Source organism: Pseudomonas frederiksbergensis (genome assembly GCF_017114915.1).
GTDB lineage: Bacteria > Pseudomonadota > Gammaproteobacteria > Pseudomonadales > Pseudomonadaceae > Aquipseudomonas > Aquipseudomonas frederiksbergensis_I.
In genome coordinates this window covers 115,344-173,014 of sequence record NZ_JAAUOE010000006.1, presented here as the reverse complement: position 1 = coordinate 173,014, position 57,671 = coordinate 115,344, and the positions used below count along the sequence as shown (strand labels likewise).

Below are 57,671 nucleotides of genomic sequence, written 5' to 3'. Positions count from 1 at the left end.
CCGGGTGATAGCCCTTGGGCACGACCACCAGATCATTGTTTTCCACGGCCATGGCCTGATCGATGCTGCGATCGTCGGTGTAGACCCGCTGGAACACGAAGCCCTGGGGCGGGTTGATCTGGTGGTAATAGGTTTCTTCGAGAAAGCTCTGGTGCGGCAGATCGTCGGTGTCGTGCTTGTGCGGCGGGTAGCTCGATGAGTGCCCGGACGGCGTGCGTACTTCCACCACCAGCAGCGAATGGGCCGGTTCGGTGTCCGGCAGGACGTCGCAGACATAACGGGTGTTGGCACCCTTGCCGCGCACGCTGCGTTTCATGCTGTCGGGTTTGATCAGCCGTGGGCCAAGGTTTCCGGTAGTCGAACCGGGCGCCGCGCAAACAGCAATTTGCACATCGCTCAACGCCACCACCTGGGCCTGGCTGCCGGGCGGCAAATACACCGCGAACGGCGATTTGTCTTCGAACACCGATTGGCGATCACCGATGTTGTCCCAGTCGAACGCGCCCTGCCCCGGCGCTTCGCCCTTGATGCCGACCCGACCGCTGAGCAGCACCAGGCACAGTTCTTTGTCGCCCGCGCTGACCGGCAGGGCTTCGCCGAGGCTCAGCCGATAAGCGGCGAAGCCGACGTATTCCAGCGTGCCCTGCCCCAACTCGACCATGGTCCGGCCGCGGGCATTACTTTTGACCAGCAGGCTCATCGCGTCATCCTCTCGTCAAGCAACGCACGCAAGGTGTCATAACCTTTTTTGGCGTAGACGTAACTCGGTGCCACCGCTGGATCCTGTTCGGCCTCGACCACCAGCCAGCCGTGGTAATCGACGCCCAGCAGCACGTCGAGCAAGGCGCCGAAGTCGATGTCGCCATCGCCGGGCACGGTGAAGGTGCCGTTGATGATGCAGTCCGGGAAGCTCCACAGGTTGTTGCGCGCCAGTTGCACCACCGGTTTGCGCACGTCCTTGAAATGCACGTGGCAGATGCGTTCGATGTGTTTGCGCAACACCTGCAGCGGTTCGCCGCCGCCCATGTAGCAGTGGCCCGAATCGAACAGCAGGCCGACTTCGCTGCCGGTCAATGCCATCAGTTTGTCGATGTCGGCCGGGGATTCGACGTAGGCGCCCATGTGGTGGTGATAGGCCAGACGCACGCCCTGGGACAGGGTGAAACGCGCCAGTTCGGTGAGTTTGTCGGCGTACTCTTGCCAGGCTTGTTCTGTGTGGAAACGCGGGCGTTCGACCAGGGGAATGCGCTGGCCTTGAATGGAGTCGGCGACTTCGCCATAGACCAGCACCTTGGCGCCGTTCTTCGCCAGCAGCTCGACATGGCTGCCGATGGCGTCGATTTCCTCGGCCACGGAACGGCGGGCCAGACGGCTGGAATACCAGCCGGACACCAGCGCCAGGTCATACGGGCGCAGCACATCGCCGACACCCTTGGCGTCCCTGGGAAATTTGCCGTTAAGTTCGAAGCCTTCGTAACCGATGTCCTTGCCTTCGCTGAGGGCCGTGCTCAACGGTGTCTCGCCACCGAGGGACGGCAAGTCGTCGTTGCTCCAGGAGATCGGGTTGATGCCAATTCGGATAGCGGGCATGACTGCACCTTTTATTGTTTTTTCTAGAATGTTCAGGCTCGGGCTGTGCGCCAGGCATCGATCAGTTCGACGAACGTGCCCTGCACCTGGCGGATCAGCGTTTCATCGTCGATTTCACCGGCCATCCACGCGCGGCTCGGCTCCTGGAATATCGTCCGGCCCACGGCGAAACCACGGCAGGTCCGGCTCTGGCTGGCCTGTTGAAAGCCTTCGGCCAGGGTCGCCGCCGGGGCATTCAGGCCCAGCAGCACCACGCCACGGCAATACGGGTCGCGTTCCTGAATCAGCTCGTCGAGTTGTTGCCACTCCTCGGCGCTCTGCGCTTCGATCTTCCACCACGCCGGGTAGATGCCCAGGTTGTAGAGGCGTTTGAGGGCGCGATAGAGCACGTCCGGATGCTGTGACGGGTGATCCTTGGGCGGGATGATCTCCAGCAGCAATTCATGCCCGCTGACTTGCGAGGCCTGATACAAACCCTTGATCTGCGCTTCCTGCTCCAGACGCAGCAGTGGCTCGTCGTCGGGATGGAATTGCACCAGGCATTTGATGACCTGTTCTTGCGGCCAGGCGATCAGGTTGCTGCCGATCGAGCGCCCGTGTTCGAACGCCAATGGCCGCGAACCCTGCACCTCCACCGGCCGTGCCACCCACCAGCCGCGACCGGTGGCGGCGTTCAGCGAGTCCTGACCGAAACGTTGATCGGCCAGCAAGCCGACATCGGCGTCGACACCCTGCTCGCGAAGGTCCGCTTCGACCCGCTCCACGGCTTTGATGAAGAGTTGTTTGAGTTCGCCGATAGCGCTCAGGTCGCGCCCGCCCTTGTGGGCCAGCTCCACCAGTTGCCCGCGATGATCGAAGGCAAAGATGAACAGTTGCTTCCACTGTTTGCGCGGCACGCTGACCTGATGCAGACGCTGCAACATGGCGTCCTGATCCGGCCGGGTGATCGGCACCGGGCTGTTGAACAGGTAATCGAGTTCGGCGCGGGTCGGCATCGCCGGGGCACAGGCATGGCGCGACACCACCAGCCCACCGCAGGCATTGGCCAACTGGCAGCAGCGCTCGTCGCTGGCGTCCTCCAGCCAACCGCCGAGGAAACCCGACATGAAGGCATCGCCGGCGCCCAGCACATTCAGCACTTCGACGCGCACACCGGGATAGATCGCGCCGTCTTCCAGACGCGCCGGAATCACCCCGTGAATCACCGTGCAGCCTTGCGGACCGAGCTTGACCACCAAAGTCGCCGCGCTCAGGCGCCGGACATTGCGCAGCGCGGTGAGCAAATCCTCGGAGCCGCCGGCGATCAGGAATTCTTCTTCAGTGCCGACGATCAGGTCGAAACGCGGGAGGATTTTCTGCACATGCTGGCTGACGTTCTGGTCGGCGACGAAGCGGGTTTCGCCGTCCGCCTTGCCGGCCAGGCCCCAGAGCACCGGGCGGTAGTCGATGTCCAGCACCCGTTTGACGCTGTGCTTCTCGGCGTAGTCCAGCGCCTGGATGCTCGCCTTGTAGACGCCGTCGGTGGAGAAATGGGTGCCGGTGATCAGCAGCGCTTTGCTGGAGGCGATGAAGGCTTCGCTGATGTCTTCGGCGCGCAACGCCATGTCGGCGCAATTTTCGCGGTAGAACACCAGGGGAAAGGTTTCGCGATCCTTGAGGCCCAGCAGGACCATGGCGGTCAGACGTTCCGGATCGACCTTGATGCCGCTGACATCGCAGCCCTCGCGGGTCAGGGACTCAACGAGGAAGCGGCCCATGTGGTCGTCCCCTACCCGGCTCAGCATCGCTGACTTCAAACCCAGCCGAGCGGTGCCGAAGGCGATGTTGGCGGACGAGCCGCCCAGGTACTTGGCGAAGCTGCTCACATCCTCCAGCCGCGCCCCGACTTGCTGCGCGTAGAGATCGACGCCAAGGCGTCCGAGGCAAATCAGATCCAATTGACGCCCACTGGCAAAACGAGTCTGGCCCATGCTGGCTCCTGTTATTTTTATCAGCCTGCGTTCGGGGCGATGAAGGCGCCGAACACTCTTGGTGGATGCAGACTAAAACGTCGGGGGCCGAACAATCAATATTTATTCTATATATTTTTTACGTGGAATTTTTTTTCCAATAAACTTTAATACGAGCGTTCCAGACACCGTGCATCGTTTCAGCAAGCCCCAGGCCGGTTGCACGCTCAAGATTTTATTCCGGCCTACCCTGTAGACTGCGCACAGCCAACCTATTGTCAGGGGGTGACGAGAACCGTCATCTCCATAAGAACAAGCCAGAAGGATTTCTTATGTCCCGCACCGATCAGCCGGCTACGACCGAGAGTACGTCCGATAGCGATCTCGCCAGCCCTCCGATCAATGCCGAGCGTCTGTTGCAGCTGATTACCGAGGAATACGAAAGCCTGCCGCGCCAGCTCAAACGCATCGCCAGTTACATGAGCCAGCAGAGCGACCGGATCATGGTCGACCGCATCAGCGACATCGCCCGCGAATGCGAAGTGCACCCGTCGGCCATCGTGCGCTTTTCCCAGCGCTTCGGGTTCAGTGGGTTCAGCGAGATGCAGGCGCTGTTTCGCGAGGCCTACACCCACAAGACCACGCCGGTGCAGAACTACCAGCAACGCATCCGCAGCATGATCGCCAACAAATCGCAGAAGGCCAGCGGCGGCGACCTGGCGCGCGAGTGCATCAACGCCACCCTGTCGGGCATCGAACGATTGGGGCTGGAACTCGATGACCAGGCCTTCGACAAGGCCGTGGACCTGGTGGTGAATGCCGACAACATTTACGTGGTCGGGGTACGCCGCTCGTTCGCGGTGGCCGATTACCTGGTCTACAACCTGCAACACACCAACAAGCGCATCCATCTGGTGTCGGGCCTTGGCGGCAGTTACCGCGAGCAGATGCGCAGCGTGCGCGCCAACGATCTGGTAATCGCCATCAGCTTCACGCCCTATGGCAAGGAAACCCAGCACTGCCTGCGCATCGCCCAGCACCATCAGGCGAAAACCCTGATCATCACCGACAGCAACCTCTCACCGTTGGCCAAGCGCGCCAACACCGTGCTGCTGGTCAACGAGGGCAGCTCGTTTGCCTTCCGTTCATTGAGTGCGACTTTGTGCCTGTGCCAGGCGCTGTTCATCGCCGTGGCTTATCGACTGGAATTGAAGGTCGACGAGATTCATGAGCAGGCAGGCTTTGAGGATTAGCCTTCGAGGATGAGCGATAGGCTTTGAGGATTAGCGCGAAGCCGTTTGCAGGTCGCTGAACCTCGGCTAAGGTTGTCCCTCCCCAAGGACCGTTAAGGAGAGGCTCAATGAAACTGATCGGCATGCTGGATTCGCCCTACGTGCGGCGCGTCGCCATTTCCGCTAAATACCTGGGCATCGCGCTGGAGCACGAATCGGTTTCGGTGTTCAGGAACTTCGAGCAGTTCCAGCAAATCAACCCGGTGGTGAAGGCGCCGACCCTGGTGCTGGACGATGGTGAAGTGTTGATGGATTCGACGCTGATCATCGATTACCTGGAGACCCTGGCCGCACCGGGTAAAAGCCTGATATCCAACGACCCGGATCAACGCTTGCGCTCGCTGCGACTGATCGGCCTGGCGCTGGCGGCGTGTGAAAAATCGGTACAGCTTTACTACGAGCGCAACCTTCGGCCAGCGGAGATTCAGTACGGACCTTGGGTGGAACGGGTCGAAGGGCAATTGGCGGCGGCGTATTCGGCGCTGGAGCGGGAGCTGGAAAAACAGCCGCTGAAGACCGACGGTTCCATTGCACAGGACGGGATTAGCCTGGCGGTGGCCTGGAGCTTTACCAACCTGGTGGTGCCGGATCAGGTCGACGCCGCCCAGTTCCCGAGAGTCAGCGCGTTCACCGCGTATGCCGAGGGGCTTGAGGTGTTTGTCGAGACACCGATCATCTAGGCAATACGCCGGAAGATAAAACACCGCAAATCCCTGTGGGAGCGGGCTTGCTCGCGAAAACGGAGTGTCAGTCGACATTATCGTGTCTGATACACCGCCTTCGCGAGCAAGCCCGCCCCCACAGGTTTGCGTACCTTAACTGTCTGGCATTGGAATCTGGTCGATTACGGCTTGGCCAACTCCATAATCATCCGCGACAGCAAATAAATCCGCGGTGCCACGCTTTCGACCTCGGCGTATTCCTCAGGCGTATGGATATTGCCGCCAACCATTCCGAACCCGTCCAGCGTCGGCGTGCCAACACCCGCGGACAAACTCGCATCCGCCGCCCCGCCGCTACCTTCTTCCGTCAACTTGCGGCCAATTTCGCCGTAAATTCCCTGAGCCATGGCCATCAAACGATCCGATTCCGCCGTTTGCGGCATCGGTGGCAAGCCGCGCTTGAGGCTGGTGGTGACTTGCGTATCGGCAATCAGTTTGTCCTTGGAAACCCGCGCCAAGTCTTTTTCGATCCGGTCGAATTCTTCCGGCACCGCCGCCCGCACGTCAGCCTTGGCGGTGGCCTGATCCGGAATCACGTTGGTGCGGTCCCCGGCCTTGAGCACGGTGAAGTTGATCGTGGTTTTCTTTTCCGCATCGCCCAGCTTGCCGAGTTGCAGAATCTGGTGCGCAGCTTCCATGGCAGCGTTACGCCCCAGTTCCGGGGCAACGCCCGCATGGGCAGCCTTGCCTTTGACCTCGACCACGGCAGTCGCGCTGCCTTTACGCCACACCACCAGCCCATCGGCCGGACGACCTGGCTCAAGGTTGAGCGTCACGTCATGGGCCTTGGCGGTTTTCTTGATCAGGTCGGTGGCGACCTCCGAACCGGTTTCTTCACTGGCGTCGAGCAGGAAAGTGATCTGCGCGTAATCCTTGAAGTCGAGGTTCTTGAGGACTTTCAGCGCGTAGATCCCGGCGACGATGCCGCCCTTGTCGTCCATCACACCTGGCCCATAGGCGCGGCCGTCCTTGATCTGGAACGGGCGCTCGGCGGCGGAGCCTTCCTTGAACACGGTGTCCATGTGCGCCATCAGCAGGATTTTCGCCTTGCCAGTGCCTTTGAGGGTGGCCAGCACATGGTTGCTCTTGTCCGGGGTGTTGGGCACCAGTTCGATGGAGGCACCGAGCTTTTTCAACTCGTCGATGGCGATGTCACTCACCTGGGTCAGGCCCGGCTCATAGCCGGAGCCGGAGTCGATGTTCACCAGCCGCTCCAGCAGTTTCAGGGCTTCAGCCTTGTACTGTTCAGCATCGGCGAGGACTTGTTTGTGGGGTTCGGCGAAGGCTGCGGGGGTGAAGGTGCCGAGGGCGAGGGTCAGGCCAAGGCTGGTGGCCAGGAAGGAACGCGGGAGTTTGAACGTCATGAATCGATCCTTGTTTCGTGTCGGGGTCTTTAGACCCTACCTGACTACGACGCAAGGCTCTACACCGGATGCGACACATACACACCTGATCCACCGAAGAACCGATGTGGGAGCCTGTGGTGATCAGTCAAACCGAGTCGAGCAACTCTTTACGCGGCTTGCCGTCGCCATGGCAAATGACGCGATTACGGCCGGTGGTCTTGGCTTCGTAAAGCGCCTGGTCGGCGTCGTTGAGCCACAGGGTCGCGTCGTCGTGGGCCGGGTTGAAGGCCGCCAGGCCGATGCTCAAGCTGACTTTCAGCGCCGGGTTCTGCTCGTAACCCAAGGTGGCGAAACGAGCACGCAGCGCATCCATCGCCACGGCGGCGCGCTCCAGTGGCAGGTCCGGCAGCAGCACGCAGAATTCGTCGCCGCCATAGCGCCCGGCGACATCGGCGGCACGCAGGTTCTGCTTGAGCATTTTGCTCAGCTGACGCAAGACGATGTCCCCTGCGACATGGCCGTACGTGTCGTTGATGATTTTGAAATGGTCGATGTCGATCAGTGCAATCGCCCCGCCCTGTTGCTGACGTTGGCAACGCTGAAACTCGATTTCCAGCTGATCTTTCCACGCACCGTGATTCAGCAGGCCGGTCAGGCTGTCGGTGCGGCTCAGGGCCAACAGTTCGCGTTTGTGTCGGCCAAGGGTGTCGGCCTGACGGAAGCAGACCCAGCCCAGGGACAGCGGATAAATCGACAGCAAAGGCAAACAGGCGTATAGCTGAAATGGACTGGTTTGCGGGACAAAAGCCGGCATGAACACCAGCAGCCCGAGGCCTATCCCGAGCACCTGCGCGACGGCGCCCATCAACAGAAAACGCAAACCGCCAATGGCCACGTTGTGCATCGCCATCATCGACAGCGTAGCTGCGCTGGGCAGCGGATTGAACTGCATGGCGGCCACCCAGAAACCGCCGAGAAACGCGTCCACCAGAATGTTGCGGTGTTCGGCCTGATAAGGAATTTTCGCCCGACGCGCCCATTGATAGGCCACATGCGGCCAGATGACGCCGTTGAACAGCATCACCACCCAGACCCAGGGCGCGGGATCGAGTGGATACATCCCTGCACCGACACACAATAGTCCAAGGGCCAGACCCAGGATGCGCGACCCATAAAGCCTCCTGGCCAATGAAAGTCCCTTTCCTCCCTTTTTTTCCATAGAGGCCTCTGTACTACTGAACCGAGCCTGACAACACACGGGTGAAAGTGTGTTTGAAGTCTATCAGGGCAACGTCAAATAGCCATCTCCGGCTTGCAGTCTGAATAACATGGCATTGCCATGAGGCGAGTGCCCAATGTTTGTCTATACATGAAGGAAGGGATCGATAAACCACGAGAGGCTCCGCCAACCACCTTCCGTCCTGATCATTGCAAAAGGAATAGCCTGATGCTTTTGTTGGTTGTCACTATCGCCGTTTTCGTGGCCTGGAGCTGGTTGAGCTACCCGGCCATCGGTTACTGGCTCTATGACTTGAACATGGCGCTGGAGGCCCGGCTGTATCGGTTGCACAAGCTTGTCGTGCCGATCACCGAAATGACCGTCTCGACCTGGCAGGGCGGGCCCTACGAAGCCTCCAGCAACATACTGATGCTGCACGGCTACAGCGCCGACAAGAATATCTGGCTGCGCTTCGCCCGGCATTTTGTCAACGACTACCGGGTGATCATCCCCGACCTCGCCGGCCATGGCGAAACCGGTTTCAAGGCCGGTGGTGGCTACGACATTCCGGTCCAGGCCAAACGATTGATCCAGTTGCTCGATGTCTGCGGCGTCGAGAAGGTGCACGTGATCGGCAATTCCATGGGTGGCTACATCGCGGCCTGGCTGGCGGCCAATTACCCCGAGCGTATCGTTTCACTGGCGCTGCTCGACCCGGCTGGCGTCACTGCCCCGGAACCCAGCGACATGGAGCGCCACCTGGCTCGAGGCCATAACCCGTTCCTGATTCATTCCCGTGAAGAGTTCCAGCATTTCTACGCCATGACCATGGCTTCGCCACCATGGGTACCGGGGATCGTGCTGGACGCCGTCGCCCAGCGCTATGAACAGCAGCGCGACGAGCTGGAAGAAATCTTCAGGGACTTCCGGGCCAGCCCGCCGATGGAACCGAAACTGCCCGACATCAAATGCCCGGCGCTGCTGCTTTGGGGGCGCAAGGACCGCTTGATCGACGTCAGCAGCGTGCCCGTCTGGAGCAAGGGCATCGTCGATCTGCGGGTGGAAATCTGGGACGGTGTCGGCCACATGCCGATGGTTGAGCAGCCGACCAAAACAGCACGCTTGTACCGGGAGTTTTTGCGGGCGCATCACATGACCCCCACCGCCTCGTAGCAGCAGCCTCGCAGGCTCGGCAGCTGCTACGGGTTGGCGATAACTCGGGGGATGCTCGGCGATTCATACGAGGCGCGATGGATGAACATTCTTTACGACGAACGCATCGACGGCGCCCTGCCCAATGTCGACAAGGCGGTGCTGCTCAAGGCCTTGCAACAGCAGGTGCCGGACCTGGACATCCTCTGGCGCGAGGAAGAACTCAAGCCCTACGAATGCGACGGTCTCTCGGCCTATCGCACCACGCCGATGCTGGTGGCCCTGCCCCGGCATCTTGAACAGGTGCAGGCACTGCTCAAGCTCTGCCATGCCCGGAACGTGCCGGTGGTGGCGCGCGGGGCCGGCACCGGGTTGTCCGGCGGTGCGCTGCCGCTGGACAAAGGCGTGTTGCTGGTGATGGTGCGGTTCAACAACATCTTGCACATCGACCCCGCCGCCCGCACCGCACGGGTCCAGCCGGGGGTACGCAACCTGGCGATATCCCAGGCAGCAGCGCCCTTCGGTTTGTATTACGCGCCGGACCCGTCCTCGCAAATCGCCTGTTCCATCGGCGGCAATGTCGCGGAAAACGCAGGTGGCGTGCATTGCCTCAAGTACGGCCTGACCGTGCACAACCTGCTGAAACTCGAAGTGCTGACCCTTGAAGGCGAACACCTGACCCTTGGCGCCGACTCGCTGGACGCGCCGGGCTTCGACCTGCTGGCGCTGTTCACCGGTTCCGAAGGTTTGCTGGGGATCATCACCGAGGTCACGGTCAAACTGCTGCCCAAGCCCCAGGTCGCCAAAGTCCTGCTGGCCAGTTTCGATTCCGTGGAAAAGGCCGGCCGCGCGGTGGCCGAAATCATCGCCGCCGGAATCATCCCCGGCGGCCTGGAAATGATGGACAACCTGGCGATCCGCGCTGCCGAAGATTTCATCCACGCTGGTTACCCGGTGGACGCCGAAGCGATCCTGCTCTGCGAACTGGACGGTGTCGAAGCCGATGTCCACGACGACTGCGAGCGGGTCCGCGAGGTGCTGCAACAGGCCGGCGCCAGCGAGGTCCGCCAGGCCCGGGACGAGGCCGAGCGCGTGCGGTTCTGGGCCGGGCGCAAAAACGCCTTCCCGGCCATCGGCCGCCTCTCGCCGGATTACTACTGCATGGATGGCACCATCCCCCGCCGCGAACTGCCCGGCGTGCTCCAGGGCATCGCCAACCTTGCGCAAGAATACGGCTTGCGCGTGGCCAACGTGTTCCACGCCGGCGACGGCAACATGCACCCGCTGATCCTGTTCGACGCCAACCAGCCCGGCGAACTGGAGCGGGCCGAAGCCCTCGGTGGCAAAATCCTCGAACTCTGTGTGAAAGTCGGCGGCAGCATCACCGGCGAGCACGGCGTGGGCCGGGAGAAAATCAATCAGATGTGCGCGCAGTTCAACAGTGACGAGTTGACCCTGTTTCATGCCGTGAAAGCCGCGTTCGATCCGCAGGGGCTGCTCAACCCCGGCAAGAACATCCCGACCCTGCACCGCTGCGCGGAGTTCGGCGCAATGCACATCCACGCCGGGCAGCTGCCGTTCCCTGAGCTGGAGCGTTTCTGATGGCGGATTTCGATGCCAGTGACGCCCTGCTCGAGCAGGTCAGGCAGGCGCGGGAAAACGCCACGCCGCTGCGCATTCAGGGGGCAAACACCAAGGCCTTTCTCGGCCGTGAAGTGGCTGGAGAAATACTTGATACCCGCGCCCATCGCGGCATCGTCAGCTACGACCCGACGGAACTGGTGATCAGCGTTCGCGCCGGCACGCCGTTGAGCGAACTGTTTGCCGCCCTGGATGCGGCGGGACAAATGCTGCCTTGCGAGCCGCCGTCGTTCGGCGAAGGCGCCACTGTTGGCGGGATGATCGCGGCGGGGCTGTCCGGGCCGCGACGCCCGTGGTCCGGCTCGGTGCGGGATTTTGTCCTTGGCACGCGGGTGATCAGCGGCCTCGGTACCCACCTGCGCTTTGGCGGCGAAGTAATGAAAAACGTCGCCGGCTACGACCTGTCGCGCCTGATGGTCGGTAGTTATGGCTGCCTCGGCGTGCTGACCGAAGTCTCGCTCAAAGTACTGCCCAAACCCCGGCAATGCCTGAGCATCAGCCTGGACCTGGACTGCGCCCGCGCCTTGGCCAATCTGGCGCAATGGGGCCAACAACCGCTGCCCATCAGCGCCGCCAGCCACGATGGCCAGCGTTTGTACCTGCGCCTGGAAGGCGGTGAAGGCTCGGTCACGGCGGCCCATCAACGGCTCGGCGGCGAACCGTTGGATTCTGGTTATTGGTCCGACCTGAACGAACAACGACTAGACTTTTTTAATGAGGGTCTGCCGCTGTGGCGCTTGTCACTGCCCAACAACCTCGGGCCGCTGGACTTGCCCGGCGAGCAGATGATCGATTGGGGTGGCGCGCAACGCTGGCTGAAATCCGCGGCCGATGACATTCAGTCGCGAGCCCTTGAATTCGGTGGCCACGCCACCTGCTTCAGCCATGGCGTCACAGAAACGCCTTTCCAGCCCCTGGCCCCGGCGCTGCTGCGCTATCACCGGCAACTCAAGGCGCAACTCGACCCGCAAGGGTTGTTCAACCCCGGCCAGATGTACGCGGAGCTGTAAGATGCAAACCAATCTCAGCGAAGAGGCCCGACAACTGCCCCGCGCCGAAGAAGCGGACAAGATCCTGCGCACCTGCGTGCACTGCGGTTTTTGCAACGCCACCTGCCCGACCTATCAACTGCTGGGCGACGAACTGGACGGGCCGCGCGGGCGCATCTACCTGATCAAGCAAGTGCTCGAAGGCGCCCCGGCCACGGCCCAAGCCCAATTGCACCTGGATCGCTGCCTGACGTGCCGCAACTGCGAAACCACTTGCCCGTCCGGGGTGGACTATCACAACCTGCTGGACATTGGCCGCGCCGTGATCGATCAAGCGGTGCCGCGCCCGGCCGGTCAGCGCCTGTTGCGTCAGGGGCTGCGGGCACTGGCGCCGAACCCGAACCTGTTCAAGAGCCTGTTGCAGATCGGCGCCACCTTCCGGCCGTTGCTGCCACGGGGCATTGAGGCGAAGTTGCCCCACGACCTCCCCGCCCCGGGCGAGCGCCCTGCCCCTCGGCATGCTCGCCGGGTGTTGATGCTCGAAGGCTGCGTGCAGCCCGGTCTGTCGCCGAACACCAATGCCGCGACGGCGCGGGTGCTGGATCGGCTGGGGATCAGCGTGATACCGGCGCCCGAGGCCGGCTGTTGCGGGGCGCTGGACTACCACCTCGACGCCCAAGCCATGGGCCTGGACCGCGCCCGACGCAATATCGACGCCTGGTGGCCACACCTGGAAAACGGCGCCGAAGCCATCGTGCAAACCGCCAGCGGCTGCGGCGCGTTCATCAAGGATTACGGGCATCTGCTGGAGCGCGACCCGGTCTATGCGGCCAAGGCCCGGCGGGTCAGCGAACTGGCCCTGGACCTGGTGCAAGTGCTGGCCGATGAACCGTTGGAACGGGTCTGCGCCGCCACCGACCGGCGGATCGCCTTCCACTGCCCCTGCACCTTGCAGCACGCGCAAAAACTCGGCGGCGCGGTCGAGGCCGTGCTGACGCGGTTGGGCTTCAATCTCACGGCAGTGCCTGACAGTCATTTGTGTTGCGGCTCGGCGGGCACGTATTCGATCACCCAACCGGAACTGGCCCGGCAACTGCGCGACAACAAACTCAACGCCCTGGAAAGCGGCCACCCCGAAGTCATCGCCACCGCCAACATCGGTTGCCAGAGCCACCTCAACAGCGCCGGGCGAACACCGGTCAGGCACTGGATCGAACTGGTGGACCAAGTGCTGCGTTAACCGAACCACCTGAGTGGCAAGAACAGTCCTTGGCAGAATGAAGTTCGTCAGAAACTTCGTTTGTCGGCGCCGCCGAAGGCTGCGATCTTTTCCCGCATCCGTTACGTCACTGCGCCAGGAATTTTTTCATGAGCCACCCGAACTTCGTCAGCCCTGACCTGATCCGCCAACGCTTCTCCAAAGCGATGTCCGACATGTACCGCGAAGAAGTGCCGCTATACGGCGCGCTGATGGAACTGGTGGAGCAGACCAACCGCCACGTGCTGGACAGCGACCCGCAAATCTCCCGACAGCTGCACAGCACCGGTGAAATCCAGCGCCTGGACCTGGAGCGCCACGGTGCGATCCGCGTCGGCACCGCCGCTGAACTGGCGACCCTCGCCCGCCTGTTCGCCGTGATGGGCATGCAGCCGGTGGGCTATTACGACCTGACCCCGGCCGGCGTGCCGGTGCATTCCACCGCGTTTCGCGCCGTGCATGAGGCCGCGTTGCAGGTCAGCCCGTTCCGGGTATTCACCTCGCTGCTGCGCCTGGAACTGATCGAAGACACTGAACTGCGGGCCTTTGCCCAGTCGGTGCTGGACCAGCGTTCGATCTTCACCCCGACCGCGCTGACCCTCATCGAACGCGCCGAAACCCAGGGCGGCCTGACCGAAGACGAGGCGCAGGACTTCGTCACCCAAGCCCTGGAAACCTTCCGCTGGCACCACAGCGCCACCGTCACCGCCGCGCAATACCAGCAGCTCAGCGCCCAGCATCGACTGATCGCCGACGTGGTGGCGTTCAAAGGCCCGCACATCAACCACCTGACGCCACGCACCCTGGACATCGACATCGTCCAGGCACAAATGCCCGCCCATGGCATTACTCCCAAAGCGGTGATCGAAGGCCCACCCCGCCGCCAATGCCCGATCCTGCTGCGCCAGACCAGCTTCAAGGCGCTGGACGAGCCGATTACTTTTACTGATCAAACCGAAACCCGTGGCAGCCACAGCGCCCGTTTCGGTGAAATCGAGCAGCGCGGCGCAGCGCTCACCCCCAAGGGCCGGGCGCTTTACGATCGCTTGCTCAATGCCGCCCGGGATGAGCTCAAGGAGTTCCCCAACGAAGCCAATGCGTCGCGCTACAACGCACTTATGGCGCAGCACTTTGGCGAATTTCCTGACACCGTCGAGGCCATGCGCCAACAGGAACTGGCGTACTTTCGCTACTTCGTGACAGAAAAAGGCCCAGCCGCGGATGAGCTGAAAGGCGCGTCGCTGGAGGATTTGCTCCGCAACGGGTATGTGCGGGTTGAACCGCTGGTGTACGAAGATTTCCTGCCGGTGAGTGCGGCGGGGATTTTTCAGTCGAACCTGGGGGACGCGGCGCAAACTCACTATGGCGTGCATTCGAACCAACAGGCATTCGAAAAGGCATTGGGGCGTTCGACGATTGATGAGTTGGGGCTGTATGCAGAAACGCAGCGGCGATCGATCGAGGAGTGTTTTGCCGCATTGGGATTGAAGGTTTCCGATTAGGCGTTACGGCCACCAGATGCGCAACTTCTTGCGCAGTCGCGCGCTCTAAAAGCCCTCCAGCAAGGCTGGACGCCCGATAGATCAAGCCCTCCAGCCGAGTGCGCAAGAAGTTGCGCACTACTGCGCAAGTTCTTGCGCACTTTTCCGGGTGATCCTTGCCGAAAACCCTTTCGGTGTTGGATAAATACCCTCAACCACCTGATTTATATGGCTTCAATCATTTCTGGCACGCTCCTTGATAACAGTCGGGCACCCACCGGGCGATACCGCCTCCCGGGCACCCTAACTTTTAGCAAGGAGCACATCCATGGCTACACCAGCGTACATGTCGGTTACCGGCGAGAAACAAGGCCTGATCACTGCCGGCGCGTTCACCGCCGATTCCGTTGGCAACACCTACCAGGAAGGCCACGAAGACCAGGTCATGGTTCAGGCTTTCAGCCACGACGTGATCATCCCGCGTGACCCACAGTCCGGCCAACCGACCGGTCAGCGTGTACACAAGCCAGTCGTGATCACCAAGGTCTACGACAAATCTTCGCCACTGCTGCAAGCGGCGCTGACCTCCGGCGAGCGCATGAGCGAAATCGTTATCCAGTGGTACCGCACTTCGGCTCAAGGCACCCAAGAACACTACTACACCACCAAACTGGAAGACGCGATCATCGTCGCCATCAACAACAAAATGCACAACTGCCAGGATCCGTCGAACTCGCACTTCACCCACCTGGAAGAAGTGCAATTCACCTACCGCAAAATCACCTGGACCCACGAAGTCTCCGGTACTTCGGGTTCCGATGACTGGCGTGTTCCAGTCGCTTAATCGCGGCTGACGGTTCCAAACATCGGCCAGCTCTGCTGGTCGATGTCATTTGCGCCTTCCAGGAATTTTCGCGTCCGCAAGCACCCGTTTGGGTGCCGGCGTGCGCCGCAGCACTGCACGAGGAACAAGGGATGTTCGCGCCGGCCAATCAGACTCACTTTGCCCTGACTGTCGAAGGTCTGGAAAACGATCTCCAGGTCCTTGCCCTGCAAGGTCGGGAAGCCATCAGCCAGCCTTTTGTGTTTGAGGTGGAGCTGGTCAGTGAACAGCCGTCCCTGGACCTCGAAACGCTATTGCACAAACCGGCCTTCTTGCAGCTCTCGCCTGATGGCAGCGGCATTCATGGCCAGATCTACCGCGCCGCCCAGGGCGATTCCGGCAAACGCCTGCCCCGCTACGCCGTGCCCCTGCGCCCGCAGCTGTCCTACCTGGCGCACCGCATCAACCAACGCATCTTCCAAAACCTCACCGTGCCGAAAATCATCGGCATGGTCCTCGAAGAACATGGCATCCAGAGCAATGCCTACGAAGTCAAAGTCGGGGCGATTTATCCCGAGCGCATTTACTGCGTTCAATACGATGAATCGGACCTGCAGTTCATCCAGCGCCTGTGCGAGGAAGAAGGTATCCACTACCACTTCCAGTACAGCGCCACGGCCCACAAGCTGGTGTTCGGCGATGACCAGACGGTATTCCCGAAACTCGCGCCCGTGGCCTACCAGCAAGACTCCGGCATGGTCGCCAACGACCCGGTGATCAAGCGCTTCGACCTGCGCCTGGAAACCCGCACCAGCCGCACCACCCGCCGTGACTACGACTTCGAAAAGCCGCGCCTGACGCTGGAAAGCGAAAACCGCGGCGACGCCCTGCCCGACCTCGAAGACTACGACTACCCCGGCCGCTTCATCGACCGCGAACGCGGCAAGCACCTGGCCAAACGCGCCCTCGAGCGTCACCGCAGCGACTTCCAGCTCGCCGAAGGCAGAAGCGATCAGCCGTTGCTGGTCAGCGGCCACTTCCTGGCCCTGACCCAACACCCCAAGGCCAAGTGGAACGACCTATGGCTACTGACCGAAATCCTCCACGAAGGCAAACAGCCGCAAGCGCAGGAAGAGTCGGTCACCAGCGGCACCACCCACCTCAAAGACGATTTCCACCAAGGCTACCGCAACCGTTTCCAGGCCCCCCCTTGGGACGTGCCGAACCGTCCGCCGCTGAACCACCCCAAGCCACGGATCCTCGGCAGCCAGAGCGCCGTGGTCACCGGGCCAAAAGGTGAAGAGATCCACTGCGACCAATACGGCCGCGTCAAAGTGCAATTCCACCGGGACCGCGAAGGCCAGGCTGACGACAAGACCAGCGGCTGGCTGCGCGTCTCCTCCGCCGTCAGTTTCCTCGAAGGCGACCCCGACCAACCGCTGATCAGCGGCTGCCTGTACCACAAGGAAAACGTCGTCCCGTACGCCCTGCCGGCGAACAAGACCCGCAGCACCTTCAAAACCCTGAGCTCTCCGGGCGGCGGCGGTTTCAACGAACTGCGCATCGAAGACAAAAAGGGCCAGGAACAGATCTTCCTGCACGCCCTGCGCGACTGGGACGAAAACGTCGAGCACGACCAGAAAATCCGCGTCGGCAACGAACGCCACGACACCGTCGAGCAAAACAGCTACAGCGAATTCAAAGCCGAAGAACACCACACCGTCCACAAAGACCGCAAAGTCGAAACCCGCGCCAACGACCACCTCACCGTGGGCGTCAACCAGCACATCAAAGTCGGCACCGGCCAGTTCATCAAAGCCGGCCAGGAAATCCACCTGAGCAGCGGCATGAAAGTCGTGCTCGAAGCCGGCAGCGAACTCACTCTCAAGGCCGGCGGCAGCTTCATCAAGATCGACGCCAGCGGCGTCACCCTGAGCGGCCCGGCGATCAACATGAACGCCGGCGGCAGCCCGGGCAGCGGGACGGGGGCTGCACCGCTGCAGCGCAATGCGCCGTTCTGTGAAGAGTGCGAGAAGTGCAAGGCAGGTGCTTGTGCGATCTGATCCGATGACTCCACAGGCGTGGCTGGCTGAACGGCCGTTGCAGACGGGTGAGCGGTTGTACTTGATCGTAAGCGCCGCCAGCGATGCGGAAGCGCTCAAGTCGCTTTATCAAAACGAACCAACAACTCAGGCGATCCCGATTTGGGGCGGTACACCCTACGCCGCTTGGCAGCCGGTAATGCCCTACCTCATCGAGCTGAAACCCAACTCAAGCTTCTTGCCATGGATTGCTGAAACTGACGCCCTCGATTGGGGCTGGCTGGCGGTTTCAACCAGCACGCCAGATGTGGTGTTCGAACATCTGCGCAGCCTGACTCAAGTGCGCATGCCGGATGGGACCGAAGTGTTTTTCAGGTTCTGGGATGGGCGGCATATCTACCCGATTCTGGAAGGTCTAGGTGATGCCGCCGGTGAAGTGCTGCCGGTGTTCAATCGGTATTTGATCAATGGGAAAAGTCTGGAAGTGGGGCCGCGCGCGGTGCCACCGGCGAAAGACTGGCCGTGGTGGGAAGTGCCTAAGAAGCTGCTCGACAGCCTGGCGAAACAAAACCCGTCGCCCCTGATCGGCAACCTGATGCAATGGCTGGAAGAGGAACGTCCAGACATCTACGCCGCTTACCCCGAGAGCAATCTGAAGCTGAAAATCGCACGCTTCGTGCGCCGGTCCGACGCTCCGAAAAACCTTAATGAAGCACTGTTAAACCACCTGATTCTGGAGCAAGGCTGATGGATCGCGTTGCCTACGTTGACAACCACCTGAGCACGTTCAAGGACAGCTTGAAACTGTATCAAGAACAGACCAAAACCTGGTACGCGCAAGCCGCCGACAAAGGCAGTCGAGCCGCAGACCTGCCCTCTCTGCTGGGCATGGAGCGCATCATAAAAGTCGGCAATACCAGCAAATCGTTGAGCATGACCGATGGCGACTTCGCCTCGAACGTTGCCCAGTGCCCGCTCAAGGGGCCGCTGCTGATCGAGAGCAAATTCGAATCGGTGTATGACATCCCGCTAGGTGATATCGAAGTTGAAATCGTTGCGGTGGAAGGCGGTGCGGTCAGCAAAGTCAAACTCGACGCCCAGGGCAAAGCCAGCTGGACGGGTGGTGCTCCGGGCAAGTTCTACAAGATCCGTGTTCACCACGAAGTGACGCCGGCTCAGATCGATACCCTGTTCAAATCCTATGAAGGCCTGACGGGTCAACTGGAAGGTTTCCTGCGCAAGGAATGGGCCGGTTTCAAACCGCAATGGTCGAACATATCTGCCTTGGGAACGGCCTCGGCGATTGGCAACGGCATCCTTGAAGGCGGCTGGGAAGCAATCAAAGGGGTTTGGGACGGCATCAGCCTGGTACTCGATATCCTGCAGGATCCGAGCAAATTTGCGAAAGACCTCGGTGCCGGCACCCAAAAACTGATAGCACTGGCAAAAGAAACGCCAGACGTCATGAAAAAGGCCATGCTGCTGGCCAGCGACGAGGCCGCCCTGTTCCTGATGGTACGCAGTGCCGTGATCTGGCTGGCCGGTCTGCCGCCGATGAAGATGGCCGGTGACGCCGCAAAAATGACCACGGCAGCGGTAGTCGGTATCGCGATCGACATCGTGATTTCGATCGTGCTGACCGTTGCGGCCGAGGGGACCGGTGTCATCTACCTCGCCGCGCGATTGAAAAAGTACGGCGACATCGTCATCAAGGCCGTCACCGGTTTTGTGGAGTCGGTGTTCAAGATCATCAAAGGCTTCATGGAATACGTCGCGAAATACACTGCGGTGGCGGCTCGTGGTGTGACGGCTCAGGTGAAGAAAGGGATTGCACAGGTTCGTTTTGACGGGAAGAAAAACGCAAAGCTAGGCAAGGGTAAAACGGCCGACGACGCTTCCAGGCAAGCCAAGACACCTGCCGACCAAAGCGCTGAGCCCGCTGCCAAAACCTGCACCGACAAGTGCCCTGTATCGATGGTCACCGGTGAAGAGTTATTGACGCTCAACGATGGCCAGCTCGATGGCCTGCTGCCGTTTGAGTGGACACGCCTTTATCGAAGCAGCGCAGTGGAAATTGATTGTGGTCTGGGCTACGGCTGGAGCCATGCGCTGGCGCACCGAATCGAAATCAATGGCGACGAAGTCATCTGGACCGACCACGAAAACCGGGCGACGCCATTTCCACTTCCAAGCCAACAGCGTCCGGCAATGACCAACAGCCTGTCACGAGCAGCGATTTTCATCGGTGACGACCCGTCGGAGCTGGTCCTGGCTCAGGCTGGCAGCCGTCCATCCTTCTACCACTTCCGCTACGACAGCAAGGGCGCAACCCTGATCGCCATCAGCGACAGCTATGGCAACCGGCTGAACATCACCCGTGACATCCACGGCAGGATCAAACGCCTGGACAATGGTGCCGGCCGCGCCCTGCTCTTACGGTATGACCGCAAGCACATCATCGCCGTCGACTACCAGCAGTTCACTCCCGCCGACAATCTGGAAGACGCATGGAACACCGTCCAGACGCTGGTCACATACAGCTATGACGCGCAGCATCGCCTGATTGAAGCGAAGAACGCTGCCGGTGAAGCCGAACGCTATCGCTACAACGATCAACACGTGATTCTTGAGCGGCAACTGGCGGGTGGCGCGAGTTTCTTTTGGAAATGGGAGCACGAAGGCAAGTTGTCGCGCTGCGTCCATCACTGGGCGAGCTTCTCGCAGATGGAAGCGCATTACGCCTGGGACGATAAAGGCAGCGTGACCGTAACCAACGCCGATGGCAGCGAAGAGGTTTACACCCACGACGATAAAGCGCGGCTTATCAGCAAGATCGATCCGGATGGCGCTGAACACCTGAAGGCCTACAACGATAAAGGCCAGTTGATTGCAGAAAAAGATCCGCTAGGCGCCGTTACCGAATATCGGTACGACGAAGACGGCCTGATGATCGCCGTCATTCCTCCGGAAGATGAACCCGTTTCGTATGAATACAGCAACGGGTTCGTCAGTGACGTGCACCGCGGCAAAGCCACCTGGAAGTATCAACGAAACAATCAGGGCGACATCACTCAACAGATCGACCCCGACGGTAATGCCACCCTCTACAGCTACGACCGCCAGGGCCGTCTGCTGGAAATCCGTCACCCGGATGGTAGCCGTCATCAACTGGGTTGGAACAACCTCGGCCAGTTGCTGGAAGAGCGCCTGCCCGACGGCGGCCAACGCAAATACCGTTACGACGCACTGGGCCGACAGATCACCCGTCAGGAAGAAACCGGCGCCATCACCCAATATCAATGGGACGCCGCCAACCGCCTCGCACAAATTACCCTGCCCGGTGGTGCAACCCGCGCCTTCACCTACAACGCCTACGGTAAAGTCACCGCTGAACGTGATGAATTGGGTCGCGTCACCCGCTACGAATACGCCGATGACCTGCATCTGGTTAGCCGTCGCCTCAACCCGGACGGCAGTCAGCTTCGCTACCGTTACGACAACTCGCGCTTGCTGCTCACTGAGATCGAAAACGAACGTGGTGAGCACTACCACCTCGATTACTACCCGAACGGCCTGATCCAGCAGGAAACCGGCTTCGACGGTCGCCGGACTGCCTACGAATACGACCTCAACGGCCAATTGCTGAAGAAAACCGAATTCGGTGAAGACGGCAGTGAGCGGATCACCGAGTACCAACGCGACGCCGCTGGTCGCCTGCTGGTGAAAACCCTGGCCGATGGCGAGGAAATTCACTACAGCTACGACGCCCTCGGCCGTCTCGTCAACGTCGACGACGGCCACTGGCCTCTTGCCTACGAATACGACCTGCAAGATCGCCTCATCACCGAACACCAAGGCTGGGGCACCACGCGTTACGAATACGACAGCCTCGGCCAACTGAGCCACTGCCGCCTGCCTGATGGCAGCAAACTCGACTACCGCCACCAACCCGGCGGACGCCTGAGCAGCATCGACCTCAACGGCTCGCGACTGACCACGCACCAGTTCAGCGCCGGCCGCGAACAGCAGCGCCAACAAGGGTTGTTGCTCAGCCAATACCAGTACGACGAACAAGGCCGGTTGCAGGCGCACACCGTCAGCCAGCAAGACCGCAACCTGTTCCGTCGCCGCTACGCCTACGATGCCAACGGCAACCTCGCGGGCATCGACGACAGCCGCAAAGGCAACCGCCGCTATCACTATGATCCGCTCGATCGCCTGATCAACGTCCGTGGCACCACCCCGGAAAGCTTCGCCCACGACCCGGCGGGCAACCTCCTGGGCCAAGGCGACCAACCAAGCGCGAACTTGGCCAATGTCAAAGGCAATCGCCTGCTGATGCAGGGCGACCGCCACTACGACTACGACGCCCACGGCAACCTGATCCGCGAACGTCGCGGTACCGGCCAGAAACTCGTCACCGAGTACCGCTACGACTGCCAACATCGCCTGATCGGCGTCAGCCTCCCCGACGGCAGCATCGCAAGCTACAAGTACGACGCCTTCGGCCGCCGCATCGCCAAAACCGTCGATGGTCAAAGCACCGAATTCTTGTGGCAAGGCGAACGTCTCATCGCCGAAAGCGCCGACAACCGCTATCGCAGTTACATCTACGAACCCGGCAGCTTCCGCCCGTTGGCCATGCTTGATGGCGAAGGCCCGCTGAAAGCCACGCCGTTCTACTACCAACTCGACCACCTCGGCACCCCGCAAGAACTCACCGACTACAGCGGCGAGATCATGTGGTCGGCGAAATACCGCGCCTACGGGAACCTTTCGACGCTAGACGTCAGCGAAATCGATAACCCGTTGCGATTCCAGGGTCAGTACTTCGATGCGGAGACAGGCCTACACTACAACCGCCATCGCTACTACAATCCGGGGACTGGGCGGTATCTAACGCCAGATCCGATCAAGCTGGCGGGTGGGTTGAACAGCTACCAGTACGTGCCTAACCCTACGGGGTGGGTGGATCCGTTGGGGTTAGCTAGTAAAGAATGTGATGGTCCAGAGTCGCCTGACAATGCAGCACATAATGCAGCTAAATATGCTGCACTAAAACGTGACCTTAAAACGACAGAAGCGGCTAACGGAGTGGTTGAAAGTTTAAGAACCACTGGACAACTTCCTAACAACTACGTTACGAAGTCTCAGGCAGCACAAAACGGATGGAAGCCTGGAAAGGCCTTGAATAATAGCGTTCCCGGAGGACAGATGGGAGGAGACATATTCCACAATGACACCAATGTACTACCATCCGCCCCCGGACGCACATGGTACGAGGCTGATGTCGGGATTAACAATACAATGTCTCGCAGCAATCAGCCGGGCACACGATTACTCTACTCAGATGACGGTCTTCTTTACATAACCAGTGACCACTATGACACGGTTAGCTCAATAGGAACATGGAAGTAAAGAGTAAAACTATGATAATCGAACTCGATGGCTCCACTATCAGATCAGAAATTGAATTTCACAAACAACTCGCATCAGCATTAAAAGTTAGTGAATTCTATGGAAATAACCTCAACGCTTTATGGGATTTACTTAGTACAAATATAGAACGCCCTATAGAGCTAATCTGGAAAAACTCTAACAATTCAAAAAATAGCATGGGTGACACTTTCGTAAAGATCGTGAACATCCTTGATCGAGTAAAGGCTCAAGATGAGAGTTTTGGCTGGGATGAAAAGTTTACATACATATTAGAGTAAATTATTCAGCTATCGCATGCGGCAAGGGGGGAAGATTTATTTTCTAGTCATCTTTTCCCAAGCACTCATGAAAATAAATCCGTCCCCTTTTGAAAAAATGATCCCAAGAAAAGTCTGGCATGGACTTGAAAGCAAATCATATCTTGAAATTGCACAAGAGCTTCCAGAAAATGACGACTCTCTGCGCAGATGGATTGCCATATACGCAGCTTATCAAATCGATTTTGTCAATCGACGAGCCACACGTTTGTTTTATGATTTTTTGGAGAATGCAAAAAACTCAAAATATGTCGCCATCGAATTCAACATCTCACGACATGTACTTGAAACAAGAGATAGCGTTGACGATAGCGACATCACAATTACTAAACATCAAACACTGGAAACCGAAGAAGACATCAATAATTTCCTTCAAGAAAACGGCATTAATCCAGATCTATTTACTCCGCCTTGGACGTGCGAGTATCCATTAGATTAAACAACCCAAAAATGAAAGCTAAAAAAGGGAGACTGGATTCTGGATATCAGCTCGAAAACAAAATGGGAATCCACAGATACAAAAAACAAACTGAAAAATTGAACCCCCAAATAAATCCAATACTTGAAAAGGTGAACAAATCTCTCTTGACTCTTTTAACCTAAGCAGTAAGAAAATGAAAAAGCTATTGCTCGACGGCCATCAGATATACAAAAAAACTCCATGGCTAAACTGGAAAGAGCTTCTCTATGGATTCAAGCACGGCCTTATTGATGAAAAAGGAGTATCGGAATATGCTTGTGAAGCCTTAACAGAAATGTCCCTACAAGAAGCCATTGAGCTTGCCTCATTGCTACCTCAAGAAGATTATTTGGCAACCAACTTACTCCAATCGCTGGCAGACAAGGACCTTTCAGCAGAAACAGACACCGCCAAACCTTGGATTTTTTTATTGCTCTCATTCCTATTTGAGCACCAAGAAAACTATGAAGACCCGTTTGAAATAGTAGAAGAGATATACGCAGACTTCGATTATCCAGAAGAAATCGCCCCTTTAGTTAGGTATATGCCTCCCCCCGAAGGAGTCGAAGGATCCGAAGAGCGACTATTTGAAAACTGGAAAACTGCCTTATCAGTTTATAAAGATTTTTTCGAACAACAAAATCGATTCAGCCAATAAAAAACAAATAAAACAAATAAAAACAAGGAAAGGGGACACCTATTTGGCTGAATTTAATGCCAAATCCATTTGAAGGTCAAAAATGAGCCATCCAAGAATAATCCCAAGAAAAGTCTGGTGGGATCTGGAAGCGAAATCGTATACAGAAATCGCGCAAGAACTCCCTACAAACGACGACACCTTACGCAGATGGATTGCTATATACGCGGTGTACTATCTGAACTTTAAAAACAGATATCCAGGAGAGTTCTATTATAAATTTCTGGAAGATTCAAAAAACTCAAAATATGTAGTAGTAGACTTCACAATACCAAAGCTCATAATTGAAACAAGGGATAGCATTGGAAGCAGTGACACTACCATTGCTAAGTGTCAAACGCTAGAAACGGAAGAAGAGATAAGTAACCACCTTCAAGAGAACAACATCGATCCTGAGCTATTCACTCCACCTTGGACAGGTGACTATCCGCTAGACTGAAAGTCGAATCGACCAGATGACTCTCAGGCTCATTTTTTATCCGCATAAATAGAGCCGTCCCAGCTTGGAACAAAAATGAAATTCTGGAACGATATCGATGGCAGCATTTTTTTCAACCAAGTTTTCAAGACTTCCGTAGCGATTGGCTTCGTTGAATTTTTCACAGTAAACATCGAAAACAACAGACCAACGATAATACTTGAGTTTGATATCGAAGAACTCCCTGACGCCCCTCCCGAAAAATGGAAAAAGACTGAACTCAACACATGCCGCATCGGTTTAAACTGCAGCGAAATCAGCAGCCTGACGATCAAAAATATACCTACAAAAGAAAAACTTAGTATAAGAATCACTCAAAGCGATAATCTCTTCACGATTCATGCTTCGAACAACAACTCGACAATTGAATTCACAACGAAATCTCTGCTACTTTGTGGCCCCTCAGTTTATATGAACGATAAAAAAAACGAGTTCACTTAAAACCAAATCTGACTCAATTTTTCAGCCCTTCGGGACGCCTGACAAGAGCACAGGACATTTCCCACAACCCCCATCGCCATCCATGAACCTGTACACCCACTCCTCCCCAGATAACCTCCCCCAGCCGCTGCAACCTCAGCGACCGGTTTTGACAGACCGAACACGATCAAGGCATGTAAATGCCGCTTTGCGGCTCCGTTGATTTCAGGAGCTTCACGATGAAAAAGTTTCCACCCGAGTCTCTCGATCCCATTGAACTCAGCCAAGCAACCCAACGCGCCGTCAGCGCCCGCCTCCGCAACCCCAAAAATCCCGACCCCATCAGCCACGTTTTTACCCTTCTCCCCAACATCCACACTGAAACCCTGTTAAGCCACGCCTGCGAAACCCTCGCTTCGCTCAACGTACTGACCACCGACCTGGCCTGCGAACTCGAAGGTTCGCACCGCAGTCTGGCGCTATCGATTCAGCAATTGGCTGGGCTGGGCGAGTTGTTGGTGAATCAGGCGCTGGACAACCTCGACCCACCCGGTGGGGCGTCCGATGAGGAGGTTCAATCATGACTCGATACATGCCGATTACCGGTATCGACTGCACGGTACCTTCCCTGCTGATCGACACCGAAGCACCTGTCGATGTGTTGCACGACACGGCGGCGTATCGCATTCGCTGTGTCACTCAGCTGTTGGAAGCGCTGTCTTTGGGTGAGTCGCCTGGCAGTGACGCTGTGCTGTTGCAGGAGTTGGCGCAGGTGTTGGCAATCTCATTGCGGGACGGCTGCGATTTGCTGGATGTGGTCGGGCGGCGGTTGCGGGCGCAGCTTTAATTCAGCCAATAAAAATGGGCGACTCCAAGGTCGCCCATTCTTATATCCGAAACTTTTAAACAGCACCTCCCAAAGAAGGTGTTCGCCCAGTGTAATGGCCTGGCAATCCATGCACCGGTAAAGAGCCCTGACACCGGGCGAACGGGAAGGATTTTAATAGAATTTGGCAGATATGTCGTCACGTATAATCATGAAATTTTATACACATAATATTTTGTAAGGCTTTGCATACATAACGCTTACACCCCCCTTACACACACCGGTTCGACCATTAAAAATGATTGTTCTTACAAAACTATCTGCACAAGAACAATCAATACGTACAAGTAATGATCAGCTTGGGTGTTGGGTGGTCACTGTCAGCACGTCAGTATAGGTCACCACAACACTCTGCCCTACTTTCAGATCTTTCAATTTCGCCTGGACTTCAGGCTTTTCGACGTTGATGGTTTTGGATTGGCCGGCCGGGTTTTCGAAGGTCAGCTGGTTTTTCTTCAGGTCGATGTGGGTGATTTTCAGTTGGACCTGTACCTGACGGAAGGCTTCGCCGCCAGGGTTGGGGTTGTCTTTGGTGGCGCGGATTTCGCCGGTGCGTTCGACGGAACCTGGCAGGCCTTTGTCGATATCGGTGTCGAGGTAGGCCGCGACAGAACGGACGACCTGAACGTTGACCTGATCGCCAACTTTCAGGTTGCCGAGGTTTTTCGCCTTGTCGCTGAGTTGTACATGAACCTGACGGCCTTCGGCGCCTTCAAGGACGACCTGGTGTTTGGCGGCATCGACCGCCAGCACTTTGGTGACGAGCTGATCGGCTTCCACGACGGCGGACAGCGGGATGTCGGCGGCAATGGCGCTGAGGCTGGCGGTGGACAAGAGGGTGGCGAGGGTGATGGCTTGGGTCAGTGCATGGGGTTCATAAGCGGTACGTTCCCTGTGGTGGATGGCAGCAGACGGCAACAAATTCAGGTTCGGCGCCGTCTGTGCCGATGAGCATAGACGTTTATCCGGGCCTGTCCGCGGTTTCCGGGGTCAATACCCGGTCATCTCCAGATACCCCTGCCCGCCATGACTGCCGCTCAGCCGTACCGGTCCTTCCCAATAGGGAATGCGCAAGTCCATCCAGGCTTGGGGGTTGAGGGCACCAAGAGTGATGTCGAGGTGTTTGGCGGGGATTTTGATCGACCAGCGCACAGGCATCGAACGCCCGGCGACCTTGGCGGTGTTTTGGGGGGTGAGGCTGATGTCGACGGCGTGCAGCAACTGCGTCTGCCCTTGAGCGTCGATCCAGGTGCCGGTGAGGTACGGCGCACCGTCCTTTTGTCGCATGCGGTAGAGCATCACCTGTTCACCACTGTCCAGGTGCAGGGAGAACCAGTCCCAACCGGTCTGGTTGGCGGTCAGCGGCTGGCTGCTCCACTCGCGGTCGAGCCAGGCCGGGCCGTTGACGGTGTAGGTTTTGCCGTCGATTTCCAGGCTGCCGCTGGCCTGGAAAAACGGCTGGCTGTAGTAGTACGACGCCTGGCCTTGTTCGGATTTCTGGCTGAAGCCTTTGTCTCCCTGAAGCACCAGTGGTCGGGTTGAAGTCAGTCGAAGCTGGTAGCTGAACGCCTTGTCGCGGGCGCTGAGTTGCAGGTTCGCCAACGGGTTTTCGTCGGTGGACTGACTGCTGAAACGCCAATCGTCGATCCATGCCTTGAACGGCGCCAGGCTCACTCCGGCCTGGCCGACGCCACCGCGTGCATAGCGTTCGGCGGCATGGTGCACCGTGGCAGAAGTCACGGCGGCGTGGCCCAGCCAGATAGTCTGATTGCCCCAGCCGGGCTGCTCGCGCGTCGCTTTCAAGGCACTGCGAAACAGCGTCCATTGCGCGCCGAACTCTTGGCCTTGTTCGTCCTTGAGGTTGGCGGTGACGTACCACCATTCGATGCGAAAGCCATCGTGAGGGCCGTGGTCGGCCGGAAAATCGAAGACTCGCCCGGGGACAACAGGCGTAAATGCGGCGGCCTGATGGCCAAGGCCGGCGAAGCCTTTTTCCGGCGCAGGCGTGTTGTCGCATCCGCTGAGCAACGCCAGTAGCAACACGCCGAGCTTAATCTTCATGAGCGAACGTCCTCAGCAGATCCGCCGGTTGCGTGCGGTACAGCGAGTACAGCGGCCACGCCGACGCGAGCAATGTGGCGAGCAAGGCCAGGCCCATCAACTGCATCAGTTGCAACGGAAACACCCGTAACGGCAAGCGCCAGCCGAACGCCTGAACGTTGATCACCGTGTCCAGGCACCAGGCCAATGCGATGCCCAACGGCAACGCCAGCACCAGCGTCAGCACTGCCAACAACCAGGTTTGCCCGAGGTTGAGCAGCATCAATTGCCGCCGGGTCACGCCCAGCGCCCACAGCGGCGCGAGTTGTCCGAGGCGGCTTTGGCTCTGGGTCAGCAGGCTGATGAACAGCGCCACGCCCGCGACGCACAGGGTCAGGCTGTTGAGCGCGGCGGTGGCGGCGAAGGTGCGCTCGAACACTTGCGTGGACCAACCCTTGAGCCGGGCCTGATCAACGATGCGGCTGTCGTCCAGGGCGAAGCGGGTTTGCAGCGCGGTCAGAAATCCGGGGATCGATGCCGGCTCGATGCGCAGGTTGAAACGGGTGGGCGTCAGCTGCGGCCAGCCGCGCAGCAAGTGATCGATGTTGACCAGCAGATGGCCCTTGGGATTGCCATAGTCGGCGTAGATCCCGACGATCCGTGGCGACCATGGGCCATTGGGTGTGGGGATCGTCAGGTGATCACCCAAGCGCACTTTCAACCGCCGGGCCAGTTGTTCGCTGAGCATCAGCGCGTCGTCCTTGGCCAGTCGCTCCCAAGGGTCGTCGCCCAAAGCTTCCAGCAGCGGCCAGTGTTGGCGATAGGTCGGGTGATCGATCACGCCAAAGACATCCGCCGGCCAGCCTTGCAACTGAATCGACACCTGCCAGTTCGGCAGCACCGCAGTCACTTGAGGTTGTTGCTTGAGCCAAGTGTGCAGCTCTCGGGCCTGGGCGGGATTTTGTGGATTGAGGTACAGCTCGGCGGTCAGGCGTTGTTCGAGCCAGTTGCTGAAGGTCTGGCGAAAACCGGCGGTCATGCTGCCGGCGCCGATGTTCGCCGCCAGCGCCAGCAACAGCGCCATCAAGGCCAGGCTCAGGGCCGGCAACTGCTGACGGCAGTCAGCGACAAACCATTGGCCGAGCACCGAGCGACTGTGCCGAAGCACCCGGTTGAGTACACCATTCAACACCACCGGCAAAGCCAGTGCGGCGCCGATCAGCAAAGCGGCCATCAACACGAAACCACTGGTCAAGCTGTCGCCGAACATCAACGCCAACAACGCGATCAACGCCGCCATCACGGCGACCCATCCCTGGCGCCGCAACCAGCGCGCATGGGCCTGATGCCAGGCTTGCGGATCGGCCAGCGCCAGTAACGGTAAACGCGCCGCCCGCAGCACACTGTTGGCGCCGGCCAGCAACGCGCCGAACAGGCTCAGGCCGATACCGCTGAACCACCACAGTGGGCTGAGGCTCAACTGCCCCGGCACTTCGGCGCCGTACAAGCCGCGCAAACTGGCGGCCACGTCCGGCAACAGCACACCGGCCAGCAGGTAGCCGCTGACCACACCGGCGAGGCCACCGAGCAGCGCCAGACCACCCAGTTCGACGACGAGGCAACTAATCAACATGCGCGCACTGACGCCACAGGCGCGCAAGGTTCTGAGCAAGCCTCGGCGTTGCTCCAGCGCCAGACCGATCGCCGCGTGAACGATGAACAGGCCGACCACGAACGACAGAAAGCCCAAGGCATCGAGGTTCAGGTGGAAGCTCTCGGTCAGACGCGCGAGATTGTTTTCTTCGCCGCTGCTTTTGAACTGCAGTCGGCCCTTGAACTCATCGGGCAGGGGCGCGGTGAAATCCTTGGGCAGCAACAGGCGTGACAGTTGATCGGGTAGTTGCAGAATCTGCTGGGCGAAGCCGATGTCCACCAGCAACACGCCGGGCGCCATGTCGGGCTGGGCACGCAGTGGCGGCAAGGTCAGACCACTTGAGGCCACCGGTGTCTCACCTTCGTGCAGGCCCAACGCCTGCAAGGTCTGCGGAGCAATCCAGGTGCTGCCCGGCGGGGTGAAAAACTCGACGACTTGCTCGATCGGCAACGCCCGCCCGGCCACTGCGGAGCCGGTGGGCAGGGACACCGGCTCGATGCCCATCAACTGCAAGCGCTGGTCTTCATGCCCCTTGAGCGTCACCCGGCCTTGCAACACGGGCGATACCGGCCAGCCTGCACGACGCAGGTCGACAAACACTTGCTGAGAAAACACCCCGCCGCCGAGCGCGCTGAGGCTGGCCTGGGGTTCGCCGCCGATCAACTGACTGGCCCGGGCGTAACTTTCGCGCGCCTGGCTGTTCAGCGCTTGCACGCCGGTCAGCAGGCTGGTGGCGAGCCAAAGCCCGGTCAGCACACTGAAAAACTGCACCGGGTGCTGCCGCCAATGGCTGAGCAGCGCCCGCAATGTCTCGCGAAAAACCCGCACCTCAGCGCTCGTCCGCGCCAGCCAGACGACCACCGTGCAGCACCACTTTGTTTGCCAGTCGCGCGGCGACCCGTGGGCTGTGGGTGACCATCAACAAGGTCGTCGGGCTGTCGTCGAGCAGCTCCAGCAACAATTTCAACACTTCATCGCTGGTGGCTTCATCGAGGCTGCCGGTGGGCTCGTCGGCCAGCAGCAATTTCGGCTGCGATGCCAGGGCCCGGCCCAGCGCAACGCGTTGCTGTTGCCCGCCGGACAGTTGCTCTGGATAGCGCCGCAGTAATTCCCCCAACCCGAGACGTTGCACCAGATGCGCCTGCCAACGGGGATCGTGGCGCCCGGCCAGGCGCGCCTGAAACGCCAGATTGTCCTCGACCCGCAAACTGCCGATCAGGTTGAACTGCTGAAACACCAGCCCGATTTCGGTCCGCCGCCAGTTCGCCAACTGGCGTTCGGTCATGTGCTCCAGCCGATGCTCGCCGCTGCGGATGCTGCCGCGATCGACCTTGTCCAGGCCGGCGATCAGGTGCAGCAAGGTGCTTTTGCCACTGCCTGACTCGCCCATCAGCGCCAGGCTGCCACCGGGTTTCAGGGTGAGGTCGACGCCTTGCAGCACGGGCAATAGGCCTTGGGGGGTGGCGTAGCTTTTGAAGACACCCTGGACGTGGAGCATGAAGGGAAACTCTCTTTGATGAGCGTGGGGCAAGGATAGAGAGTACACCCGATGATCTTCGGTTGATCGATCTGACGCCTTCGCGGGCAAGCCTCGCTCCTACAGGGACGAGAGATTTGTGTGCATCTCGATCACCTGTAGGAGCGAGGCTTGCCCGCGAAGAGGCCAGCTCAATCACTCAAAAATCTCACTGCCCCACCGCCACACTCGGCACCACCGGCCCCGGTGTCACAATGCTGTTCAGGTCAATGTACTTCCACGCGGGCACCGCGCCGAGCCGCGCATTGAAGCGATAGTTGAACGTGAAATCGTCCACCGTCGCCACGCTCAACGGTTTGCCATACACCGCCTCGATCCCCGCCAGGTCGTAGCCCATCAACTGCAGCAACGTCGGGAAGATGTTGTAGTGACTGGAGCGATCCTTGTTGGCTGACAACTGCGCCTGCCAGTCCTGGGTTTTCAAATCGCTGCCCGACATCACCACCAACGGCACCACCCCCTCCTCCTCCACCGGATCACTGCCGCAATGAGTGTTGAGCCCCGGGTTACCGCGTTCATGCAAATCCTGCCCATGGTCCGAGGTGTAGATCAGCAGCGCCTTGCGCATATCCGCGTGAGCGAAAACCCGCGCGAAGAACTCGCCGACATTCCACAGCACTGTATTTTTGTAGGCATTGCGGTACAGCAGCCAATCATCCGGCTGTCCGTTGAAACCGTCACGGCTACCCGTGTCCGCCACTTCGACAAACTGCCCTCGGGGCAATGTCGGGCGGTAGGCCATAAACGCATCCGGGTATTTGTCGTGCACCGGAAAATGCGCACCAACCTTGTTGATCACCACCAGCTCCGGTTTGCCGTCGTTGAGCAGGGCGATCAGTTTGGCGGCGGCTGCCATGTCACGGTCACGCACCGGGGTCTGGTCGAATTGCACGAACTCGTCGATGTCCTTTTTCTCGGCATGGTTCATCAGGTTCTGCAAATGGCCGCCCGTGCGCTGGGCATCGATGTAAACGGTACGCAGCCCGGCCTTTTTTGCGTACTGCCAGATCGACGGCAGCGTGCTGTTGATCCGCCTGTAGTCCGTGCGCGTGCCGCCGTAGCGCAGGGTGACGTTGGTGTCGGCGCTGCAATTGGCGATGGATGCCGCGTAGCCGTAATTGAAAATGTCCACGCCCGGGCGCGGTTCCTTGAGGTTGCTGTGCACGCCGAATGGCGTGTTGATGTCCAGGTAGTTGCCGGAAATGCTCTCGTCGATGATCAGCACGATGTCGTGCTCCACCGGATGATCGATACGCGTCAGGTTCACCGGTTCGCGCGGGCCGACGGTGTTGTGCAGCGCTTCATAGGTAAACAGATTCAGATAGGCCAACGGCGTATACATCACCGGCAAGCCACGGGCGCCCTCGCCCGCCCGCACGAACAGCACGACACTGAGCAGCAACACCCCCAATACCGGCGCCGCCATCAACAGCGCTCCCGGCAATGGCGCCCGTCGACGCGGCTTGAGCCCGATTCCGAACAACAGCAACAAACCACTGACGGTCGCGCTGATGATCACATCGCGGTACTGATAAGCCGCTTCCTGAATGAACCCGCCGGAATACACCAGCGACACAAAGCTGCTGTAAGTCAGGTAACTGGCGGTCACCTGCGTATAGACGTCAAAGAAAACCGCCGAACCAAACATCGCCAATGCGAACACATGACGGATCAGCGTCTGTCGGATGTACGCGGTCATGAACAGCGCAATCGTCAGCACCACGAACATCCCGCCATACAGCAGCATCGGGAATCCGATGCCCAGCGCATCGAGACGAGCGAGGTAATCGTCGTAACTTTTGAGTAGATACAGAACCAGCAACAGGTCCTTGAGGTATCGAATCATGGTGGTTGCAGTACCTCCGTGACTGCCATTAGCCGATGGAAGTCAATGATTGTCAGTCATTTTCTGACACTAGCACCGAGCCATGGAAGCGCAAGAAATGCCGGTTTTTTGCCAAAAGCGTCAAAAAAACATTGACTCAAATCTGACACGCTAAAATGCCTGTAACCCTTGTAATACAAGCCTTTCGACCGTTTATCGCTTTCTTGAAAGCCCTCTAAACCGCGACAAATCCAGCCACGGCAAGCACTTGATAACAAGTAACCCGTGAAATCTGGGTTTTCAGCCCGAGCTACCCGTCATTTTGCTGACACGCTTTCCCACGGCTAGGCTATACCCCTTTTGACAGTCTCACTTCAGTTACATCCACCGTTTTACGAGGCACGCCAACTATGGACGTGAGCGTATTTGGTACGGGGTACGTCGGCCTGATACAAGCCGCGGCATTGGCCGATGTCGGACATCGCGTCATGTGCGTCGATATCGACCCCGGCAAGATCAGGCAGCTGCAGCAAGCCGTGCCTCCGATCTGCGAACCGGGACTGTCCAGCACCCTGGAAGACAACATCAAGGCCGGTCGCCTGCTCTTCTCCACCCAGGCCAGCGACGCGGTCGAGCACGCCGAGCTGATCTTCATCGCGGTGGGTACACCCGCCGATGAAGACGGTTCCGCCGACCTCAGCCATGTACTGAATGTAACCCGGCAGATCGCCAGTTTCATGGGGTCCGATCGCACCCTGATCATCAAATCCACCGTGCCGGTGGGCACCGCGGATCAGGTGGCGATCGCCGCCAGCGAAGAGCTGCAACGTCGCGGCAAAGGTGCGTTGAACGTGCGGGTGGTGTCCAACCCGGAGTTTCTCAAGGAAGGCAGCGCCCTGGCCGATTGCATGCGCCCGGACCGGATCATCGTCGGCACCCATGACGAGCAAGCGCGCAACCAGTTGAGCGAACTCTACGCACCGTTCTGCCGCAACCGTGAAAAGCTCATGTTCATGGACAACCGCAGCGCCGAGCTGACCAAGTACGCCGCCAACGCGATGCTCGCCACGCGTATCAGCTTCATGAACGAACTGGCCAACCTCACCGAGTTGCTGGGCGCAGACATCGAAGCAGTGCGCAAAGGCATCGGCTCGGACCCGCGCATCGGTTACCACTTCATCTACCCCGGCTGCGGCTTCGGCGGCTCATGCTTTCCCAAGGACTTGCGCGCCCTGCTGCACACCGCCGAACACAACGGCATGCCACTGCGTCTGCTGCGCAGCGTCTGCGATGTGAACGACAGCCAGCGGCACATCCTGATCGGCAAACTGAAAGCGCAATTCCCCAATGGGCTGGCTGGCCGGTCCATCGCCATTTGGGGCCTGGCCTTCAAACCCAATACCGATGACATGCGCGAAGCCCCCAGCCGTTACCTGATGGAAGCGCTGTGGGCCGAAGGCGCGAGCGTGCAGGCTTACGACCCGGAAGCCATGTCCGAGTGCCGGCGCATTTACGGTTTCCGCGATGACCTGCACCTGTGCGCCACCCGCGACGACACCCTGGAAGATGCCGACGCGCTGGTGATCTGCACCGAGTGGAAAAATTTCCGTGTGGTCGACTTCGACCTGCTGGCCAGCAAACTGCGCGCGCGGGTGATCGTCGACGGACGCAACCTTTACAACCCGCAACACGTGGCGGCGGCCGGTTTGCACTACAGCGGCATCGGGCTTCGGCACATCGCTCCCGAGGCGCCACGATCATGAAGATACTCGTCACCGGAGCGGCCGGGTTCATTGGCGCCCATTGCGTGTTACGGCTGTTGAGCGACGGTCACCGGGTGTGCGGGCTGGACAACTTCAACGACTACTACGACCCGCAGCTCAAACACGACCGCGTGGATTGGGTGCGTGATCAAGTCGGTGATTTCCCGCTCGCGAAAATCGATCTGGCCGACGCCCAGGCCCTCGACGCATTGTTTGTGTGTGAACAGCCGGAAGTGGTGATTCACCTCGCGGCCCAGGCCGGAGTGCGTTACTCCCTGGACAATCCCCGTGCCTACCTCGACAGCAACCTGAGCGGGTTCCTCAACATCCTCGAAAGCTGCCGTCACCACCCGGTCAGGCACTTGATCTACGCCTCGTCCAGCTCGGTGTATGGCGCCAACCAGCGCACGCCTTACTCGGTCAGAGACAGCGTCGACCACCCGTTGTCGCTGTACGCCGCGACCAAAAAAGCCAACGAGTCGATGGCTCACAGCTACAGCCATCTGTTCGGCATTCCCTGCACCGGTTTGCGTTTTTTCTCTGTGTACGGCCCCTGGGGCCGGCCAGACATGTCGCCGATCCGGTTCGCCCGGGCGATTGCCGAAGGGCAGCCGCTGAAGCTGTTCAACTACGGTCGGCACCAACGGGATTTCACCTACATCGACGACATCATCGAAAGCATCACCCGCCTGATCGATCGCCCACCCCAACCAGCACCGCACTGGAACCGCGAGCAACCGGACCCGGCCAGCAGCATGGCGCCGTGGCGCATTTACAACATTGGCGGACAACAGCCGGTAGCGCTCAAGGACTACCTGGCACTGCTGGAAAAACACCTCGGGCAAAAAGCCCTTGTCGAGTGGCTGCCCCTGCAACCGGGCGACGTGCTCAACACTTGCGCCGATGCCAGTGATCTGGCCCAGGCCACCGGTTTCCAGCCACGGATCGAGCTGGATGAAGGACTCGGACGATTCATCGCCTGGTTCCGTGACTACTACCCACTGCGCACCGCCCATTCGCCACTCGTGGCCGGGCTTTAGCGGAGGACTCTATGACTGGACATGAAAAAGGGCTGTTGTTCAATCACATGCAGCGTGACAACCGTCTGGACCCCGAGCACCGAATGCGCCTCGACAAGGCAATCCACATGCAGGGTCGCGGTTGGGTGACCGGCCGCAACGGTGGTCGGCCCTGGACCCTGTCGCGCACCAATCGGGTGGTCGCCTGCCTCGGTGCGCTGGTGATTCTGCTGCTGATCTCGCCGGTGCTGCTGGGCCTGGCGCTGGTGATCAAGTTCAGCAGCCCGGGGCCGGTGATGTTCGTGCAACAACGCACCGGCTACCGCGGCCGCCTGTTCGGCATGTACAAGTTCCGCACCATGGTGGCCAACGCCGAGGAGCTCAAAGAGTCCCTGCGCCACCTCAACAAGCACGGCGCCGACGCGATCGATTTCAAGATCGACGACGACCCGCGGATTACCCCCATCGGCGGCTTCCTGCGGCGCAGCAGCCTTGATGAGTTACCGAACCTGATCAATGTGGTCAGCGGCGACATGCGCTTGGTGGGCCCACGGCCGACCTCGTTCAACGCTCATCGGTACAAGGACAGTCACCTCGCACGCCTGAGCATCTACCCCGGCATGACCGGCCTGTGGCAGATCTCCGGGCGCAGCAATATCGACTTCGACCAGCGCGTTGAGTTGGACCTCACCTATATCGCCGAGCAGAGCCTTTTGCTTGATCTGAAGATCCTGTTGAAAACCCCCTTCAAAGTATTCAGCGGCCACGGAGCGAGTTAAATGGACGGTTCATCGAATAACAGCCTGACCATCGCCAGCCCGAGCGAGTCCAACCTGACCTCGACCGTGCTCGACCTGGATCTGCGGATCCTCTTTCTGACCGCCGCCAACCCAGGCACCGGTACTACCACCAGCGCCCTGGCGCTGGCCAGCCAGCTGGCGTCGATGAGCAGCGGCCAGGTGTTGCTGGTGGACGCCAGCCAGTCGGAAAGCAACCTTACCCAACAGCTGGGGCTGACCAAAGAGCGCGGCTTTCGCGACTTGTTGTTCAACGCCTCCCCGCCGCTGTTGCAGGACTGTCTGGTGAACGTCTCCAGCCTGCCCTTCCACATCCTGCCGAACGGGCGGCACATCCGCGGCGCCGAGCACCTGACGGCCGAACAGCTGAATCCGTTGTTCAAGCAACTGAGCAGTCTGTATCGCTTCGTGGTGATCGACGGCGATGCGGTGTACTCAGCCGACGACGCCCTGGTCATCGGCACCCTGGTGGACGGCGTGATCATGGTGGTGCGCGCTGAAGACACGCGCTGGGAAGTGGCCCAGGCCGCGGTCCAGCGCCTGACCCAGGCCGGCGCGAAAATAGTGGGCAGCGTCTTCAACCGGCGCAAGTACTACATGCCCAAGTGGCTCTACAAAAACCTGTAAGCAACCGCAGAAAGGATGACGCCATGAACGCCAAAATGCTTGTCCTGCTGTTGCTGCCGCTTGCAGGCTGCTCCAGCACCAGTGAAACCCAGAACATGCCGGTGCAGATTCTCACGGCCGAGCCGGCCAACGCCCAGGCCACCGACATGCCCAGGGTCGAACAGACCCTGCGACCCAAAGACGTGCTGGATGTGATCTTCCACATCAGCACCAGCGGTTCGCAGGCTTATCGGATTCAACCCGGTGACCAGGTCGCCCTGAACTTCACCGCGGCCAGCCAGCTCAACGGCACGCAACTGGTGCTGCCCGATGGCACCATCGAACTGCCGGGGGCCAACACCGCGGTGAAAATCGGCGGGTTGACGTCGGTCCAAGCCCGGGAGGAAATCCAGCGCGTCTATAACCGCAAAGCCCTGTTCCAGCCCAATCGCAACCAGCTGACCGTGCTGGTCACCAGCCCGCTGAGCAACGAGCAGAACCTCAGGAGCACCCTGAACCACCCCGCTACCGGCATGAGCCGGGAGATCACCGTGGGCAACGACGGCTACGCCAGTTTCCCGGAAATCGGCTCCGTGCCGCTGCAAGGCATGACGGTCAACCAACTGGAAACCTTCCTCAACCAACGCTACGCGCAATTGCCCGGGCGGATGACGGTCGACGTGATGCTCAAATCCACCTCGGGCAATGAAATCTATGTGCTGGGTGAAGTCGCGCAACCGGGTTCCTACCCGATTCGCCGGCCCGTCTCGGTGCTTGAAGCGTTGACCCTGGCCCGTGGCACCAGCGTCAAGGCGCGACTCGATTCGGTGGTGATCATGCGCCGCAACGGCAACCAGGTGCAGGCCGTGCACTACGACGTGGAGAAAGCCTTGTCCGGTGACGCGTCGCAGATTGCTTACCTGCAACCGGAAGACATGCTCTACGTGCCCAAGACCAAACTGGCCAGCGCCGGTGAACTCGCGCGGCAACTGGCGGACGTGGTGTTGTTCCAGGGGGTGGGCTTCACCTTTGGCTACCGCGTCGACAACAAAGACAGCAACAACTAACTCTCAGGTGACCGACCATGAACCCAAAGGAAAACTACCTGCATGAGTTCTTCAGGATCTTCTTCGCCAATAAGCAGTTGGTGAAGCGAGTCTTCCTGGTCTTTGCAGTGATTGCCCTGGTCCTGCCGATGATGCTCAAACAGAGCTTCGATATCACCGCGCAGGTGATCGTGCAGTCCAAAAAACTCTCCCAGGGAGACGCCACCACGTCCCTGACCCAAGGCGATGCCTCGTTCATTCCGCCGTCACTGGCCGACATGGAAACCGAGAGCAATATCCTGCGCTCGCCGGCCCTGATCCGTCAGACCATCAGCGACCTGCTGGCCAAAGGTGAGTACACGCCCCCTCTCGGGGCCTTTAGCACACTGGTGACCGAACCGATCCAGCGTTTGGTGACCAACCCCTTGCGTGAATACGTGATCAATCCGGTGCGCGACGCGTTCGGGCTTGAGACCGATCCCGTGCGCGATACCGACCTGGATGTCTTCACCCAGCAGGCCATCGAGAACCTGAAGATCGAAACCCTGCCGGGCTCCAACGTGATCTCCGTTGTCTACAGCTTTGGCGATCCGGCCCAAGGCACCCGGTTTGTCGCGGCGCTGTTGCAAAACTACCTGGCCAGCCGTCAGGAACTGCAATCGATCGACCTGCCGCAAAGCTTCTACGAAACCAAGAAGAAGCAATATCAAGTGCGTCTCGACGGCCTGGAAGGCACGCGACTGGCGTTGCTCGAAGGGGTGGGCTCGTCCGATCCGAAGGAAGAAATCACCTTCCGCCTCAACGCCATCAACACCGAGGAGCAGGCCTTGAGCCTGTATCAGGATCGCCTGCTGCAAAGCCAGCGCTGGCTCGACTACCTGAAAACCGCCCTGACGACAGCCACCAATACGTCCCGGCTCAGCGATTACACCTTCCCCTTCACCTTCACCACCACGGTGGACAACATTGCTTTCGAAGACCGGGAGATCAGGCAACTCGGTGAACAACTGACCACTCAGGTCAGCCGCTACATGAACGACCTGGCGGTGTTCCAGCCGGGCAGCGAACCGATGCTGTTGACCCGCGAGCAGATTTCCCGCACCCGTCAGCAGTTCCTGAAGATCGTCAGCAACCGGATCCAGGAGCGCACCAACGACCTGGCGATTGTCACCTCGGTGATCAACCAGAAAACCGCGCGCATCGCCGCATTCAAGAACCGCATCCACCAGTTGCAAGTGGCTCAGAGCAAGTTGCAGCAGATGGACACCGAGATCAATGCCCTGCACACGGCGTTCTCCACCTACGCGCAACGCTTTGCCGAAAGCAGCACCGCCCGTTCGCTGGACAACGACATGTCCAACGCCAAGGTGCTCAGCCCACCGTACGAACCGACCGAGGCGGCGTTTCCCAAACCGCTGCTGATCGTTCCGTTCGGGATGCTGACCGGTCTGCTGCTGGCCATTGCGTTCGTCTACGTGCGTGAGTTCTTCGATCACCGCTTCAAACATCCAGCGCAAATCACCCATGAACTGGGCTTGCCGGTGCTGTTGGTGATCAACGATCAGGACGCCCTGCCACTCAATCCGCACAAAAACTGGACCGTGCCCAGCTTCGTGCATTGGGTGCGGCATTGAACGGGCCGCTCAGTGCCAGCGCGCTGCCGATCATGCATTTGATCAGCAGCGGCGGCTTCTATGGCGCTGAGCGGATGCTGCTGGACCACTGCCTGACGACGCCGGGACGCCACCAGGTGCTGTTTCTGGATGCGCCGCCAGCCCTGATCGATCGGTTCCGCGATGCCGGGGTCGACTGCCGTGCTTTCTCGGGACTGGGGCAATTGCTGGGTCATTTACGTCAGCGGCGGGCTGAACGGCCGCTGATCAACACGCACAATTTCAAGGGTCTGTTATTTGGCTGGGTGGGCGCAACGTTGTTGAATTTGCCGTTGGTGATCACCCAGCACGGATTCACACCGCGCAGTCGCAAGCAACGCTTCTATGGCTGGCTGAGCCTGCAACTGTGCCGCACGGCGTCGGTGACCCGGGTGGTTTGCGTGGCCGAAAGCATCGCCGTGTTGCATCGCAAGGCCAGTGTCCGGACGGAGAAACTGCAAGTGATCCCCAATGGTCTGCCAACCGCCAACGGCCTGCTGCCCCACAACCCCAGACACCCGCGCTGGCTGGTGGGCTACGTCGGTCGGCTGAGCCATGAAAAAGGCCCTGACCTGTTTCTCGATGCCCTGATTCCGCTCTGCCAGCAATACCCGCAACTGGACGCCGTGATGCTCGGCGACGGCCCGGAACAACAAACCCTGCTGGCGCGGATTGCCGCAGCCGGCTTGCACCAACGCATCACCCTGCCGGGTTACCAGACCGACATGGTCCACTGGTGGCAACAACTCGACGCGCTGGTGATCAGCTCGCGCACCGAAGGCACGCCGATGATTTTGCTGGAGGCGATGCAGGCCGGGGTGCCCGTGGTGGCGTTCAGCGTCGGCGGAATTCCCGACGTGCTGGAGGACCGCCACAACGGACTGCTGGCCCCCCCCACCGACAGCACCGCCCTCGCCCGGCACATCGAAACGTTGCTGAGTGAGCCGGCGCTGGCTCGCGAATTGATCGACAACGCAAAACGTACGCAACTGGACCGTTACGACCTGAAGGCTTTGGCCGAACGCTGGTCGCAGCTTTATATCCGTACTGCACGGGAGGCACGCACGTGATCTTTCCGCTCTCGATCGTCAGCCTGCTCGCCCTGGTCTGCCTCGGTTTGCTGGCCAGTCCTTACCCGTATCTGGCGCCAGGCGCGGTGCTGGGCCTGGTGGCCATCGCCGTGCTTTACCGAAAACCCGCCTGGGGTTTGCTGGGCATCGCGGCACTGGTGCCATTCGAAGGTTTCTTCAAGGGCAGTGCGCTGTCGGGCACCAAGTTCATCGGTGCGTCACTGGCACTGATCCTGATGTTGCAACTGGCCATTCACCAGATTCCGTCCGAGCGCCTGCGCAGCAACATCTGGCGCTGCCTGATCGGGTTCATGGTGTTGTACCTGTTGAGCATGATCAATACCGACAACCTGGACATGTCCCAGAGTCATCTGCGGGATCTGAGCGTCGGCCTGGTTTTGTTTGTGATCACCTTGCTGGTCGGCCGTGAATTGAACCTCGATCTGTTCGCCCGCTTGGTGACCCTCAGCGTCAGTGCGACCAGCGCGCTGGCCATGTTCTCCACCAAGTATCAGGACCAGGGCCGCGCCGCCGGGCTGCTGGAAGACGCGAACTCGTTTGCCCTGCTGATCGCCTTCGCCATGCCGTTGGCCCTGCTGCTGGTGATCCGCGGCCCGAACCTGCTGCACCGATTGTTCTGGGGCGGCTGCTGCATTTTGCTGCTGGGCGGCATGACCAAAACCGACTCACGTTCCGGGCTGGTGGTGCTGTTCCTCAGCTTGATGATCGGCGCCTGGCACTACCGCGCGCAGTTGCCACGCATCCGTCCGCGCCATCTGGGCTTTGCCATGCTCGGCCTGGCGATTGTGATCCCGCTGGCCATGTATTCCATTCCAGACCGTTACGTCGCGCGCATCCAGTCCTTGAGCATTCTGAAGGCCGGCGCCAAAAGCCAGGACGAATCCCTCGGCCGCCGCGCGTCATACCTTGTGGTCGGCAGCCAGATGATTCGTGAGCACCCGTTACTCGGTACCGGCCCTGGCACCTTCCCGCTGCACTACGCCACCACCGGTTACGCCAAGGTGTTCTCCGCCAACCGCAAGCCCGGTGACCTGTACCGCCGCGCCCACAACACCTACATGGAAATCTTCAGTGAACTGGGGATTCCCGCCGGGCTATTGTTCGTCGGCATGCTGGGCCTTGGAGCGTACAACCTGGTCCGCGCCCGACATGCCTGGATGTTGCGACGCAATTGGGAGCAGGCCGACCTGATCACGCACCTGGGCATGAGCTATCTATCGCTGATGCTGTTTTTGATGTTCCTCAGCGCACCGAATCACAAATACCTGTGGATCATGCTCGCCCTGACCTGGGTGTTGCGCCTCAAGGCTGAGGAAACGCCACTGAGGGAGGCCAGGGCATGAGCCCCATCAGCCTCGTCATTCCGATGTACAACGAAGCCCGGCACATCGGCCGCACCTTGCTCGCCGCAAAAAAAGCCGCCGAGGCCGCCGCGCTGGAATGCGAGTTGATCGTGGTCGACAACGGCTCCGACGATCAGGGCCCGCACATCGCCCGCCAGTTCGGTGCGCAGGTGCTGGAGTTGCCCGGCCTGCTGATCGGTGCGCTGCGCAATCGCGGGGCAGCGATGGCGACAGGCGAATGGCTGGGTTTCATCGATGCCGATATCGAAATGCCCGAGGACTGGCTGACCCGGCTGTGCGAACTGGAGTCCGGCGGCCAGGCCGATGTCCTCGCCCTGGACTTGCACACCCCCCTCCAGGCGCCGTGGTTTGCCACGGCCTGGCAACGCCGCATGACCCGCCCGACCACTCACGCGTTACACCCGGCGCAATGGCTGCCCAGCGCCAACCTGCTAATGCGCCGCCACTGGTTCGACAAGGTCGGCGGCTTCGACGAAACCCTGCGCACCGGCGAAGACAAAGCATTCACCCTGCGCCTGAACGAAGCCGGTGCCCGACTGCTGGCGGTCAACCAAAGCGTCGCCCTGCATTGGGGTTACGAAGGCAGCTGGCGCGAATGGATCGGCAAGGAGTTGTGGCGCCAGGGCAGTCACCTGCAACTGCTGCGCGCCCAGGGGATGAGTCTGCGCTTGCTGCGGTTCCCCGCCCTGTCGGTGGGCGCGTGGCTGCTGGACTTCATGGCGCTGTCCGCCCTGCTCAACGGTTCTGCCCAAGTGGCGTTATTCATCGTATTCGTCACCAGCCTGCCCGCGCTGGTCTTGAGCCTGCGCCAGAGCCTGAAACACCGTGACTTGCGCCTGACGCTGCAACTGTGGGCCCTGCACTGGGTGCGCCTGCACCTGGCCGGCGCCGCGCTCATCCTGAGCCTGTGTCATTGGAATGCCAGGAGACCCGCCCGTGGCTGAGCTTATTTTCTGGTTGTGCCTGCTATTGCCGGCGTACGCCTGGCTTGGCTACCCGCTGCTGCTGACGCTGCTCACACCGTTGTTTGCGGCGCGGCGTCATGAGCCGGCACAACCGATGAACGTGAGCATCATCATCGCCGCGCACAACGAGGCCCAGTACATCGAAGAGAAACTGCGCATCCTGCTCGCCCAGGATTATCAGGCGCGCTCGCTGCACATCATTCTGGCCAGCGACGGCTCCACCGACGACACCGTGGCCCGCGCCCACAGGGTCATCGACCCGCGCATCAACGTGCTCGACCTGCCCCGTCAGGGCAAGGCGGCCACCTTGAATGCCGGCGTCGCCGTGAGCACCGGCGAGATCCTGGTGTTCACCGATGCCGACAACCAATGGTCGACCGACACCCTCGGTCAGTTGCTCGCGCCCCTGGCCGATCCAGAGGTCGGGGCCTGCGCCGGGCAAATGTCGATCCCGGTGGCGGGCAAGGGCCTGAGCCTGGGCGACAGCCTCTATCGGCACTACGAAGGCTGGCTGCGCAAGGTGGAAAATCGCACCGGCTGCATGGTCTCCGCCGACGGCGCCCTGCTCGCCCTGCGCCGCGAGCTGTTCCAGAACGTGCCAGCGGAGGTCAACGATGATTTTTTTATCAGCACCTGCGCGCCGGTGGCGTTCAAGCGCATCGTCTATGTGCCCGCAGCCCGGGTCACCGACCAGGGCGTCGATCAGATCAACAAACAATGGCGCCGTCGTCTGCGCGTCACCGTCGGCGGTCTGCAAAGCCTGGCCCAGCGCCGGGCGCTGCTGAACCCTTGGCGCCACGGCCTGTATGCGATTGCGCTGATCAGCCACAAATTGATTCGACGCCTGGCGCCGGTCCTGTTGCTGCCGTTGTTGCTGAGCAATGTCTGGCTGTGGAATGCACACGGCTTCTATCGCCTGAGCCTGATCGCACAGCTGATCGGTTATGCGGTGGCCGTCGTCGGTCTGCTGGATGGGCAACACCGCTTGCCCAGACCTTTTCGCCTCGCCGCGTTTGTTCTGGTGACCCTCGCCGGGATGAGTGTCGGTGTGTGGCAGTTCCTGCGCGGCCAGCGGTACGCGCAATGGAACCCTGAGCAAAATCGTTGAAAGGGCCGCGCCATGGCGATCAAACAACTCATAAAACGCACCAGTGGCTGGCTCTATCTCAACTCGCCGGTGGGCCGCCATCAATTGCACGGCGCCGGGGTGATCCTGATGCTGCACCGGGTGCTGCCCAATGACCGCGCCGCCGACCTGCCCCATCGCAATGAACTGTGCGTCGGGCCGAAGGCCTTTACGCATCTGCTGCTCTGGTTGAAAAAACACTTCGATTGCGTGCCACTGATGGAGATTTTGCAACCCGGCACACTGAGATCGGAGCACAGGCCGGAGCGCCCCAAAATCACACTGACCTTCGACGACGGCTGGCGCGACAACGCGCTGAATGCCTTCCCGTTGCTCAAAAGGTATCAGGTACCGGCGAGCATTTTTCTCTCCACCGATTTCATCGGCAGCCGCCAACGCTTCTGGTGGGAGAGCCTGGGCGAGACCCTGTGGCGCAGCCACGGTGAAAAAGCCCGGACGCATTTGATTGAATGCCTGCGACAGGCCGGACGACCGCTGCCAGTGCTGCTCGATGATCTGGATGTGCAGCGCCGCAGCCTGGCGCTTTTGCATTATCTGCAAAGCCTCAAAACCCTGTCGCCGGGGGAGCTGAACCGGCTCACCGATCAATGCCCCGCAGGCTCATTGCCCCAGGCCCTGGACTGGCATCAAGTCCGTGCGCTGGAAGCCAGCGGGTTGATCCGCTTCGGCCCCCACGGCGCCAGTCACGTGATCCTCACCGGCCTTGACGATCAACATCTGGATGAAGAACTGAGCCGCAGTCGCAATGCCCTGCTCAACGGTTGCAACCGGCCGCTGCCGGTCTACTGCTACCCCAATGGCGACCATGATGCGCGGGTGCGCGAACACGTGGCCGACCACGATTTCCCGTTTGCCCTGGGCACTGTCGCCGGCATTTATCGGGGTGTCAGCGATCCTTTGGCCTTGCCACGAGTCGGTATCAGCCAGCGCACGGCGCGCAATCCGGAGTTGCTCTCCTGGCGAATCTACCGGGGTGCCAGGCCATGAGTCGCGGTCACTACTTCAAACACCTGGCCCTGAGCATGGGCACCAAACTGGCGATGATCGGTCTGCGCCTGCTGCGCAACGTGTTGCTGGCAAGGATTCTGGGGCCCAGCGAGCGTGGCCTGTTCGCACTGCTCAGCACCCTGCCCGATCTGATCAGCGCCGCCACCAGCGGCGGGCTGAATTCGGCGGTGGGGTATCAGGCGGCCAAGCAACGGCCCATGGGTCTGCTGCTGAGCCAGGTGCTGGTGTTCGGTTGCCTGCTGGCGGGTTTGCTGACCTTGCTGGTGGTGGCGCTGGTGCGCGAATTCGGCGGCGAACTCGACATCACCACGCAACTGGGATTGCTCGCCTGGCTGTTGCTGCTGGCGGTGCCGCTGACCGTACTCAAAAGTGGCCTGCTGACCTTGCATAATGCGTCGGGCGGCGTGGGCGCGTTCAATGCCTTGCGGCTGATGGAATCCCTGGCGCCCCTGCTGCTGTTTCTGGCCCTGTTCCAGATGTGGAAAGACGCCGCGCTGGAAGCGGCGCTGATCAGCTGGCTGGCCGGCATCAGCCTGGTGGTGCTGGCCGGTTGGTTCTGGCTCAACCGTGCTCAGCCGTTGAAATTGCAATGGGACCGCACCAGCCAGAATGAACTGTTGCGCTACAGCGCCCGCAGCCATCCGGACCTGCTGTTCCAGCAAGTGATTCTGCGCTCCGATTACCTGTTCATCGGTGCCCTGCTCGGCAGCACCGCGTTGGGTCATTACGCCATGGCCAGCGCCGCCGCCGAGTTGCTGCTGATCGTGCCGGAAGCGGTGACCACGCCGCTGATGAAGCGCCTGCTGCAACAGGACGAAGGCATGGATCGCCTGACGCCGCTGGCCCTGCGCCTGACCGCCACGGTGATGCTCGGCGGCTGCCTGACCATGGCGGTGATCGGCGAGTGGCTGATCGTCACGCTGTTCGGCATTGCCTATCAGCCGGCCTACCCGGCCTTGCTGGCGCTGCTGCCGGGGCTGCTTGGTCTTTGCTATGCGAGCATCCTGCGCCTGGACTTGCTGGGCAAAAATCGCCCCGGCACGGTGTCGCTGCTGGTGGGCCTCGGGGCGCTGCTGAACCTGGCCCTGAACCTGCTGCTGATCCCGATCTACGGCATCGTCGGCGCCGCGACGGCATCGTCCATCGCCTACCTGGCAGTGACCGTCGCGCTGCTGGTGATGTACTGCCGGTTGAGCGGCGTACCGGCCTGGCAAACCCTGATCATCCTGCCCAGCGATGTGGCACCGATGCTTCAGATGCTGCAACGGAAATCGGCATGAAACGCCTCGTGCTGCTGTTGAGCCTGGGCCTCGGCTTGAGTGCCCAGGCGGCGCCCATGCGCTGGGCTGATATTCGCGATGGCAGTCTGTACCTGCAAGCGGATCGCCCCGACACACTGACCATCCGCTGGGTCCCGGCGTGGCAGGCCGATGCCAACGAAGAACGCCTGTACCTGCTCGACGGCAACGGCAACCTGAAAGGCGAACGCCTGATCGGCGCCAGTGAAACCCAAGGCAAACAGAGCTGGCCACTGAAGCCGGGGGCCGCCAGTTATCGACTGGAAATTCCCGGCTACAGCTTCCGCCGCTACACGGTCGAACACGACGAACGCACCGTGGCGTTGTTCGCCCCGGCCAAGGTGCATTTCAGCGCCGAAACCCGCGGCGGCGATGAGCTGTATTTCAAAGTCGCACCGGGGGAACACGCGGTGCTGGCCGGCAAGTTTCACGGTGGCGTCAGCGCTCTGCTGGCCCAGCGTGTGAGCGACAACCAACACGTGACGCTTACGCTCAAACCCTATCGCGCCTATTGGCAGTTCGATCAGGTGGCATTGCCCGTCACCCAGGATGAACAGGTCTGGCGCCTGCGCCTGCAAGGCAGCGGCAAAGTTGCGTTCTGGCTCGATGGCACGGCAAACCTGTTCGCCCAGAACCCGCAGCAACTCAAACCGCTGCGCGAGGATGATGGCCAGACCCGCTTGACCCTGCACAAAGAACTGCTCGGCCCGACCCCGAACCTGGGCATTTACCTGCCCTATGTGCTGCCCCCTCAATCCAGTTTCGCGGTACTCGACGCCCTCAAGCCTCAGGCGGGTTCCTATTACAGTTTCGTCGATGTCACCGCGCAAAATCCGCACCACGAAGATGCGTTCCGCCAGCTCTATCAGAACCGCTTCGGCATCACCCAGGACATCACGCTGCTGGCCGGCAGCCAACGCCAGGCCGATCTGCGGGCCGACCCCGTGAGCAACGCCGGCCTCGACGCCTGGCTGGCTGCGACCCGTGCCCTCGGCGGCACCGGCACTCACTACATCGCCTTCGCCGACGAGCCGAACCTCAATTACCCGAGCTACACCAACTACCAGGCGATCTTCAACAGCATGGCCCGGCAGGTGCGCAGCGACCCGGCCAACGCCAGGGCCGGTGTGCGCATCGCCATGCCCGCCACTTCGCGCTTCGTCAACGGTCCGTTCGCCGATGACGCCATCGATAAGCGCGGTATCGACTGGGCACGGCGCCTGCTGGCCGAATCCGGTGCGCAAATCGATGCCCTCGCCTGGCACGAATGGATGATTCGTGACCTGCTGGCAACCCGGGTCTACCGCGACAGCGTGCGCCGCGCCGCCGAACTGGTGGGCCTCGATGCCAAGGGCCGGCCACGCAAGGCCTTGCTGCTGGACCAGACCAACCTGTCCAGCGGTTCAAGCCTGAGCCCCTACGATCAAGAAACCCATTTTGCTTCGCTATGGTGGACCTCGGTGGTCATCAACTCGGCGCAGGACGGCTTGCTGGACATGCTCAACTGGTTCCAGGCCGCCGACGAACCGACCTACCCCAAAGGCATGGTGCGGGTGCTGGGCGGCGATCGTTTCGAGCTCAAACCGGTGGGCCTGGCCCAGCAATTCATCCAGCAGCACTGGCTGAAAAACGTCATGCGCCTGGACAACGACGCCTTCGAAGTCGACGTATTGGCCATGGCCACCGAACACCAACGCAGTTTGCTGGGGGTCAATAAGGGCCCGCGCTTGCAGCGTGTCGATCTGGCCGGGGCGGCGTGTCCGCTGGCCAAGGGGTCGCTGATGTATTTCGGTGCCGACAGCCGCAGTCGTAGCGCTCCATTCGACTGTAAGGACGGTCGCGTCAGCTTCGATTTGCCGGGGCAAACCCTGTTCGCTCTGAGCTGGAGCGCCTCGTGAACGCCGTCAACTTGCATTACACAAAGATCGCGCCGCTGCCGAGTGCGCATTGCAGCATGTCATCCACGGCCGGTCTCCGTCAGGAGGCCATGACATGAATGTCTCAGGGAAACTTCGCCAGCACATCAAACACAAAGGTCTGCTTGCAACGATCAGGGGGGGGTGGAAGCGCTACGTGTTTGTTCACTGGGAGCTGTTATGGATGAGGCGTGACCTGGTCAGCCCGGTGCCGCCCCATCACCTCAAGCCTTATCCACCGCTACGGATGAAGACCATCACCGTGCAGAACGCCACGGCCTTCACCCGTCATTTTGGCGATCGTGTCAACACCATGGCGGAACTGGCCGCCGAGGGTTACACCGGGCATATGTATCTGGATGACAAAGGCGACACGGTAGCCTTCATATGGGGCAGCACCCGGGCTTATCACGACCGGCATTTCTATGGCTGCACATCCGCGGTCAACAAAGGCGAATTTTTCGAGTTCGGCGGTGAACTGGCCCGCGCCTATTGGGGCTCCACGCTCTCGGTGGATCTGCAGCTGCAACTCTGGAAAGCCATGCACGCCCAAGGCTGCAACACCGTTGTGGATGTCTGCGATGCCGACAACATACCGGCGATGAAACTGCATATTCGCATGGGCTATCAAGAACAAGGACGCGCCCTGCACGTCTACCGATTATTCGGCCGCTGGCGCTTCTTTCGTGAGACCCGTTACAGCGGCTCACGTCTGGATGCGTTACGCAAACCGTCCCGTTCACCTGCTCCTGAGTCGGCGGGCTGAACCTATGATGGCGCGATTCGAATGGCGCACCTCGCTGTGCGCCCCGGACTTTCCGACAGCCGCCTACGAGGGGCTGCGCCTGCGCGTGACCGACCACACGCCCTTCAACACCTTGGCCTGGCTGTGCGCGTCGGAACAGGCACTGGCCGCCGGGGAACGCTTGCACGTTCTGCTGGGCTGGCAGGACGATGAATTGGCCTTGTGCCTGCCATTGGTGGCGTCCACGGAGCGCTTTGGCGGGCTGCCGTTTCGTATCCTGCGTCACCTCGGTTATCCCCTCACCGATCGCCTGGCCCTGCTCACCTGCCTCGATGCCGAGAGCATGCGCAAGGCGCTGGTGATGATCCGCCATCGCGTGCCCCATGCGATGCTGCAACTCAATGAATTGTCCGAACCCATCGGTGAAGAAAGTGCGCTGACCGCCTGGATGGCGCATAGCTCGACCGGCGAACGCCGCCTCAGTTGTCGGGTGCCGGTGCACCTGATCAGCGATGCCGACCGTCTGGAGGTGTCCGGCGACCCACGCTACAAACTGCGCCGTGCGCGTAAACGCATTGCGGCCTGCGGTGCCCAGGTCCGACGGATAACCCCCGACGCGTCCACCATCGGGTCGCTGTTGCGGGTTCTCGGCAAAGTCGAAGCGCAGAGCTGGAAAGGGCTTCAAGGCGTGGGGATTTTCACCAGCGACCGCAGCCGCCAATGGATCGAGCGGGCCTTCACCGCCCTCGCCGAACAGGGACTGATGCGGGTGGTGGTGCTGGAACTGGACGAGCGCTGCATCAGCTATCGCCTCGGGTTGCTGGAACAGGGCCGGCTGTACGACTACAACCTGGCGTTTGTGCCGCGATACGCCGACCTGGGCAGCGGTCGTGTGCTGCTCGACGAGTGGATCCTCTGGGGGCTGGATGACAATTGGCACTGGATCGACGCTTCGCGGATCAGCCTGGAAAACTCCAGCCATCAACTCCAGGAACGCATGACCGGGCAACTGGAGCACTGGCGCTGGAGTTTCTACTCCTGGCGCCCCAGCGGCCTCGTCCTGGGGTTGGCCATGCGACTCTGGCACCAGTTCAAACCCTGGTTGAAAAAGTGGCGAGCCTGGCGCGCAGCAGCGGCGCTCAAGCCGACTTCCGCACCTGGGGACAAGAGCCCTGAGCCCAACGCAATACCCCTGGAGGGCGAACATGCCTCGCCAAGTCATCGTCAACGCTGACGATTTCGGGCTCAGCCCGAGCGAAAACGCGGTGATCCTGGGCGCCTTCCAGGCCGGGGTCATCAGCTCCGCCACCGCCATGGCCAACATGCCGGCGTTCGAAGCGGCCTGCATCCTGGCCCGGCAGCCGTTGCTCAAGGGGCGAATCGGGCTGCACTTCAACCTCACCTATGGCCGACCGTTGAGCCCGTCGATTCTCGCGCGCTCGACGTTCTGTGACAGCCAGGGTGAGTTCGACCTCAGCCTGCCCCGCCACAGTCTCTGGCTCAACCGCCTGGATCGCGATGCAGTGCTGGAAGAACTCGAGGCCCAGTGGCAACGCTGCCTGGACAACGGCCTGCGCCCCAGCCACATCGATTCCCATCAGCACGTGCACAACATCTGGCCCGTCGGCGAAATCGTCGCGCGCTTTGCCGCCCGCCAAGGGGTGCCCGTGCGCCTGGCCCGGGATCTGGGCAGTAACCTGAGTGTGCCCAAGCGAGTGTTCAAGACGTTACTCAACCATCGATTGAACAGCCTGGCTGGAGCGACCGCCCAAAACGTATGCACCCCCGTCGACCTGCGCACCGTGGCGATGCCAATCGACGGCCTGCTGGAAATCGTCGTCCATCCGATCCATATCGGCGCTGATTTTGGCGATGCCTATCTGAACCAGGGAGAGTCTCTGAGCCATGTGCTGGATCAGCGTCTTCGGGGTATTCCCAGAGTGTCCTATGCCGTGGTGCCACGCACACTCAAGGAGGAGCTGCAGTACACGACTGAGCTACATCCATTGAAACCATGATTTATCGCCATTGAACACGTTACCCACCACACCCTGGCTTCGGCCGCGGAGGACTTCATGAGCGCCATCGAAAAGCTTCACGAACGCATCAGACAAAAAGGCCTGCTCCACACGCTCCAGACGCTCTGGAAGCGCTATGTGTTCTTCCATCGAGAGCTGTTGTGGCTGGGGCGCGATCTGGTCACCCCGGTGGCGCCGCACAATCTGCGGCCCTATTCGGGTTTGCGTCTGGTGACCATCACCCCGGAAAACGCCACGGCCTTCACCAGGTATTACGGCAACCGCGTCAAGGCCATGGCCGAAATCGCCGCCGAGGGCCACACCGGGCACATGTACGTGGACGAGCAAGGTGATGCCATCGGATTTATCTGGGGCAGCACCGGGGACTACTTTGATCGGCACTATTACGGCTGCTGGTTCCGGGTCAATCCCGGCGAATTTTTTGAATTCGGCGGTGAAATGATCCCTCAATACTTCGGCTCCAACCTGTCGGTGGACGCCCAGTTCAATCTCTGGAGTGCGATGCGGGCCAAAGGCTACAACAAGATCGTCGACGTCTGCGATACCCGCAACATCCAGGCCATGAAAATGCACATCCGCATGGACTACCAGGAGCAAGGGCGCATCACCCACGTCTACGACCTGTTCGGTCGCTGGCGCTTCTTCCGCGAAACCCGCTACAGCGGCTCGCGGCTGACGGCGTTGCGTAAACCGGAGCAGCGGACGGTGACTGCGGCGCAGGTGTGATTGGCTTCCGCTCCCACATTTGGCCGCATCTCCCTGTAGGAGCGGGCTTGCCCGCGAAGACGTCGGTACAGTCAACATTGATGTCGCCTGACACACCGCTTTCGCGGGCAAGCCCGCTCCTACAGGTTCCGTGGCTTAACTGTTGATTGATTTGCTGCATGCCCCGGATGCGCACAGAGATCAATCTTTGGCACTACGTTACTTCTGCCCACTCCAGGGGTATCACCGGTGGCGTGAACCCTCTCCCCCGTTAATTCAACCGCTCACGCAAGAACTCGATCAGCGCCCTCACCGGTCGCGAGCCCTGGCGATGCTGAGGGTAGACCGCCGACAAGGTCAGCGGCTCGGGGCGCAAATCATCCAGTACCGGCACCAGCCTACCGTCTTCCAGGGCCGAATCGACGATGAAGGTCGGCAAGTATGTGATGCCCATGCCGGCAATGGCCGCGTCCTTGAGCAGTTCACCGTTGTTGACCCGCATCCGCCCGGTGACGTTGACGGTCAGCGGTTTACCCCGCCCTTCGAAACGCCATTGCACCTGACGACCGTGGCCGTAGGGCAGGCAATCGTGGCTGTGTAGATCTTCGGGTTTAAGCGGCGTGCCACGCTCGGCCAGATACGCCGGGCTGGCGCAGTACAAGCGCTCGATGGAGGCGATGCGCCGTGCGATCAGTGTCGAGTCTTCCAGCACGCCGATGCGCAATGCCAAATCGTAACCTTCGCCGAGCAAGTCCACCGGCCGATCGCTCAGGTCGACTTCCACGGTGACGTCGCGATAACGCTGCAAAAATACCGGCAGCAAACAGCCCAAATGTGCCACGGCAAACGACAACGGCGCGCTCAGGCGAATGGTGCCGCGCGGTTCGGTGGTCTGGCCGGCGATGCCCTGCTCCACCTGCTCGACTTCACTGAGCAGGCGCAGGGCCGATTCGTAATAACTCTGCCCCAGCGGGGTGACGTCCAGCCGTCGGGTGGAGCGATTGAGCAGGCGCACGCCGAGACGCTCTTCCAGCTGCATCAGGCGGCGGCTGACGAATTGCTTGGACAGCCCTAATTGATCGGCTGCCGCGGTGAAGCTGCCGGAGTCCATGACCTGGCAAAAAATACGCATGTCTTCGAACGGGTTCATTGTCGCTCTCTGGTTGACAGTTATTCGCTTTATAGCCGCTTTTTCACTTTCCGGCACCTCATTAATCTGTGCTCACGGTGTTGCTGAGGCCTGAACCCCAGCGCCACAGCAGCCCGATCCCAAGGCATACAAAAACTCAAACGATTGAAAAAGGATTTGCACATGAACATCAAGAAAACCCTCGTCGCTTCCCTCCTCGCCCTGTCCATCGGCAACGCATTCGCCGCCGGCAGCCCCGGTGTCGAACACAACACCCAGGCCTTCCTCGAAGCCCTCGCCGCCGGTGGTGGCAAGCCGCTTGAGCAATTGAGCCCGAAAGACGCCCGCGCGGTGCTGACCGGTGCCCAGGCTTCGGTGAAGGTTGATCTGTCGGGTGTTGAAATCAGCGACAAGGCGATCAAGGTCGACGGCCAGACCATCAACTTGAAAGTGGTGCGTCCGGCCAAGGTCAAGGGCGAGTTGCCGGTGTTCATGTTCTTCCACGGCGGCGGCTGGGTATTGGGCGACTTCCCGACTCACCAGCGCTTGATCCGTGACCTGGTAGTGGGCTCCGGCGCCGTCGCGGTATACGTCGACTACACGCCGTCGCCGGAAGCGCAATACCCGACCGCCATCAACCAGGCCTACACCGCAACGAAATGGGTGGCCGAGCACGGCAAAGAGATCGGTGTCGATGGCAAGCGACTGGCGGTGGCCGGTAACAGCGTCGGCGGCAACATGGCGGCGGTCGTGGCGCTGATGGCCAAGGAGCAGAAAACCCCTGCCCTGCGCTTCCAGCTGTTGATGTGGCCGGTGACCAACGCACAGTTCGACAACGGCTCGTACCCGCAATTTGCCGAGGGGCACTTCCTCACCAAAGGGATGATGCAGTGGTTCTGGGACAACTACACCACCCACCCGGCCGAGCGTGCGCAGATCCATGCCTCGCCGCTCAATGCCAGCGCCGAACAGCTCAAGGGCCTGCCCGCCGCACTGGTGCAGACCGCCGAATTCGACGTGCTGCGTGACGAGGGCGAAGGCTACGCCCGCCACCTCGATGCGGCCGGTGTGCCGGTGACCTCGGTGCGCTACAACGGGATGATTCATGACTTTGGCCTGCTCAATCCGCTGAATCAGATTCCGGAAGTCAAAGCGGCGGTACGTCAGGCCGCGGCCGAGCTCAAGACGCATCTGAACTGAGTCCAATCTCTCGCCACACCCCAGGGTGTGGCGAGTTTTTTTGTGCCCGCTGGAGTGCAATCCATGAGTCTTTTCTCTGCCCACCTGTTGCCTTGGAGCGCCCTGCTGCTGGTGCTCGACGCGCTGCTCTGGCACCTCGTCCCGTTCAAGCATCGCGCGCCAAAGGTCGGTGTGCGGCTGGTGCTGTTTCTGGCGTTCAGTGCACTGGTCATCAACGCCGGCGTCAGCCCGTTGCAGACGCCGTTGTTTGCCGATGACCCGGTGGCGCAACTGGGTGCGACGGCGCTGGGGATTCTCTGGTGGCTGTATGCCGCACGGGTGCTCACGGAAGTGTTCGGTCTGGTGCTGATGCGCCGCATAGGTCACAGCGGCCGTTTGTTGCAGGACGTTATCGGTGCGCTGGTGTTTCTGGCCTCCATCGTCGCGGCCGCCGGTTATGTACTGGATCTGCCGGTCAAAGGTCTGCTCGCGACTTCCGGCGTGTTCGCCATCGTGGTCGGTCTGGCGCTGCAGAGTACGTTGGCCGATGTGTTCTCCGGCATCGTGCTCAACACCACCAAGCCCTATCAGGTGGACGACTTTGTGGTGATCGACGGCGTCGAAGGCAAAGTGCTGGACATCAACTGGCGCGCCACGCACCTGTTGAGCAGCGCCGGCACGATGGCCGTGGTGCCGAACTCGGTGGCGGCCAAGGCCAAGATCGTCAACCTCAGCCGCCCGAACAACCTGCACGGGGTATCGATCAGCATCAAGGTGGCGAACCACATCCGCCCACGCCGGGTGCTCGACGCCCTCGACCGCACACTGCAAGGCAGCAGCAACCTGTTGCTGAACCCGGCACCCAAAGCGGTGTTGAAAGAGGCCGGCGAAGAGATGTCCGAATACGTGGCCAGCGGTTTCATCGCCGAGCTGAGCAAGAAAAGCGACGTGCGCAATCAACTGTTCGACCTCGCCCATCGCCATCTGGAAGCGGCCGGCATCTCACGACACCCCGACGGCGTGATCGAACCCTCGACCCGCGCCCGCGCGCTGCTCGATGAAGTGAAGATATTCCGCTCGCTGAGCCATGAGGAACGTGATCGCCTCGCCGAATCGATGGTCGCGCAACAATACGCCGCAGGCCAGGTGGTGCTGGATCTGGATGAAGTGCCGGACAGCCTGTTCGTGATCGCCACCGGCGTCGTCAGCGCCAGCGTGCCGGACGGCGATGGCTTCACCGAGGCCGGTCGCATGGGGCCGAGCGAAGTCATGGGGGAACAGAGCATCCTGGCCGATACGCCGTCGCAGGCGACGTTCACCGCGCTGACGTCTTCGATCATCTACCGTCTCGACAAGAACCTGACCCGCCAGTGCATGGAACAGCGCAGCGAAGTGGGCCAGGCGTTGAACAAGTTGCAGGCGGTGCGGCAGCAGAACAGCCGGCTGGCGTTGATGGCCAAACCGGCACCGATCCGCAAAGGTGGTTTTTTGGGATGGTTGCAGAAGCGCTGATGTATCGGACATTCGATCAGCACAAAAAAATGCCCGCACATCGCGGGCATTTTTTCTTCAGCACCTTACTTGGCAGTGAACTTGGTGTAGCTGTTGATCAGGTTGCGGTAGTTCGGCAGACGCTGGGACAGCAGGTTGGCCAGGCCTTCCATATCGTTGCGCCAGTCGCCCTGCAGCTCGCACGCCACGGCGAACCAGTTCATCAGGTGTGCACCCGCCGCCGACATCCGCGCCCACGCTGCTTGCTGCACGGTTTCGTTGAAGGTGCCGGAAGAATCGGTTACCACGAACACTTCATAACCTTCGGCAATGGCCGACAGGGTCGGGAACGCCACGCAGACGTCAGTCACCACGCCGGCGATGATCAGTTGCTTGCGGCCGGTCGCCTTGATTGCCTTGACGAAGTCTTCGTTGTCCCAGGCATTGATCTGGCCTGGACGGGCAATGAACGGCGCATCCGGGAACTGTTCTTTGAGCTCTGGCACGATCGGGCCGTTCGGGCCGCTGTCGAAACTGGTGGTGAGGATGGTCGGCAGATTGAAGAACTTGGCGATATCACCCAGGGCCAGCACGTTGTTCTTGAATTCGTTGGGCGAAAAATCCTGCACCAGCGAGATCAGGCCAGTCTGGTGATCGACCAGCAGCACAACGGCGTCATCTTTGTTCAGACGTTTGTAAGGTACGTTGCTCATGTGAAACTCCTCGGAGGGTGATGAGTGAAGCGTCGACCACAATGGCCGACGCTTTGTTGCAAGACTCAGAACGCGAAGCAGGAACAGCCGAAGGCGCCCCAGAAACCGGCGAAGTCACTCACCGGCACGTTCGACATACGGGCCTTCTCATGGCTGTGGGTATGCACGGTGCACGGGCCGCTGCACTGGTGAACCTGCGCCTGCATCGGCGCGTTCGGCCGCCAGTGTCCCGGAACCTTCGCCACCGGCGACCAGTCCGGCAGCACCGGCAGGCTGACAGGCCCGAGTTTTTCGAAGTCGCCGGCGGCGTACACCACCTTGCCGCCGACCACGGTCAGTACCGACTCGATCCACTTGATGGCTTCTTCCTCGACGCTGAAAAAGTCCGCGCTCAGTGCTGCCAGGTCCGCCAGTTGCCCGACCTTGATCTGGCCTTTCTTGCCCTGCTCCGACGAGAACCAGGCGCTGCCGTGGGTGAACAGCTCCAGTGCAGTGGTGCGCGGCAAGCCTTCCTCGTACAGCGCCAGACCGCCGACGGTACGACCGCTGACCATCCAGTACAGCGAGGTCCATGGATTGTAGCTGGACACTCGCGTGGCATCGGTGCCGGCGCCGACCGGTACACCCTCGGCCAGCATGCGCTTGATCGGTGGCGTAGATTCGGCGGCCTGCTTGCCGTAGCGGTCGACAAAATATTCACCCTGGAACGCCATGCGGTCCTGGATCGCAATGCCACCGCCC

50 protein-coding genes (2 of these 50 cut by a window edge) are annotated in these 57,671 nt (G+C 60.3%); 37 read left to right on the top strand and 13 right to left on the bottom strand.

Translation table 11 applies throughout. The features are described from left to right. The 3 genes in view from iolB to HCU66_RS07215 are tightly spaced (at most 32 nt apart) and all read right to left on the bottom strand, a layout consistent with a single transcriptional unit that may run on beyond the window. Positions 1-700, bottom strand: the 5' portion of a protein-coding gene (gene iolB / locus HCU66_RS07225; RefSeq protein ID WP_205887828.1) for a 5-deoxy-glucuronate isomerase. It extends 110 nt beyond the left edge of the window; 700 of the gene's 810 nt are visible here — the first part of the coding sequence; its start codon is at positions 698-700; its stop codon lies off the left edge, out of view. Beyond that, positions 697-1,590, bottom strand: a complete 894-nt coding sequence (gene iolE, locus HCU66_RS07220; protein ID WP_205887827.1) for a myo-inosose-2 dehydratase — start codon at positions 1,588-1,590, stop codon at positions 697-699. The genes iolB and iolE overlap by 4 nt, the downstream gene beginning before the upstream one ends. A gap of 32 nt (positions 1,591-1,622) precedes the next feature. Beyond that, positions 1,623-3,560 carry a bifunctional 5-dehydro-2-deoxygluconokinase/5-dehydro-2-deoxyphosphogluconate aldolase gene (locus HCU66_RS07215; RefSeq protein WP_205887826.1) on the bottom strand — a complete coding sequence of 646 codons (1,938 nt, stop codon included), beginning with the start codon at positions 3,558-3,560 and terminating at the stop codon, positions 1,623-1,625. 311 nt (positions 3,561-3,871) lie between these two features. On the opposite strand from HCU66_RS07215, the gene HCU66_RS07210 reads away from it, so the two are divergent. Together HCU66_RS07210 and HCU66_RS07205 are read left to right on the top strand one after the other, a co-directional pair. Then, positions 3,872-4,792, top strand: coding sequence for a MurR/RpiR family transcriptional regulator (locus HCU66_RS07210; RefSeq protein WP_205887825.1), 921 nt, complete (start codon positions 3,872-3,874; stop codon positions 4,790-4,792). Between the two features lie 107 nt (positions 4,793-4,899). Continuing rightward, on the top strand, positions 4,900-5,511 hold the full coding sequence (locus tag HCU66_RS07205) for a glutathione S-transferase (RefSeq protein ID WP_205887824.1): 612 nt from the start codon (positions 4,900-4,902) through the stop codon (positions 5,509-5,511). A gap of 164 nt (positions 5,512-5,675) precedes the next feature. Here HCU66_RS07205 and HCU66_RS07200 read toward each other — a convergent pair whose 3' ends face one another. Together HCU66_RS07200 and HCU66_RS07195 are read right to left on the bottom strand one after the other, a co-directional pair. After that, complete coding sequence (locus HCU66_RS07200; RefSeq protein WP_205887823.1) at positions 5,676-6,917, bottom strand: M20/M25/M40 family metallo-hydrolase; 1,242 nt, start codon at positions 6,915-6,917, stop codon at positions 5,676-5,678. Positions 6,918-7,044: 127 nt separating this feature from the next. Then, complete coding sequence (locus HCU66_RS07195) at positions 7,045-8,118, bottom strand: diguanylate cyclase (protein ID WP_205887822.1); 1,074 nt, start codon at positions 8,116-8,118, stop codon at positions 7,045-7,047. 228 nt (positions 8,119-8,346) lie between these two features. On the opposite strand from HCU66_RS07195, the gene HCU66_RS07190 reads away from it, so the two are divergent. The 16 genes from HCU66_RS07190 (at position 8,347) to HCU66_RS07115 (ending at position 26,162) form a co-directional block, all read left to right on the top strand. Beyond that, the gene (locus HCU66_RS07190) at positions 8,347-9,291 is read left to right on the top strand and encodes an alpha/beta fold hydrolase (RefSeq protein WP_205887821.1); all 945 of its coding nucleotides are present in this window, start codon (positions 8,347-8,349) and stop codon (positions 9,289-9,291) included. 81 nt (positions 9,292-9,372) lie between these two features. Then, positions 9,373-10,872: a glycolate oxidase subunit GlcD gene (glcD, locus tag HCU66_RS07185; protein WP_205887820.1), complete on the top strand. Its 1,500-nt coding sequence runs from the start codon at positions 9,373-9,375 to the stop codon at positions 10,870-10,872. Continuing rightward, entirely contained in the window at positions 10,872-11,921 is a 1,050-nt protein-coding gene (gene glcE / locus HCU66_RS07180; protein ID WP_205887819.1) for a glycolate oxidase subunit GlcE, read from the top strand. The genes glcD and glcE overlap by 1 nt, the downstream gene beginning before the upstream one ends. A 1-nt stretch (position 11,922) precedes the next feature. Further along, the gene (glcF, locus tag HCU66_RS07175) at positions 11,923-13,140 is read left to right on the top strand and encodes a glycolate oxidase subunit GlcF (RefSeq protein WP_205887818.1); all 1,218 of its coding nucleotides are present in this window, start codon (positions 11,923-11,925) and stop codon (positions 13,138-13,140) included. Positions 13,141-13,268: 128 nt separating this feature from the next. Beyond that, complete coding sequence (gene hglS, locus HCU66_RS07170) at positions 13,269-14,660, top strand: 2-oxoadipate dioxygenase/decarboxylase HglS (protein WP_205887817.1); 1,392 nt, start codon at positions 13,269-13,271, stop codon at positions 14,658-14,660. Positions 14,661-14,967: 307 nt separating this feature from the next. Beyond that, positions 14,968-15,483, top strand: coding sequence for an Hcp family type VI secretion system effector (locus tag HCU66_RS07165; protein WP_007900657.1), 516 nt, complete (start codon positions 14,968-14,970; stop codon positions 15,481-15,483). A 131-nt stretch (positions 15,484-15,614) separates the two neighbouring features. Further along, positions 15,615-17,525 carry a type VI secretion system Vgr family protein gene (locus tag HCU66_RS07160; RefSeq protein ID WP_205887816.1) on the top strand — a complete coding sequence of 637 codons (1,911 nt, stop codon included), beginning with the start codon at positions 15,615-15,617 and terminating at the stop codon, positions 17,523-17,525. 4 nt (positions 17,526-17,529) lie between these two features. Next, on the top strand, positions 17,530-18,252 hold the full coding sequence (locus HCU66_RS07155; RefSeq protein ID WP_241015390.1) for a DUF4123 domain-containing protein: 723 nt from the start codon (positions 17,530-17,532) through the stop codon (positions 18,250-18,252). Next, the gene (locus tag HCU66_RS07150) at positions 18,252-22,922 is read left to right on the top strand and encodes an RHS repeat-associated core domain-containing protein (RefSeq protein ID WP_205887814.1); all 4,671 of its coding nucleotides are present in this window, start codon (positions 18,252-18,254) and stop codon (positions 22,920-22,922) included. Before HCU66_RS07155 ends, HCU66_RS07150 begins: the two co-directional genes overlap by 1 nt. Positions 22,923-22,933: 11 nt before the next feature. Beyond that, a complete protein-coding gene (locus HCU66_RS07145) occupies positions 22,934-23,221 on the top strand; it encodes a barstar family protein (RefSeq protein ID WP_205887813.1) in 288 nt (95 codons plus the stop codon). A 67-nt stretch (positions 23,222-23,288) separates the two neighbouring features. Continuing rightward, positions 23,289-23,699, top strand: a complete 411-nt coding sequence (locus HCU66_RS07140; RefSeq protein ID WP_205887812.1) for a hypothetical protein — start codon at positions 23,289-23,291, stop codon at positions 23,697-23,699. A gap of 175 nt (positions 23,700-23,874) precedes the next feature. Then, positions 23,875-24,378: a DUF2247 family protein gene (locus HCU66_RS07135; RefSeq protein WP_205887811.1), complete on the top strand. Its 504-nt coding sequence runs from the start codon at positions 23,875-23,877 to the stop codon at positions 24,376-24,378. An 82-nt stretch (positions 24,379-24,460) separates the two neighbouring features. Beyond that, positions 24,461-24,856, top strand: coding sequence for a hypothetical protein (locus tag HCU66_RS07130; RefSeq protein ID WP_205887810.1), 396 nt, complete (start codon positions 24,461-24,463; stop codon positions 24,854-24,856). Positions 24,857-24,931: 75 nt separating this feature from the next. After that, positions 24,932-25,336: an Imm50 family immunity protein gene (locus HCU66_RS07125; protein ID WP_205887809.1), complete on the top strand. Its 405-nt coding sequence runs from the start codon at positions 24,932-24,934 to the stop codon at positions 25,334-25,336. A 218-nt stretch (positions 25,337-25,554) separates the two neighbouring features. Next, positions 25,555-25,899 carry a DUF6124 family protein gene (locus tag HCU66_RS07120; protein WP_205887808.1) on the top strand — a complete coding sequence of 115 codons (345 nt, stop codon included), beginning with the start codon at positions 25,555-25,557 and terminating at the stop codon, positions 25,897-25,899. Beyond that, positions 25,896-26,162, top strand: coding sequence for a hypothetical protein (locus tag HCU66_RS07115; protein WP_205887807.1), 267 nt, complete (start codon positions 25,896-25,898; stop codon positions 26,160-26,162). Before HCU66_RS07120 ends, HCU66_RS07115 begins: the two co-directional genes overlap by 4 nt. A gap of 333 nt (positions 26,163-26,495) precedes the next feature. On the opposite strand, the gene HCU66_RS07110 is transcribed toward HCU66_RS07115, so the two are convergent. The 5 genes from HCU66_RS07110 to HCU66_RS07090 form a co-directional block, all read right to left on the bottom strand. Then, complete coding sequence (locus tag HCU66_RS07110; protein WP_205887850.1) at positions 26,496-27,104, bottom strand: hypothetical protein; 609 nt, start codon at positions 27,102-27,104, stop codon at positions 26,496-26,498. 87 nt (positions 27,105-27,191) lie between these two features. Then, complete coding sequence (locus HCU66_RS07105; RefSeq protein ID WP_205887806.1) at positions 27,192-28,262, bottom strand: lipocalin-like domain-containing protein; 1,071 nt, start codon at positions 28,260-28,262, stop codon at positions 27,192-27,194. Then, positions 28,252-30,723, bottom strand: coding sequence for an FtsX-like permease family protein (locus HCU66_RS07100; protein WP_205887805.1), 2,472 nt, complete (start codon positions 30,721-30,723; stop codon positions 28,252-28,254). The genes HCU66_RS07105 and HCU66_RS07100 overlap by 11 nt, the downstream gene beginning before the upstream one ends. Position 30,724: 1 nt before the next feature. After that, positions 30,725-31,393 carry an ABC transporter ATP-binding protein gene (locus HCU66_RS07095; RefSeq protein ID WP_205887804.1) on the bottom strand — a complete coding sequence of 223 codons (669 nt, stop codon included), beginning with the start codon at positions 31,391-31,393 and terminating at the stop codon, positions 30,725-30,727. A gap of 187 nt (positions 31,394-31,580) precedes the next feature. Then, positions 31,581-33,278, bottom strand: coding sequence for a sulfatase-like hydrolase/transferase (locus HCU66_RS07090; protein WP_205887803.1), 1,698 nt, complete (start codon positions 33,276-33,278; stop codon positions 31,581-31,583). 389 nt (positions 33,279-33,667) lie between these two features. Between HCU66_RS07090 and HCU66_RS07085 the strand changes: the two genes are divergently transcribed. The 17 genes from HCU66_RS07085 (at position 33,668) to HCU66_RS07005 (ending at position 52,439) form a co-directional block, all read left to right on the top strand. Further along, entirely contained in the window at positions 33,668-35,020 is a 1,353-nt protein-coding gene (locus HCU66_RS07085) for a UDP-glucose dehydrogenase family protein (protein WP_205887802.1), read from the top strand. Next, entirely contained in the window at positions 35,017-36,060 is a 1,044-nt protein-coding gene (locus HCU66_RS07080) for an NAD-dependent epimerase (protein ID WP_205887801.1), read from the top strand. Before HCU66_RS07085 ends, HCU66_RS07080 begins: the two co-directional genes overlap by 4 nt. Positions 36,061-36,071: 11 nt before the next feature. Then, positions 36,072-36,818 (top strand): sugar transferase, encoded by a 747-nt coding sequence (locus tag HCU66_RS07075; RefSeq protein ID WP_205887800.1) that lies wholly within the window; start codon positions 36,072-36,074, stop codon positions 36,816-36,818. Beyond that, positions 36,819-37,463 carry a CpsD/CapB family tyrosine-protein kinase gene (locus HCU66_RS07070; protein WP_205887799.1) on the top strand — a complete coding sequence of 215 codons (645 nt, stop codon included), beginning with the start codon at positions 36,819-36,821 and terminating at the stop codon, positions 37,461-37,463. A gap of 23 nt (positions 37,464-37,486) precedes the next feature. After that, positions 37,487-38,509 carry a polysaccharide biosynthesis/export family protein gene (locus tag HCU66_RS07065; RefSeq protein ID WP_205887798.1) on the top strand — a complete coding sequence of 341 codons (1,023 nt, stop codon included), beginning with the start codon at positions 37,487-37,489 and terminating at the stop codon, positions 38,507-38,509. Between the two features lie 17 nt (positions 38,510-38,526). Further along, the gene (locus HCU66_RS07060) at positions 38,527-40,122 is read left to right on the top strand and encodes a GumC family protein (RefSeq protein ID WP_205887797.1); all 1,596 of its coding nucleotides are present in this window, start codon (positions 38,527-38,529) and stop codon (positions 40,120-40,122) included. Next, positions 40,107-41,210, top strand: coding sequence for a glycosyltransferase family 4 protein (locus HCU66_RS07055; protein ID WP_420908043.1), 1,104 nt, complete (start codon positions 40,107-40,109; stop codon positions 41,208-41,210). Before HCU66_RS07060 ends, HCU66_RS07055 begins: the two co-directional genes overlap by 16 nt. Further along, positions 41,207-42,574: an O-antigen ligase family protein gene (locus HCU66_RS07050; protein WP_205887795.1), complete on the top strand. Its 1,368-nt coding sequence runs from the start codon at positions 41,207-41,209 to the stop codon at positions 42,572-42,574. The genes HCU66_RS07055 and HCU66_RS07050 overlap by 4 nt, the downstream gene beginning before the upstream one ends. After that, a complete protein-coding gene (locus HCU66_RS07045; RefSeq protein WP_205887794.1) occupies positions 42,571-43,539 on the top strand; it encodes a glycosyltransferase family 2 protein in 969 nt (322 codons plus the stop codon). The genes HCU66_RS07050 and HCU66_RS07045 overlap by 4 nt, the downstream gene beginning before the upstream one ends. Continuing rightward, complete coding sequence (locus HCU66_RS07040) at positions 43,532-44,668, top strand: glycosyltransferase (protein ID WP_205887793.1); 1,137 nt, start codon at positions 43,532-43,534, stop codon at positions 44,666-44,668. The genes HCU66_RS07045 and HCU66_RS07040 overlap by 8 nt, the downstream gene beginning before the upstream one ends. Positions 44,669-44,680: 12 nt before the next feature. Continuing rightward, entirely contained in the window at positions 44,681-45,694 is a 1,014-nt protein-coding gene (locus HCU66_RS07035) for a polysaccharide deacetylase family protein (protein ID WP_205887792.1), read from the top strand. Next, entirely contained in the window at positions 45,691-46,995 is a 1,305-nt protein-coding gene (locus HCU66_RS07030; protein ID WP_205887791.1) for a lipopolysaccharide biosynthesis protein, read from the top strand. The genes HCU66_RS07035 and HCU66_RS07030 overlap by 4 nt, the downstream gene beginning before the upstream one ends. After that, entirely contained in the window at positions 46,992-48,911 is a 1,920-nt protein-coding gene (locus HCU66_RS07025) for a hypothetical protein (protein WP_205887790.1), read from the top strand. The genes HCU66_RS07030 and HCU66_RS07025 overlap by 4 nt, the downstream gene beginning before the upstream one ends. A 94-nt stretch (positions 48,912-49,005) precedes the next feature. Continuing rightward, a complete protein-coding gene (locus HCU66_RS07020) occupies positions 49,006-49,695 on the top strand; it encodes a GNAT family N-acetyltransferase (protein WP_205887789.1) in 690 nt (229 codons plus the stop codon). Between the two features lie 4 nt (positions 49,696-49,699). Further along, complete coding sequence (locus HCU66_RS07015) at positions 49,700-50,908, top strand: GNAT family N-acetyltransferase (protein ID WP_205887788.1); 1,209 nt, start codon at positions 49,700-49,702, stop codon at positions 50,906-50,908. Further along, positions 50,880-51,692 (top strand): ChbG/HpnK family deacetylase, encoded by an 813-nt coding sequence (locus HCU66_RS07010; RefSeq protein ID WP_205887787.1) that lies wholly within the window; start codon positions 50,880-50,882, stop codon positions 51,690-51,692. The genes HCU66_RS07015 and HCU66_RS07010 overlap by 29 nt, the downstream gene beginning before the upstream one ends. A gap of 57 nt (positions 51,693-51,749) precedes the next feature. Continuing rightward, entirely contained in the window at positions 51,750-52,439 is a 690-nt protein-coding gene (locus tag HCU66_RS07005; protein WP_205887786.1) for an N-acetyltransferase, read from the top strand. A 250-nt stretch (positions 52,440-52,689) separates the two neighbouring features. Here the strand turns inward: HCU66_RS07005 and HCU66_RS07000 are convergent, their stop codons facing one another. After that, the gene (locus HCU66_RS07000) at positions 52,690-53,568 is read right to left on the bottom strand and encodes a LysR family transcriptional regulator (RefSeq protein WP_205887785.1); all 879 of its coding nucleotides are present in this window, start codon (positions 53,566-53,568) and stop codon (positions 52,690-52,692) included. Between the two features lie 162 nt (positions 53,569-53,730). On the opposite strand from HCU66_RS07000, the gene HCU66_RS06995 reads away from it, so the two are divergent. Together HCU66_RS06995 and HCU66_RS06990 are read left to right on the top strand one after the other, a co-directional pair. Continuing rightward, on the top strand, positions 53,731-54,747 hold the full coding sequence (locus tag HCU66_RS06995) for an alpha/beta hydrolase (protein ID WP_205887784.1): 1,017 nt from the start codon (positions 53,731-53,733) through the stop codon (positions 54,745-54,747). 63 nt (positions 54,748-54,810) lie between these two features. Next, positions 54,811-56,238: a mechanosensitive ion channel family protein gene (locus HCU66_RS06990; RefSeq protein WP_205887783.1), complete on the top strand. Its 1,428-nt coding sequence runs from the start codon at positions 54,811-54,813 to the stop codon at positions 56,236-56,238. Between the two features lie 65 nt (positions 56,239-56,303). Here HCU66_RS06990 and ycaC read toward each other — a convergent pair whose 3' ends face one another. Continuing rightward, entirely contained in the window at positions 56,304-56,930 is a 627-nt protein-coding gene (ycaC, locus tag HCU66_RS06985) for an isochorismate family cysteine hydrolase YcaC (protein ID WP_205887782.1), read from the bottom strand. Between the two features lie 65 nt (positions 56,931-56,995). Next, positions 56,996-57,671: the 3' portion of an amidohydrolase gene (locus tag HCU66_RS06980; protein WP_205887781.1), read on the bottom strand. The gene runs 1,163 nt beyond the window's last position; the window shows 676 of its 1,839 coding nt (coding positions 1,164-1,839); its start codon lies beyond the right edge, outside the window; it ends in the stop codon at positions 56,996-56,998.

Coding starts and splice junctions, on each gene's coding strand:
- iolE (WP_205887827.1), bottom strand. CDS start 1,590: ATGCCCGCTATCCGAATTGGCATCAACCCGATCTCCTGGAGCAACGAC.
- HCU66_RS07215 (WP_205887826.1), bottom strand. CDS start 3,560: ATGGGCCAGACTCGTTTTGCCAGTGGGCGTCAATTGGATCTGATTTGC.
- HCU66_RS07210 (WP_205887825.1), top strand. CDS start 3,872: ATGTCCCGCACCGATCAGCCGGCTACGACCGAGAGTACGTCCGATAGC.
- HCU66_RS07205 (WP_205887824.1), top strand. CDS start 4,900: ATGAAACTGATCGGCATGCTGGATTCGCCCTACGTGCGGCGCGTCGCC.
- HCU66_RS07200 (WP_205887823.1), bottom strand. CDS start 6,917: ATGACGTTCAAACTCCCGCGTTCCTTCCTGGCCACCAGCCTTGGCCTG.
- HCU66_RS07195 (WP_205887822.1), bottom strand. CDS start 8,118: ATGGAAAAAAAGGGAGGAAAGGGACTTTCATTGGCCAGGAGGCTTTAT.
- HCU66_RS07190 (WP_205887821.1), top strand. CDS start 8,347: ATGCTTTTGTTGGTTGTCACTATCGCCGTTTTCGTGGCCTGGAGCTGG.
- glcD (WP_205887820.1), top strand. CDS start 9,373: ATGAACATTCTTTACGACGAACGCATCGACGGCGCCCTGCCCAATGTC.
- glcE (WP_205887819.1), top strand. CDS start 10,872: ATGGCGGATTTCGATGCCAGTGACGCCCTGCTCGAGCAGGTCAGGCAG.
- glcF (WP_205887818.1), top strand. CDS start 11,923: ATGCAAACCAATCTCAGCGAAGAGGCCCGACAACTGCCCCGCGCCGAA.
- hglS (WP_205887817.1), top strand. CDS start 13,269: ATGAGCCACCCGAACTTCGTCAGCCCTGACCTGATCCGCCAACGCTTC.
- HCU66_RS07165 (WP_007900657.1), top strand. CDS start 14,968: ATGGCTACACCAGCGTACATGTCGGTTACCGGCGAGAAACAAGGCCTG.
- HCU66_RS07160 (WP_205887816.1), top strand. CDS start 15,615: ATGTTCGCGCCGGCCAATCAGACTCACTTTGCCCTGACTGTCGAAGGT.
- HCU66_RS07155 (WP_241015390.1), top strand. CDS start 17,530: ATGACTCCACAGGCGTGGCTGGCTGAACGGCCGTTGCAGACGGGTGAG.
- HCU66_RS07150 (WP_205887814.1), top strand. CDS start 18,252: ATGGATCGCGTTGCCTACGTTGACAACCACCTGAGCACGTTCAAGGAC.
- HCU66_RS07145 (WP_205887813.1), top strand. CDS start 22,934: ATGATAATCGAACTCGATGGCTCCACTATCAGATCAGAAATTGAATTT.
- HCU66_RS07140 (WP_205887812.1), top strand. CDS start 23,289: ATGAAAATAAATCCGTCCCCTTTTGAAAAAATGATCCCAAGAAAAGTC.
- HCU66_RS07135 (WP_205887811.1), top strand. CDS start 23,875: ATGAAAAAGCTATTGCTCGACGGCCATCAGATATACAAAAAAACTCCA.
- HCU66_RS07130 (WP_205887810.1), top strand. CDS start 24,461: ATGAGCCATCCAAGAATAATCCCAAGAAAAGTCTGGTGGGATCTGGAA.
- HCU66_RS07125 (WP_205887809.1), top strand. CDS start 24,932: ATGAAATTCTGGAACGATATCGATGGCAGCATTTTTTTCAACCAAGTT.
- HCU66_RS07120 (WP_205887808.1), top strand. CDS start 25,555: ATGAAAAAGTTTCCACCCGAGTCTCTCGATCCCATTGAACTCAGCCAA.
- HCU66_RS07115 (WP_205887807.1), top strand. CDS start 25,896: ATGACTCGATACATGCCGATTACCGGTATCGACTGCACGGTACCTTCC.
- HCU66_RS07105 (WP_205887806.1), bottom strand. CDS start 28,262: ATGAAGATTAAGCTCGGCGTGTTGCTACTGGCGTTGCTCAGCGGATGC.
- HCU66_RS07095 (WP_205887804.1), bottom strand. CDS start 31,393: ATGCTCCACGTCCAGGGTGTCTTCAAAAGCTACGCCACCCCCCAAGGC.
- HCU66_RS07090 (WP_205887803.1), bottom strand. CDS start 33,278: ATGATTCGATACCTCAAGGACCTGTTGCTGGTTCTGTATCTACTCAAA.
- HCU66_RS07085 (WP_205887802.1), top strand. CDS start 33,668: ATGGACGTGAGCGTATTTGGTACGGGGTACGTCGGCCTGATACAAGCC.
- HCU66_RS07080 (WP_205887801.1), top strand. CDS start 35,017: ATGAAGATACTCGTCACCGGAGCGGCCGGGTTCATTGGCGCCCATTGC.
- HCU66_RS07075 (WP_205887800.1), top strand. CDS start 36,072: ATGACTGGACATGAAAAAGGGCTGTTGTTCAATCACATGCAGCGTGAC.
- HCU66_RS07070 (WP_205887799.1), top strand. CDS start 36,819: ATGGACGGTTCATCGAATAACAGCCTGACCATCGCCAGCCCGAGCGAG.
- HCU66_RS07065 (WP_205887798.1), top strand. CDS start 37,487: ATGAACGCCAAAATGCTTGTCCTGCTGTTGCTGCCGCTTGCAGGCTGC.
- HCU66_RS07060 (WP_205887797.1), top strand. CDS start 38,527: ATGAACCCAAAGGAAAACTACCTGCATGAGTTCTTCAGGATCTTCTTC.
- HCU66_RS07045 (WP_205887794.1), top strand. CDS start 42,571: ATGAGCCCCATCAGCCTCGTCATTCCGATGTACAACGAAGCCCGGCAC.
- HCU66_RS07035 (WP_205887792.1), top strand. CDS start 44,681: ATGGCGATCAAACAACTCATAAAACGCACCAGTGGCTGGCTCTATCTC.
- HCU66_RS07030 (WP_205887791.1), top strand. CDS start 45,691: ATGAGTCGCGGTCACTACTTCAAACACCTGGCCCTGAGCATGGGCACC.
- HCU66_RS07025 (WP_205887790.1), top strand. CDS start 46,992: ATGAAACGCCTCGTGCTGCTGTTGAGCCTGGGCCTCGGCTTGAGTGCC.
- HCU66_RS07020 (WP_205887789.1), top strand. CDS start 49,006: ATGAATGTCTCAGGGAAACTTCGCCAGCACATCAAACACAAAGGTCTG.
- HCU66_RS07015 (WP_205887788.1), top strand. CDS start 49,700: ATGATGGCGCGATTCGAATGGCGCACCTCGCTGTGCGCCCCGGACTTT.
- HCU66_RS07010 (WP_205887787.1), top strand. CDS start 50,880: ATGCCTCGCCAAGTCATCGTCAACGCTGACGATTTCGGGCTCAGCCCG.
- HCU66_RS07005 (WP_205887786.1), top strand. CDS start 51,750: ATGAGCGCCATCGAAAAGCTTCACGAACGCATCAGACAAAAAGGCCTG.
- HCU66_RS07000 (WP_205887785.1), bottom strand. CDS start 53,568: ATGAACCCGTTCGAAGACATGCGTATTTTTTGCCAGGTCATGGACTCC.
- HCU66_RS06995 (WP_205887784.1), top strand. CDS start 53,731: ATGAACATCAAGAAAACCCTCGTCGCTTCCCTCCTCGCCCTGTCCATC.
- HCU66_RS06990 (WP_205887783.1), top strand. CDS start 54,811: ATGAGTCTTTTCTCTGCCCACCTGTTGCCTTGGAGCGCCCTGCTGCTG.
- ycaC (WP_205887782.1), bottom strand. CDS start 56,930: ATGAGCAACGTACCTTACAAACGTCTGAACAAAGATGACGCCGTTGTG.